Source organism: Pedobacter sp. (assembly GCF_965279535.1).
Lineage (GTDB): Bacteria > Bacteroidota > Bacteroidia > Sphingobacteriales > Sphingobacteriaceae > Pedobacter.
Window position 1 is genome coordinate 2,883,572 of the sequence record NZ_OZ257244.1, and the last position, 57,671, is coordinate 2,941,242.

General features: G+C 39.9%; 48 protein-coding genes (1 of these 48 cut by a window edge). 30 read left to right on the plus strand and 18 right to left on the minus strand.

Annotated features, from left to right (window positions below; translation table 11 throughout):
- Positions 1-2,913, minus strand: partial view of a SusC/RagA family TonB-linked outer membrane protein gene (locus ACQY77_RS11600; RefSeq protein WP_421941981.1) — the 5' portion only. The gene continues 552 nt to the left of window position 1, outside the view; 2,913 of the gene's 3,465 nt are visible here — the first part of the coding sequence; it begins with the start codon at positions 2,911-2,913; its stop codon lies beyond the left edge, outside the window.
- A 238-nt stretch (positions 2,914-3,151) separates the two neighbouring features.
- Here ACQY77_RS11600 and ACQY77_RS11605 point away from each other — a divergent pair, with 238 nt between their 5' ends.
- On the plus strand, positions 3,152-3,898 hold the full coding sequence (locus ACQY77_RS11605; protein WP_421941980.1) for a DeoR/GlpR family DNA-binding transcription regulator: 747 nt from the start codon (positions 3,152-3,154) through the stop codon (positions 3,896-3,898).
- A 39-nt stretch (positions 3,899-3,937) separates the two neighbouring features.
- Here ACQY77_RS11605 and ACQY77_RS11610 read toward each other — a convergent pair whose 3' ends face one another.
- The 3 genes from ACQY77_RS11610 to ACQY77_RS11620 form a co-directional block, all read right to left on the minus strand.
- Positions 3,938-5,233 carry a RagB/SusD family nutrient uptake outer membrane protein gene (locus ACQY77_RS11610; RefSeq protein ID WP_421941979.1) on the minus strand — a complete coding sequence of 432 codons (1,296 nt, stop codon included), beginning with the start codon at positions 5,231-5,233 and terminating at the stop codon, positions 3,938-3,940.
- Between the two features lie 16 nt (positions 5,234-5,249).
- The gene (locus tag ACQY77_RS11615) at positions 5,250-8,372 is read right to left on the minus strand and encodes a SusC/RagA family TonB-linked outer membrane protein (protein WP_421941978.1); all 3,123 of its coding nucleotides are present in this window, start codon (positions 8,370-8,372) and stop codon (positions 5,250-5,252) included.
- Between the two features lie 224 nt (positions 8,373-8,596).
- Positions 8,597-9,793: an anhydro-N-acetylmuramic acid kinase gene (locus tag ACQY77_RS11620; protein ID WP_421941977.1), complete on the minus strand. Its 1,197-nt coding sequence runs from the start codon at positions 9,791-9,793 to the stop codon at positions 8,597-8,599.
- A 144-nt stretch (positions 9,794-9,937) separates the two neighbouring features.
- On the opposite strand from ACQY77_RS11620, the gene nagB reads away from it, so the two are divergent.
- On the plus strand, positions 9,938-11,863 hold the full coding sequence (nagB, locus tag ACQY77_RS11625; RefSeq protein ID WP_421941976.1) for a glucosamine-6-phosphate deaminase: 1,926 nt from the start codon (positions 9,938-9,940) through the stop codon (positions 11,861-11,863).
- A gap of 176 nt (positions 11,864-12,039) precedes the next feature.
- Here the strand turns inward: nagB and ACQY77_RS11630 are convergent, their stop codons facing one another.
- Positions 12,040-13,059, minus strand: coding sequence for a LacI family DNA-binding transcriptional regulator (locus ACQY77_RS11630; protein ID WP_421941975.1), 1,020 nt, complete (start codon positions 13,057-13,059; stop codon positions 12,040-12,042).
- Positions 13,060-13,125: 66 nt separating this feature from the next.
- Entirely contained in the window at positions 13,126-14,286 is a 1,161-nt protein-coding gene (locus ACQY77_RS11635) for an acyltransferase family protein (protein WP_421941974.1), read from the minus strand.
- A gap of 179 nt (positions 14,287-14,465) precedes the next feature.
- Here ACQY77_RS11635 and ACQY77_RS11640 point away from each other — a divergent pair, with 179 nt between their 5' ends.
- A complete protein-coding gene (locus ACQY77_RS11640) occupies positions 14,466-14,783 on the plus strand; it encodes a rhodanese-like domain-containing protein (protein WP_421941973.1) in 318 nt (105 codons plus the stop codon).
- A 113-nt stretch (positions 14,784-14,896) separates the two neighbouring features.
- Positions 14,897-15,088: a DUF6358 family protein gene (locus ACQY77_RS11645; RefSeq protein WP_421941972.1), complete on the plus strand. Its 192-nt coding sequence runs from the start codon at positions 14,897-14,899 to the stop codon at positions 15,086-15,088.
- Positions 15,089-15,190: 102 nt separating this feature from the next.
- On the opposite strand, the gene ACQY77_RS11650 is transcribed toward ACQY77_RS11645, so the two are convergent.
- Complete coding sequence (locus ACQY77_RS11650) at positions 15,191-16,222, minus strand: dipeptide epimerase (RefSeq protein WP_421942385.1); 1,032 nt, start codon at positions 16,220-16,222, stop codon at positions 15,191-15,193.
- A gap of 77 nt (positions 16,223-16,299) precedes the next feature.
- Between ACQY77_RS11650 and ACQY77_RS11655 the strand changes: the two genes are divergently transcribed.
- Both ACQY77_RS11655 and ACQY77_RS11660 read left to right on the plus strand, forming a co-directional pair.
- Entirely contained in the window at positions 16,300-17,436 is a 1,137-nt protein-coding gene (locus tag ACQY77_RS11655) for a hypothetical protein (RefSeq protein ID WP_421941971.1), read from the plus strand.
- A 143-nt stretch (positions 17,437-17,579) separates the two neighbouring features.
- Positions 17,580-18,545, plus strand: coding sequence for a hypothetical protein (locus tag ACQY77_RS11660; protein WP_421941970.1), 966 nt, complete (start codon positions 17,580-17,582; stop codon positions 18,543-18,545).
- An 86-nt stretch (positions 18,546-18,631) separates the two neighbouring features.
- Here the strand turns inward: ACQY77_RS11660 and ACQY77_RS11665 are convergent, their stop codons facing one another.
- Genes ACQY77_RS11665 through ACQY77_RS11675 form a run of 3 tightly spaced genes read right to left on the minus strand, consistent with a single transcriptional unit; the run spans position 18,632 to position 21,727 of the window.
- Complete coding sequence (locus ACQY77_RS11665) at positions 18,632-19,243, minus strand: rhomboid family intramembrane serine protease (protein ID WP_421941969.1); 612 nt, start codon at positions 19,241-19,243, stop codon at positions 18,632-18,634.
- A 4-nt stretch (positions 19,244-19,247) separates the two neighbouring features.
- On the minus strand, positions 19,248-20,987 hold the full coding sequence (locus ACQY77_RS11670) for a M14 family metallopeptidase (RefSeq protein ID WP_421941968.1): 1,740 nt from the start codon (positions 20,985-20,987) through the stop codon (positions 19,248-19,250).
- A 23-nt stretch (positions 20,988-21,010) separates the two neighbouring features.
- Positions 21,011-21,727 carry a hypothetical protein gene (locus ACQY77_RS11675; protein WP_421941967.1) on the minus strand — a complete coding sequence of 239 codons (717 nt, stop codon included), beginning with the start codon at positions 21,725-21,727 and terminating at the stop codon, positions 21,011-21,013.
- 76 nt (positions 21,728-21,803) lie between these two features.
- On the opposite strand from ACQY77_RS11675, the gene pepT reads away from it, so the two are divergent.
- The gene (gene pepT / locus ACQY77_RS11680) at positions 21,804-23,057 is read left to right on the plus strand and encodes a peptidase T (RefSeq protein WP_421941966.1); all 1,254 of its coding nucleotides are present in this window, start codon (positions 21,804-21,806) and stop codon (positions 23,055-23,057) included.
- A gap of 115 nt (positions 23,058-23,172) precedes the next feature.
- Here pepT and ACQY77_RS11685 read toward each other — a convergent pair whose 3' ends face one another.
- On the minus strand, positions 23,173-23,577 hold the full coding sequence (locus tag ACQY77_RS11685; RefSeq protein ID WP_421941965.1) for a hypothetical protein: 405 nt from the start codon (positions 23,575-23,577) through the stop codon (positions 23,173-23,175).
- A 411-nt stretch (positions 23,578-23,988) separates the two neighbouring features.
- Here ACQY77_RS11685 and ACQY77_RS11690 point away from each other — a divergent pair, with 411 nt between their 5' ends.
- The 4 genes from ACQY77_RS11690 to ACQY77_RS11705 all read left to right on the plus strand — a co-directional run bounded on the left by ACQY77_RS11690 (position 23,989) and on the right by ACQY77_RS11705 (position 29,147).
- Entirely contained in the window at positions 23,989-24,855 is an 867-nt protein-coding gene (locus ACQY77_RS11690) for an aldose 1-epimerase family protein (protein WP_421941964.1), read from the plus strand.
- A 247-nt stretch (positions 24,856-25,102) separates the two neighbouring features.
- The gene (locus ACQY77_RS11695) at positions 25,103-27,325 is read left to right on the plus strand and encodes a glycoside hydrolase family 2 protein (protein ID WP_421941963.1); all 2,223 of its coding nucleotides are present in this window, start codon (positions 25,103-25,105) and stop codon (positions 27,323-27,325) included.
- A 119-nt stretch (positions 27,326-27,444) separates the two neighbouring features.
- Entirely contained in the window at positions 27,445-28,530 is a 1,086-nt protein-coding gene (locus ACQY77_RS11700; protein WP_421942384.1) for an acyltransferase family protein, read from the plus strand.
- Between the two features lie 245 nt (positions 28,531-28,775).
- On the plus strand, positions 28,776-29,147 hold the full coding sequence (locus ACQY77_RS11705; RefSeq protein WP_421941962.1) for a carboxypeptidase-like regulatory domain-containing protein: 372 nt from the start codon (positions 28,776-28,778) through the stop codon (positions 29,145-29,147).
- 331 nt (positions 29,148-29,478) lie between these two features.
- Here the strand turns inward: ACQY77_RS11705 and ACQY77_RS11710 are convergent, their stop codons facing one another.
- The 3 genes from ACQY77_RS11710 to ACQY77_RS11720 form a co-directional block, all read right to left on the minus strand.
- On the minus strand, positions 29,479-30,012 hold the full coding sequence (locus tag ACQY77_RS11710) for an OmpA family protein (protein WP_421941961.1): 534 nt from the start codon (positions 30,010-30,012) through the stop codon (positions 29,479-29,481).
- A 102-nt stretch (positions 30,013-30,114) separates the two neighbouring features.
- Positions 30,115-30,939 carry a helix-turn-helix domain-containing protein gene (locus ACQY77_RS11715; protein WP_421941960.1) on the minus strand — a complete coding sequence of 275 codons (825 nt, stop codon included), beginning with the start codon at positions 30,937-30,939 and terminating at the stop codon, positions 30,115-30,117.
- A 70-nt stretch (positions 30,940-31,009) separates the two neighbouring features.
- Positions 31,010-31,900 carry an oxidoreductase gene (locus ACQY77_RS11720; RefSeq protein ID WP_421941959.1) on the minus strand — a complete coding sequence of 297 codons (891 nt, stop codon included), beginning with the start codon at positions 31,898-31,900 and terminating at the stop codon, positions 31,010-31,012.
- Positions 31,901-32,134: 234 nt separating this feature from the next.
- Here ACQY77_RS11720 and ACQY77_RS11725 point away from each other — a divergent pair, with 234 nt between their 5' ends.
- Together ACQY77_RS11725 and ACQY77_RS11730 are read left to right on the plus strand one after the other, a co-directional pair.
- On the plus strand, positions 32,135-33,166 hold the full coding sequence (locus ACQY77_RS11725) for an adenylate/guanylate cyclase domain-containing protein (protein ID WP_421941958.1): 1,032 nt from the start codon (positions 32,135-32,137) through the stop codon (positions 33,164-33,166).
- 101 nt (positions 33,167-33,267) lie between these two features.
- A complete protein-coding gene (locus tag ACQY77_RS11730; protein ID WP_421941957.1) occupies positions 33,268-34,155 on the plus strand; it encodes a glycerophosphodiester phosphodiesterase family protein in 888 nt (295 codons plus the stop codon).
- A gap of 326 nt (positions 34,156-34,481) precedes the next feature.
- Here ACQY77_RS11730 and ACQY77_RS11735 read toward each other — a convergent pair whose 3' ends face one another.
- Together ACQY77_RS11735 and ACQY77_RS11740 are read right to left on the minus strand one after the other, a co-directional pair.
- Positions 34,482-35,621 carry a hypothetical protein gene (locus ACQY77_RS11735; RefSeq protein WP_421941956.1) on the minus strand — a complete coding sequence of 380 codons (1,140 nt, stop codon included), beginning with the start codon at positions 35,619-35,621 and terminating at the stop codon, positions 34,482-34,484.
- A gap of 24 nt (positions 35,622-35,645) precedes the next feature.
- Positions 35,646-36,539 carry a TssN family type VI secretion system protein gene (locus ACQY77_RS11740; protein WP_421941955.1) on the minus strand — a complete coding sequence of 298 codons (894 nt, stop codon included), beginning with the start codon at positions 36,537-36,539 and terminating at the stop codon, positions 35,646-35,648.
- A gap of 117 nt (positions 36,540-36,656) precedes the next feature.
- On the opposite strand from ACQY77_RS11740, the gene ACQY77_RS11745 reads away from it, so the two are divergent.
- Positions 36,657-37,595, plus strand: a complete 939-nt coding sequence (locus tag ACQY77_RS11745) for a type VI secretion system baseplate subunit TssG (protein WP_421941954.1) — start codon at positions 36,657-36,659, stop codon at positions 37,593-37,595.
- Position 37,596: 1 nt separating this feature from the next.
- Here the strand turns inward: ACQY77_RS11745 and ACQY77_RS11750 are convergent, their stop codons facing one another.
- Positions 37,597-39,471, minus strand: a complete 1,875-nt coding sequence (locus ACQY77_RS11750) for a hypothetical protein (protein WP_421941953.1) — start codon at positions 39,469-39,471, stop codon at positions 37,597-37,599.
- A gap of 26 nt (positions 39,472-39,497) precedes the next feature.
- A complete protein-coding gene (locus ACQY77_RS11755) occupies positions 39,498-39,932 on the minus strand; it encodes a GPW/gp25 family protein (RefSeq protein ID WP_421941952.1) in 435 nt (144 codons plus the stop codon).
- Between the two features lie 189 nt (positions 39,933-40,121).
- Here ACQY77_RS11755 and ACQY77_RS11760 point away from each other — a divergent pair, with 189 nt between their 5' ends.
- From ACQY77_RS11760 to tssD (ACQY77_RS11835), 16 genes are all read left to right on the plus strand, one after another.
- Positions 40,122-40,643, plus strand: a complete 522-nt coding sequence (locus ACQY77_RS11760) for a hypothetical protein (RefSeq protein WP_421941951.1) — start codon at positions 40,122-40,124, stop codon at positions 40,641-40,643.
- A 9-nt stretch (positions 40,644-40,652) separates the two neighbouring features.
- Complete coding sequence (gene tssO / locus ACQY77_RS11765; protein WP_421941950.1) at positions 40,653-41,141, plus strand: type VI secretion system TssO; 489 nt, start codon at positions 40,653-40,655, stop codon at positions 41,139-41,141.
- A 32-nt stretch (positions 41,142-41,173) separates the two neighbouring features.
- Positions 41,174-42,160 (plus strand): PKD domain-containing protein, encoded by a 987-nt coding sequence (locus ACQY77_RS11770; RefSeq protein ID WP_421941949.1) that lies wholly within the window; start codon positions 41,174-41,176, stop codon positions 42,158-42,160.
- A gap of 46 nt (positions 42,161-42,206) precedes the next feature.
- Entirely contained in the window at positions 42,207-44,582 is a 2,376-nt protein-coding gene (tssR, locus tag ACQY77_RS11775; protein ID WP_421941948.1) for a type VI secretion system protein TssR domain-containing protein, read from the plus strand.
- Positions 44,583-44,587: 5 nt separating this feature from the next.
- A complete protein-coding gene (locus ACQY77_RS11780; protein ID WP_421941947.1) occupies positions 44,588-47,104 on the plus strand; it encodes an ATP-dependent Clp protease ATP-binding subunit in 2,517 nt (838 codons plus the stop codon).
- A gap of 58 nt (positions 47,105-47,162) precedes the next feature.
- On the plus strand, positions 47,163-47,609 hold the full coding sequence (locus ACQY77_RS11785) for a hypothetical protein (protein ID WP_421941946.1): 447 nt from the start codon (positions 47,163-47,165) through the stop codon (positions 47,607-47,609).
- A gap of 21 nt (positions 47,610-47,630) precedes the next feature.
- Entirely contained in the window at positions 47,631-49,022 is a 1,392-nt protein-coding gene (locus ACQY77_RS11790) for a DUF5458 family protein (protein WP_421941945.1), read from the plus strand.
- Between the two features lie 127 nt (positions 49,023-49,149).
- Complete coding sequence (locus ACQY77_RS11795) at positions 49,150-49,722, plus strand: NAD(P)H-dependent oxidoreductase (RefSeq protein ID WP_421941944.1); 573 nt, start codon at positions 49,150-49,152, stop codon at positions 49,720-49,722.
- A 321-nt stretch (positions 49,723-50,043) separates the two neighbouring features.
- Positions 50,044-50,439, plus strand: a complete 396-nt coding sequence (gene tssD, locus ACQY77_RS11800; RefSeq protein WP_029288480.1) for a type VI secretion system tube protein TssD — start codon at positions 50,044-50,046, stop codon at positions 50,437-50,439.
- A 146-nt stretch (positions 50,440-50,585) separates the two neighbouring features.
- Complete coding sequence (gene tssD, locus ACQY77_RS11805) at positions 50,586-50,981, plus strand: type VI secretion system tube protein TssD (RefSeq protein ID WP_421941943.1); 396 nt, start codon at positions 50,586-50,588, stop codon at positions 50,979-50,981.
- A 350-nt stretch (positions 50,982-51,331) separates the two neighbouring features.
- Positions 51,332-53,170, plus strand: coding sequence for a type VI secretion system Vgr family protein (locus tag ACQY77_RS11810; protein ID WP_421941942.1), 1,839 nt, complete (start codon positions 51,332-51,334; stop codon positions 53,168-53,170).
- A 6-nt stretch (positions 53,171-53,176) separates the two neighbouring features.
- A complete protein-coding gene (locus tag ACQY77_RS11815) occupies positions 53,177-54,748 on the plus strand; it encodes a polymorphic toxin-type HINT domain-containing protein (RefSeq protein WP_421941941.1) in 1,572 nt (523 codons plus the stop codon).
- Positions 54,749-55,411 (plus strand): hypothetical protein, encoded by a 663-nt coding sequence (locus tag ACQY77_RS11820; protein WP_421941940.1) that lies wholly within the window; start codon positions 54,749-54,751, stop codon positions 55,409-55,411.
- A 96-nt stretch (positions 55,412-55,507) separates the two neighbouring features.
- On the plus strand, positions 55,508-56,185 hold the full coding sequence (locus ACQY77_RS11825) for a hypothetical protein (RefSeq protein ID WP_421941939.1): 678 nt from the start codon (positions 55,508-55,510) through the stop codon (positions 56,183-56,185).
- A gap of 387 nt (positions 56,186-56,572) precedes the next feature.
- Positions 56,573-56,968: a type VI secretion system tube protein TssD gene (gene tssD / locus ACQY77_RS11830; RefSeq protein WP_421941938.1), complete on the plus strand. Its 396-nt coding sequence runs from the start codon at positions 56,573-56,575 to the stop codon at positions 56,966-56,968.
- 194 nt (positions 56,969-57,162) lie between these two features.
- Positions 57,163-57,558 carry a type VI secretion system tube protein TssD gene (gene tssD / locus ACQY77_RS11835; protein ID WP_421941937.1) on the plus strand — a complete coding sequence of 132 codons (396 nt, stop codon included), beginning with the start codon at positions 57,163-57,165 and terminating at the stop codon, positions 57,556-57,558.
- Positions 57,559-57,671 lie beyond the last annotated feature (113 nt).

A 57,671-nucleotide genomic window follows, 5' to 3' on the forward strand; every position in this document is an offset into this window, starting at 1 on the left:
TTCCTGATCGCCATGATTAGCCAAAGTTCCATCACCATTGCTGATTTCGCCGTCACCATTAATGTCCTTAAACTTCACATCACCCGGACCAAAACGGAAGTTCGCCGAGTTTTGTAAAAAAGGTTGATAAACCGGTTTTTCACCATTCGGGCCTGGTTTTAATTTGTAAGCTTGCTTACCTGCATTCAATTTACTTTCTGCAGCAGTTAACGTAATTAAGATCGGTTTTCCTGATCCATCCAGTTCAAAATCATCCAATTGATACAACCTGTCTGTGCGGTAACCCCAGATTTCACCAATGTCTTTTCCGTTGTAGTTAGTAGTAATCTGCGTACCTGAACCATAGGCTGTTAAGGTTGTTTTTGCATTAGATAAGTTTCCTTTAAAGTTTAAACCTAAACCATTTTCAAAACGATGATTAAAATCGATTGTAAGCTCCCAACCTTTAGTATTTAATGCACCATAGTTCCCTTGAGGAGAGGCAATACCGAAAGTAAGCGGAATGCCCTCTGTAGGCACAATCATATTCTCGGTTTTTCTTTGGAACAAATCGAATGATACGGTCAGTTTATTTTTGAGCAGGGTAGCATCCACACCAAAGTTAGTGGTTACGATATCCTGCCATTGGATGTTAGCAGCTATTGCGCGAGGTGTTCCTACATAATTTGCCCTTGCCCCGTTCAAAATCCAGGATACCTGACCATTTTGCATTACAGGCAGGTATAAATCATTTGGCACCGACTGATCTCCGATTGAACCCCATGACGCCCTAAATTTTAACTGATCTAATACAGGCTTGGTCCAGTCCATGAATTTCTCTTCACTGGCTACCCAACCCGCTGAGAACGAAGGATACCATCTCCATTGTAGTAATTCAGGAAATTTAGATGAGCCATCATAACGGATATTACCTTCTAAAAGGTACTTGTTTTTATAGGCATAATTGATCCGTCCAAAGTATCCCAATTGTGATTCCCAGATTTTATCTGGTGCAAAAATCCGGATTCCTCCAGGAATTAAACCTAAGGCTGCTGTAGTTGGAAGAACAGTTTGCAAACCTGTACCAAAACTGAACTGTGGATTATTGATATCCGAAAGATTCGTGATTTGGCCAAACTGAGCTTCTGCAGTACTGGTTACACGGTTTAAACCCACAATAAATTTAAAATCGTGGTCTTCCTTTAGCTTTAAATTATAAGTAGTTAAGGCATTAATGGTATGGCTGTAAAAGCTGGTTGCTGATCTTGCAAAATGATCTGGATTAGAACCAGGTGTAGTGTACATATCCATTGAAAGATCATATGCTGCCATGGCTCCAGGTGCAGTACTTGACACCACCTGACCTTGATCATTTACATAAATTGGAGCACCACTTGCATCTAGCCTTGTTTTAGGTGCTACCCATGAGTTTCTTGCTGTAAATCTTGTTCCTGGTCTTTTCCAATCTTCATTTTGATTGGTGAAAGTATAATCAAAATCTACTTTCCAGTTCTTTAAGATGTTTACTGTAGTTCCTAAATTTACGTTGGCGTAGTTTAACAGGATATTGGCGGTATTTGCTGATGCAATCTCGCTTTCCGGACTACGGATTGGATCGCCATTTTCATCTTTACCTAAAGGATAAATCGAGCTCCATCTGTACAGGTACAACCATGGATCGGCAGTAGTAGAATTGGTTGTATAAGCATATTCTTTATTGCGTCTCGAATATAATGCACCCCCACGGATGGTTAAATATTTATTAATCTCGCTGGTGATTTTAAAAGAGGCATTGTAACGGGTAAAACGATCTTCTTTAGCGGGTTTCAACATCCCTGCCTGATCTAACAAACCAAGGCCTAAATTATAAGAAGTTTTACCTGATGTACCACCAATAGATAAGTTATGTTGTTGTGTTGGCGCCCACTCTCTTACCATATAATCGTATGGATTATAAGTACGAACCCCCATTTTTTGGTTTGCACCCTGTACATACCAGTCTCTACCGAAAACAGTAGGATCGTCTGGTCCAATGGTGCTGCCATATTTCTCTTTCCAGGCCACTGCTTTTTGGTAGCTTGCTCTATCAACATAATAGAACGCACCGGTAGGCGTAGTTACGCCAATACGCTCGGCTGCATCAACGGTATATTTTAAGCCATTTACGTCGGCCATTTTAAGGTCTTTCCAAACATTTTGATAAGAAAAGTTATTGGAGTAAGTGATAGAAGGCTTATCTGTTCCTGAGCCTGTTTTTGTGGTAATTAACACCACTCCAAAGGCAGCCTTAGCACCATAAATAGAGGATGCTGCAGCATCCTTCAAAATAGTAATGCTGGCAATATCATTAGGATTAACCAACTGCAGGCTTGGAATTTCTACGTTATCTACCAATACCAGTGGTTGTGCACTTCCGTTAAAAGAAGCCAGTTGCCCACGAATTCTGATCACGGGATCGGAGCCAATTTCTGCACTAGGTACAGTAATACTCAAACCCGACGCCGCTCCCTGCAAGGCTCTTCCAACATCTGAAATAGGCCGGCCTTCTAAAGTTTTTTTAACATCAATAGTAGAAACGGCACCGGTAACATTACCCTTTCTTTGGGTACCATAACCCACAACCACTACATCATCTAAACCTTTAGAATCGGTTTTTAAGTTCACATTGATGGTGGTATTAGCGCCCACGGACCTTTCAGTGGTAAGATATCCAATGAAAGTAAAAACCAATACATCTGTTTTTGATGCTTTAATGGAATATACACCATCACCATTGGTTTGGGCTACCAAATTGCTTCCTTTCACCCGAACGGAAACACCTGGCACTGGTCCGTCTTCCGACGTGACTTTACCGGTAACCACAATTTGCTGGGCAATTGCATTTGCCAACAACAAAAAGGTACCAATAAAAATTAGTAGTAGCTTTTTTTTCATAAACTGACTAGGGATAAGTTAATAATTAGTTTTGTTGATTATTTGTAGTTCATCAAACACGCATAAACACGCATTTTAAGTTTAGTTAAGTAAATATATAAAATGTTTTCCGTTAAAAATGCAAATTATATTTGTTATTCTCCTAACTTGAAAGACAAACTCGCAAAAACAAGCAAAAAAACGCAATAGTAGATTTTTTAAAAATCTTTTTATACATTCGTTTCTAAACCAGACAAGTATGCTCAAAAAAGAACGTCATGACTTCATCATGCGCCAGATTAACCTTCACAATCGGGTGCTCACTTCAGATTTAGTGCAACTCCTCAACGTATCAGAAGATACCATCAGAAGAGATTTGCAAGAACTGGTAGATGAGGGCTTATTATATAAAGTACATGGCGGGGCATTATCTAAATCTTACCACAGCTCATTTGATGACAGCACAGTATATGCCCGTGACAGCAAAATTTCAATAGCAAAAAAAGCAACCAGCTTAATCAAAGACGGGATGGTAATCTTAACGGGAGGAGGCACTACGATACTCGAACTTGTGAAGCAGCTACCTCAAGGCTTAACGGCTACGTTTTTTACCATTAGCCCCCTGGTGGCCGTTGAGCTGGCCAAATACAACAATGTGGAGGTAATACTCATAGGGGGATTGTTTTCTAAAAACTCACAGGTAACTTATGGCGGGCATGTAATTACCCAGCTGGCAGAAATTAAAGCAGATTTATGCTTAATGGGCACCAGTGCACTACATCCTGAAGAGGGATTAACCGATACTTACTGGGAAATTAACCAACTGAAAAAGGCCATGCTTTCCTGTGCCAAAAAAACTGCTGTATTATGCATTTCAGAAAAGCTTGATATTGCCTTAAGGCTAAAAGTTTGCCCCATAGAAAGCATAAGCTACCTGATTACTGAACTCGACATCGATAACGACTTGCTCAAAAGTTACCGGACAAAAGAATTAAATATACTCTAAACAAAAGGGGCTCCGAAAAACGGAGCCCTTTTGTTTTTATTAAAACGCCGGATCGGCCGGTGTGTTGGTATTGTTGTCCCTTTCCTGGAAAGGATAAGGGAAAAAGTTTCGTTTACGATCGGTTAGTGGCTGAGCAAATCTTCTCATATCTTCTAATTTTAAGCCCGACATAAAAAGCTCTATACAGCGATGTTTGTAGATTAAATCTAAAAGTGCCTGTGCCGAAGGCGAACCTGTAATGGCGGGAAGACCTGCTCCAACACCAAAAGGATCTGCGGCTGGGGCTTTAGTTACCACCTTATTTAATTCTGTTAATGCGTTTCCTAAATTTGGCGTAGCCTGACGTACATAGGCTTCTGCTTTAATTAAAGTTATCTCTCCCGGCAAATAAACAGGAAAAGGTGCAAATGTTGTTGCTGCAAAACCATTAATCCGAACAGTGGTATTGATTACCGTATAAAATGGAATACGTAAATCACCTGCATCAGGCACGTTGGCGCCAGTTTGCCCCAAATTAATATTCTTCGGTTGCACCACATTATTTGTTGAAGTAGCGACCTCAAAAATTGGATTTAAATTTAAAGCGTCGTAAGTAAAAGTCGATTTTTTAGTTAAATCCACTGCATTTGCTGCTGTTAATGCCAGTGCATAATTGCCGGCAAACAGTGCATATCTCGCCTTTAACGCATTTAGCGTATTCGGAATATCAATTCCTGCAGGGATATTGCCCAAAAATGTTGCATTAATAGGATTTGCAGCAATTACGGCTTGTGCATTCTCTATAGCTGCAATGGCTTTGTTATACCCTTGCACCCTGGTAACGAAGGCCACATTCTGCCCTGTACCGTTCGGAACATTTTCCCAAAATTCTGACAGGTTACCCAAGGCTAGCGCCTTAAATATACTGGCATGAGCAATCAGGCCAGAAGCATAACCTTTGTCGGGCAAGTTTGCCGCATTATTAATTACATTATCAGCGTCATAAATAATTTTATTAGCGCCTGTCCAAACATTTAACAGCACCGTGTTGGTGCCATCCACCTGCACACCGCCAGCCATCAGGCGTTCTTCGTTTGTATTCCCTGTATTAATTGATATCAACTCATTCGTTGTTAAACCGTTTACCGATATGCCAGCGTATAACACGCCTGCTCTGGTAGAAGAATAACTCCTTTGTAAGCCAACTGTTACTCCCGTTAATCCTTTAGCAGAAGTAAGCACATCATCAGCCGTTGCCGCATTGGGATTCAGGTAGTCTTTTTTGCAGGAGCTGAAAGCAACAACCATGCAAAAAAGAAGAATGTGCTTTGTATATTTTAGTTTTAAATTTTTCATAACCATTAATTTTGAATTAGAACCTTGCCTGTAAACCAATAGAAAATGTACGTGGGATTGGCACTGAGCCAAAATCAATATTCCTTAAAATGGTTGATTGTCCTCCCGAATTTAACTCTGGATCGTAACCTTTATAATTGTCCCAGGAAACCAGATTCCTTCCACTCAAATTAATTGTTAAATCTTTAACAAATTTCACTTTACCGATATTATAGCTAAGTGAAATTTCTCTCAGTTTTACAAAAGAACCATCATCTATGCGCCATTCTTCCACATTATATACCCCTGCAACATAACCTCTTGGCAGCTGACCTAAATCTTCTGCTTCGGTTACTTTACCATTTCCTACCCCCTGACGGGTCCTCCAATCGGCATTCCATACATCACCACCCTGAACAGCATCTAACTGGATATGCAGGCTTAACCTTTTATAAGTAAAATCATTAACAAAAGACCCCGTGTAATTTGGGTTTGGATCTCCAAGTACGGATCGCAAAACCGTTCCGGTTGGCTGGCCACTGGCATCGCGCTGAGGCGTATAGGTGGTTGCTGTATTTTGTATCCCCCTTTCTGTTTGCGGAATTCCCTGGGCATTGGTTAATAAACTTCCATCCGGATTTCGGGCGAAAAAAGTACCATAAAACACCCCAACCGGATAACCATCCGTAATAGAAACCGGCGCCCCTGCATTGGTAGAAAGCAGACGCTGTGCACCAGAACCTTCAATCTTATTTCTATTTCTATTGTAAATTAAAGTTGCCGTCCAGCTGAAATCTTTTGTTTTCACCGGCACCCCCGTTAACATTAACTCCAGCCCTTTATTTTTAAGCTTACCACCAATATTATCCAACAAGCTGGAGAAACCTGTTGTTGGCGCAATTACTACACCCAAGAGCAAGTCTTCTACGTTTTTATTGTACCAGCTAAAGGTTAATCCTAAACGGTTACTGAAGAAAGACATATCAGTTCCCACTTCCAGTTCCTTTTGGCGCTCTGGTTTTACACCTGTATTGGCCAAAGTGCCGCTTGAAGTTAGCGATGTTTTACTGTTTAGCGATCCCGGAGCGTAAACATTAAACCGATCATATGCACCAATACCAGTTAAGTTACCTGATTCACCATATGCGGCCCTTACTTTAAAAGCACTCCACCATGAACTCAAACCAGAATCCTTCCAATAATCAGCAGATGATAAAACATAACTGATGTTCGCTTTTGGGTAAAACTGGGTACGGTTATCTTCTCCGAAAACGGTAGATTGATCTACCCTTATTGCACCTGTAACAAATAAATGATCTTTATATTTGAAATTTTGTTGCAAATAAGCCCCGCTGATTGAAAATTCAGACCTGCCATCGTTATTGGTAAGCATGGTACTGGCACCATTAACTGTTTGAACGAAAGGGGCAAGGCCACGGCCATTTAACAAGCTATATAAATCTTTTTGATACTGATATGATCCTCCCAATTGCGTTGTTGAACTCAATAAAGTGGATATCTTCGCATCATAGGTAAAGTTTAATTCGTTATTAAACAATGTGGTTGTTGCATTTGCCGCACTGGCATACCCATTTAAAGAAGGGTCTAAGGTTGGCCCGCCACCATAAAAACCTGTACTTACGTTATAAGCGAAGGGCGGAATGTAGGTTGTTCCGTTTTGAATGGTATTATCTACCCCCATGGTATAGTCAATTGTTAAGTTTTTGAGGGGGTTGAGTTTCAATCCTGTATTGGCAATAATGCGATTGGTAAATTGACGTTGCTTGATGTCTTCAATTACGGAAACCGGATTAACACGGCCACGTTCACCAACTGCTTTTAAATTCCCTAAAGCATCACGGGTAAACAGGTCGTGAAAGTTCCCGATAATGGTTACTGAGTTCATGGGAGAGAAAAATGAGTTGCCATCGGGTTTCTCATTAGCATCACTGTGAACATAGTTAAAACCGGCTGTCATCTTAGCCCAGTTGTTGATTTTCTGATCCAGATTAGCCCTGAAATTCATCCGTCTGAAATCCGTATTCTTAATGATCCCCTGATTGGAGAAATATCCGGCAGAAGTATAAAATTTCGTATTATCGTTACCACCAGAAACGGAAACCGAATTATCTGTACCTATTCCGGTATGGAAAATGTAGTCCTGATAATTGTATCGGGTTACAGGCGTGGTATTGGTTAAAGTTGGTGTTAAAATATCTTGTGTTTGGGTATCAACAGAGCCACCAAACTTAATGGGTGCCTGATTCACCTCAACCTGTTTGCGCAGTTCACTGATAACCAGACTGGTATTAAAACTCACCTGTGGCTCTCCGGTTTTACCTCTTTTGGTAAAAATCTGGATTACACCTGCGTTGGCTCTCGATCCATAAATCGCAGCAGCCGCAGCCCCATTTAAAACTTCAATGTGATCAATATCTGAGGGACTGATGTCAACCATTCTGTTCTGACCTATGTTGCCAATAAAATTTGTTCCATCATAATTCCCGGAAGTATTGGTTACCCTTGTAGTTGAGTTATTTACAATAACCCCATCAATAATGTAAAGTGGCTCTGATGATGAGTTTACTGAACTGATACCCCTTAACCTTACCGATATGCCACCCGCAGGATCCCCAGAGTTCTGGCTAATTTGAGCACCAGGAGTTTTTCCCTGTAAAGAGGCCAAAGCATTTCCGCTTGGTGCTTTATTCAAATCGTCGCCTTTAACCGTACTCACATAACTTCCCAATTGCTTTCTGGTGGTTCCCTGCGAGGTACCGGTTACAATAACTTCATCTAAACCAACCGCATCTCCCGAAAGGCTAACACTCAATTGAACACTGGTGTTACCGGCCAAATCTACAGACTGAACTATCGATTTATAGCCTACATATGAGAATTGAACCTGATACTTTCCTGGTGCCAGATCAACAGCGAAATTATACCCGCCGTTAGAAGCTGTACTGGTTGCTAATGTAGTATTTAAGATTTTGACTACCGCTCCTGGAATGGGGATATTACCAGAGGCATCTGTTACTTTTCCACTAATCGTGTAGCGCCGGTTTTGCGCCTGGGCCATTTCTGAAAATAGGAGCAGCAGAAATGGGATCATCAAAATTGCAAGAAACTTTGGTGACCATTTTAGGTAACTTTTTTCCATAAAAATTAGGTTTTGTTAGTTATTAGATTCGCACTAAAACAAATTTAACAAAATAACTGACAATCAAAAGCTTATAGCTGTACAACTAAGTATACAAAATAAGGAGTGAATGGTTCAATGAATGAGTGAGAGAGTGAATGATTGAATTAGTGAATGAGAGAATGATAGAATGATGTATTATCACAGATTCAATCCTGCTATCCTTCTAAATTCAATCATTTTAATTAAGCTGGCAGGCTAATTTTACCCATACAGACTGAAGGAACACCCTGCCTGTTTCCAAAATTTATGGGTTGTCCACAAAGGGTTTCGTTGGCTAGAATAGCAAATAAAACGGCTTCCTTTGCATCTGGGTTGATTTCCAAATCTGCGGTTGTTAAAAAGCTGGCATTGGGTAACTGTTCTTTTAACAGCGCTATTAAAAGCGGATTATGCATACCTCCTCCACTACTAAAAATATGGGGGCTGGCCTCTTGCCCAAAACATTTCTGTATGGCATCGGTTATGCCTGATGCCGAGAAATGGCACAAAGTAGCCATTACGTCTTCAAGACTTAAATCTGTTGTTGCAGACGCTTGCTGAGCTTTTTCCAGGTAACCAAGATTAAACAGCTCTGGCCCCGTCGTTTTTGGGAAACCCAGATCAAAGAAATCGCATGTTAACAAGGCTTTCAATAGGTTTTCATTACATTTTCCTTTTTTCGCAACGGAGGCATTTTTATCATAAAATTGATTAAAATGCTTTTGCATATATTGATCCATTAGGGTATTACCTGGCCCCACATCGGTAGAAAATATTTGACTCGCATCCAATGATCCGGGCAGATAGGTAAAATTGGCAATCCCTCCAATATTTAACATCACTCGGTCCTCTCCTTTTTTAGAAAAAATAAGGTAATCTCCATATACAGCCAGAGGCGCACCTTCCCCTCCTGCGGCAAGGTGTTTTTGTCTAAAATCAGATAAAGTAATGATGCCGGTTTTTACGGCCATGTGGTCACCATCACCTATCTGTAAAGTTCCATTTGGATACTCCTTTAACCCATGCAAAGATTGAGGCGCATGAAAGATCGTTTGTCCATGACTGGCAATAAAATCTATCTGATGATTTTCATAACCCCATTCGTTCAATGCCTCATTTATCAGTGCCGCATGAACATTTGCAATGTACTCATTCATGAGGCAAACCAGCTGCAAATCTACCTCACGTTTAGAGAATATGGCTTTTATCTTTTCGCGGAATCCGACGGTATAATCTCCTGTTTTAAACTGAAGCACCTTAATATCTGTATTCACACCACTACCTTTTACCGAACAAAGCGCTATATCCAAACCATCCATTGAAGTTCCGCTCATCAGGCCAATGATCAATCGTTCTTTTTTTGCTGCTTTATCATACAGGCTTTGTATTTGGTTATTCATAGCGATGGGTTTTAGTGAAAAATGATCAAACGTTTGTTTTAAAGCTTAATCAATTACTTGGAATAAAAGTAGCTATCCTTTACTAAAAATTAACTATAAGTCTCTATATTTACTGCTCCGTACATTAAAATCCATATCAAAAAAATGGCTAGATTAAATCTACTGGAGGAGACACGCTTCGAGAAACTCCCTGTGAGCGTGTTCGAAAATCCAAAAATTGCTTCTGTTAATGTGGCGCACAGAATTGCCAACCTCATTAAAACTAAACAAGCAAACAACGCACCTGCAGTACTGGGCTTAGCAACAGGTGTTACCCCAATCGCAGTTTATGCCGAGCTGGTAAGACTGCACAAAGAAGAGGGCTTAAGTTTCAAAAATGTGATCACTTTTAACCTGGATGAATACTATCCGATGCAGCCAACGGCAGCACAGAGTTATGTGACCTTTATGAACGAAAACCTTTTCGATCACATCGATATCGATAGAAACAATGTTCACATTCCGGATGGAACTTTGGCGCTGGAAGACATTCCGGCATTCTGTTTAGATTACGAAAAGAAAATTGGTGACCTTGGTGGTTTAGACATTCAGATTCTGGGTATCGGCCGTACCGGTCACATTGGTTTCAACGAACCGGGTTCTGCACCAAATTCTGGAACACGTTTAGTAACCCTTGACGACTTAACCAGACGCGATGCTGCGCGTGATTTCGGCGGTAAATCATTCGTACCTACCAAGGCAATTACCATGGGTATTGGTACAATTTTCAGAGCCAGAGAAATCATTTTAATGGCCTGGAGTCGTAAAAAAGCATCGATCATTAAAAAAGCGGTAGAAGGAGAAATTTCTGGTGATGTTCCTGCAACCTACCTGCAGCTTTCTGAAAACGTAGAGTTTATCTTAGATACACCTGCAGCTTCAGAACTTACCCGCTTTAATACGCCATGGCTGGTTAACGACTGTGTGTGGACAGAACAATTAATCCGCAAAGCTGTAATCTGGTTAGCCAATACGCTTAAAAAACCGATCTTAAAATTAACTGAAGACGATTATAACAATAATGGTATGGCACAACTGGCCACTGAAAGAGGTCCGGTTTACAATATCAACATTCATATTTTCAATAAATTACAGCATACCATTACCGGATGGCCGGGAGGTAAACCTAATGCAGATGATTCTCAACGTCCGGAAAGGGCAGAGCCTGCTAAAAAAAGGGTGATTATTTTCTCTCCACATCCGGATGATGATGTAATCTCAATGGGTGGAACGTTTATCCGTTTGGTAGACCAGAAACACGACGTTCACGTAGCTTATCAAACTTCAGGCAATACCGCTGTTTGGGATGATGATGCCTTACGTTTTGTAGAGTTTAATGTAGATTTTACAGAGAAAATGGGCATGGACAATTCTGGGCTGAAAAGTCTTTACCAAAACATGCGTACTTTCATCGAAAACAAGAAACCGAATCAAATTGACACCCCTGAAATTCAAACCGTTAAGGGATTGATCAGAAAGGGTGAAGCCATTGCAGGTGCGCGCTATTGCGGACTGGAGGATGACCATATCCATTTCCAGGCACTACCTTTTTATGAAAGCGGAAAGAGCCAGAAAAACCCGGTAACCGATAAGGATATTGAGTTAACCATGGAGCTTTTACAAAAAGTAAAACCACATCAGGTATATGCAGCAGGCGATTTTGAAGATCCACATGGTACACATATCGTATGTTTTAACATTATTTTAGCAGCATTAAAACGCCTTCGTCAAACAGAAGATTGGGCTAAAGATTGCTGGTTATGGATGTACCGTGGCGCGTGGCATGAGTTTGAAACTTACGAAATTGAGATGGCTGTTCCGATTTCACCTCAGGAGCTTGAACGCAAGAAATATGCAATCTTTAAACACCAAAGTCAAAAAGACAGAGCTGTTTTCCCTGGTGATGACGCAAGAGAGTTCTGGCAACGCGCAGAAGACCGTAACCGCGATACTGCAAAAGCTTATGATGAACTTGGACTTGCAGAATACGAGGCAATGGAAGCTTTTGTAAGATGGAAATTTGAAGATTAAGCAATTTTCTTGAATATCATAAAAAACCTGCTACTGTTTATCCAGAGCAGGTTTTTTTATTCCGTGTTCCTTAACCCGTCATTGCAAAGCCGGGCTGAGCAAGTTGAAGCACGCTGCTCAATAGAACTTATAAACCAGCTTAGTTATATGCCTTAAATTGCAAATGGAATACTTAATTAACTTTCTTTAGTTGTTGATTGCCGCTCAATTATACTGGGATCGAGCACAATATGCTCCATTTCCTGAAAGGGATTCTCTTTCTTTACCATTTTTAAAAACATTTTGGCACATTCCTTTCCTATTTGCGGGGCATGCTGATCTATAGTAGAAAGATTGGGTGTGATGTAGGCAGAGAATGCTTCATTGGCAAAACCAATTACGCCCACTTCTGGTGGGGTTTCATCAATCTCCTTCAGTTTTTTAATCACACCAAGAGCGGTAAAGTCATCTCCGGCAATAATGGCATCGGGTTTATTTTTACTGCGCATCAGTTTGCCGGCTCCAAATCGCCCATCCTTAATAGATAAGCCACCAAAAATAAGGTGTTCATCAATAAGCGGTAATCCGTTATCCTTTAAAGCAGCTTTGTAGCCTTTCAGTCTGTCATTAAAAATCTTAATCTGATGAATGGTAGTGATAAAGGCGATCTTCTCATACCCCTGATCAATCAGGTGCTGCGTGGCCATGTATCCCGCTTTAAAATCATCAAGGGTAATGGTGGGCACCTTCAAATCTTCGTGCACCCGGTCAAAAAGAATAAGGGGTTTATTTTGCTTGATAATTTCGGCAAAGTGATCTACATTTTCTGTCTCCAAAGACATAGAGGCCATAATCCCATCTACCTGTGCCTCGAGTAAAGTTTTCACCCCGTTAATCTCGTTTTCTACCGATTCATTGGACTGGTAAATAATTACCCGATAGCCACTGTCTTTTAAGCCATCTTCAATGCAATGAATAATTGATGCAAAAAAATGAGCCTGAACGCTGGGCACAATTACACCAATGATGTGCGTTTTACCCGATTTTAAAGCTGAGGCTAACTTATTCGGACTATAATTGAGCTTCTGAGCCGTTTCAAGCACAGCGGTTCGGGTTGCATCGCTTATAGCAGGGAAACCGCTTAAAGCCCTCGATACTGTTGATACCGTGATATTAAGCGCCTTGGCGATATCGTATATGGTTGTTTTCTTTTTCAATGATGAGAATAAGCAAGTGTATTTGCAGGGAATAAATTTACAAAAAAATCACCTGTGTAAACCGAATTAAACTTTAATGATAATATTCTTTTTATACATCCAGTACAATAACACGTAAAAACCCAAAACATAACTAATTGCCCAAACCAATGAGGCATTTACAGGAGAAAAGAAGGGTTGATAGCAGGTATTGTAAAAATAAACCAGTAATGGCGTTTTAGTTCCATCTGCCTGTGTTATGGAGATAAGATTTAATATCCTGGGCATAAGTCCGGCTAAAAAAAACACCGTAATGGCGTTAACACCATATACCACAAATGGAGTGGTAAATCGCTTGTAGCCCTGAACATCAATAATCCAGTAACAGAGTGCAAGGCCAATAGAGGCTAAGCCTCCAGCATAAAGCACATAGGAACTTGTCCACAGGGCTTTGTTAATCGGGAATTGTAAATCCCACAGCAAGCCCAGTGCAACTGCTGCTGTACCCGAGGTAAATAACCAGGCCACTTTAGTTGGATTATCAACATCTTTTCTACGCATCCAAACGCCTACCAGAATACCAAACAAACATGTTCCAATCGCAGGCAGTGTACTTAAAACCCCTTCGGGATCCCAGGTTTTAGAGGAGGCCCAGGTATGTGCTTCAGTCAATATTCCCCGGTCTATCCAGGCTGCCAGATTCGTTTCCTTCTCCATGTTGGGATAACCTACACCCGGAACCGGAACAAAAGTCATAAGGGCCCAATAAACGGCTAAAACAACAATCAGTATTTTAAAAATAGCCTTATTGGAGACTTTTAAAAAAATAATACTGCTAATGATAAATACGATTCCGATGCGTTGTAACACCCCAAGTAAACGAACGGTTTTAAAAGCTTCCCAAATGGAAGTATCTTGAATAATGGCAGCAATAATTTTCCCAAATATGGCTAAAAAGAAACCCAGGAAATATAATGTAAGCCCCCGTTTAACAGCCTTTAGAATGGTCTTTGCATGTGTTTCCGGACTAGCTTTGCTACTACTCATGGCAAAAGCGATAGATACACCCACTATCCAAAGGAAAAAAGGAAAAATTAAATCGGTGGGTGTACAACCATTCCATTCTGCATGCTCAAGCGGTGCGTAGATATGCCCCCAGCTTCCGGGGTTATTGACCAAAATCATCGCTGCAACGGTTAATCCCCTAAAAAAATCTAATGAAAGCAATCGTGGCTTGGGTTCGCCCATAGGTTTGGTATCGTTTGGTTAAGCAACCTAATTTAGATTATTGTTTTTATAATTCGAAATATCCCTTCATCAATATTTTAAATGCAGCTAATAAATCCCCGCATAGCAAGAAAGTTTTGCTTAATTTTTACACAATGCTGCATAGTTTTATCTAAGTTTGCATATATACACTTGACAAAATGAAAGAAATATCGGTACAAGAACTAAAAGAGAAAATCGATAATAAGGAAGATTTTCAGCTAATAGATGTTCGCGAAACATTCGAATATGAGGTTTCTAATCTTAATGGAGAAAATATCCCTTTGGGAGGCATCTTAATTGAAGCAGACAAAGTGGCGAAAGATAAGCCTGTAATTATTCAGTGCCGCAGCGGAAAAAGAAGTGCTGCAGCGGTTATGCAACTGGAACAACAGTACGGCTATGATAATTTATATAACTTAAAAGGTGGCATCTTAGCCTGGCAGGAAGCTTTTGACCCAAACATGCCTGTTTACTAAAATATTAATGATAGAATGTGTGAATGACCGAATTTGGTAACCTACCAACTATTCATATGTTATCATTCACTCATTCTGTCATTCTTTGATGTGCTAATTCAACAATCAACCTGATGGGTAAGAAATTTGCTTTAAATATCTTTTATAACCTGGCCATTATTCTGGCTATCTGTGGTGTGGTGTGGTGTTACCAGAACAGCAAATACCTACCTGCTGCATTTTTAGTGGGCGTAGCAGCCTGTCTTTTCTATTTCAAATATCAGCTTACAAAAGAAATCCGAAAATCTTTTAAAGAAAAAAAGTAAGTGCAATATTGCTGATCGAATGACTGGATTTTGAATGGGAGAATATAGCAATTGTCCAGTCATTCAATCAATCAATCATCCAATCATTCAACAATCCCCTCATCAAGGGAAAAAGTCAGGATCAATTCCGGTTAAGCCTAGACCTGGCAAGTGCTGTAACTGATACTTTCCGTTTTCAAAAGCGGGGTCGTTAAAAGGATTATTGGTGGTTAACCAGGGCCCGTCTAAATCTGCCCAATTGCAAAGTGGTGCCAAAGCTGCCGCGGCTAAAGTAGCGCAACTGGTTTCGCTCATGCATCCAATAAGTACTTTCATGCCAAATGAACGGGCTTTCAAAATCATTTGATGACCTTCATACATCCCGCAACTCTTCATTAGCTTAATGTTGATTCCATGGTATACACCCCTTAGCTTGTCCATATCGGCTAACCGCTGCATGGCTTCATCAGCCAATAAAGGGATTGGGCTTCGTTCTGTTAACCAGGCATTGCCTTCCATGTCGTGCTTATCCATTGGCTGTTCTATCAATACAACCCCCATACTGTGAAGCCAATAAATGAGATCGATAGATTTAATTCGATCACTCCATCCCTGGTTGGCATCTACATATAGTGGAACATCAGTCATACTCCTGATGGTTTCTATAATTTCCTGATCGTTATCTCTTCCCAGTTTAACCTTAATTACTTTAAACGCTGCTGCATCTTTCAGTTTTTCCCGAATCACCGCTGGCGTATCAATTCCTATAGTGTAAGAGGTAACAGGCATTTTGGTTAGGTCTGCGCCATAAATTTCATAACATGGCTGCCCTAATATTTTACCGTTAATATCATTAAGTGCAATATCTATAGCCGCTTTAATGGCTGGTTGGCCCGGGGCAATGCTATCCAGATAGGCAACAATCGACTTAAAATCAAAAGGGTACTGTATCTGGCGCCAATCTACCTGGTTTAGAAAAGCCTGTGCACTTTCATAACTTTCACCCATATAAGGCACCATGGAGGCTTCTCCATAACCTACCACATTTTCATACTGAACTTTCAGCAACATTAGCGGGGTGCTGGTTCTGGTAAATTTGGAAATCGAAAAAGGATGTTTTAACGCTAATTCAAATGGCTTGCAACTTATTTTCATCATCAATCGTCATCTAATAAAGTAAGAGATTTTTCAATAACAAAAGTATATTTGTTTACCCATACTAAAGCGCTATCATGAAAAACATTCCAAGATTACGGTATTTTATTTACTTATCCTTAATAATTATTGGAGGATGTACCACAGGGAAAAAAGCCCTTCAAAAAGGAGACTATGACGCATCGGTGCTTAAAGCGGTAAGTCGTTTACAAAATTCGCCTAAAAATACAGAGGCACAAGAAGTATTGAAAACGGCCTACACTTTTGCCCTGCAAGATCACTTAAGAAAAATAGAAGAAGCAAAATTATCGAACGATCCTTTCCGCTGGGAGTCTATCCTGTACGATTATCAGAAACTTAATCAACTGGCAGATGAAATTAACAGTTGCCCGGCATGTTTAATACTTGTTCCCAATCCAGGTAAATACATAAAGGAAGTTGAGGATAGCAAATACAATGCGGCAACAGCCAGATACAATTCCGGCTTAGGTTACCTTGAAGTAAATACTCGTCAATCGGCTAAGAAAGCCTATTATGAATTTGAAAAAGTTCAAAACCTGCAGGCCAATTATAAGGATGTAAAAGTGAAACTGGAAGATGCGTATTGGGCTGCAGTAACACGTGTGGTTGTACAACCCATTCGCGTAAATAGTTTAACCTATAAATTAAGTGCCGATTATTTTCAGCAGCAGATCAACCAATTTATTGCAGAGTATGCCCGCAACAAGTTTGTTGTTTTTTACACCGGACAACAGGCTACCAATCAGAAAATAGCGCCCGATCAAGTGCTAAGTTTGGATTTTGACGATTTTATCGTTGGTCAAACCTATGTAAAAGAAAGGGTAGAAAAAATTAAGCGCGATAGCGTAGAAATTGGCCAAACCCGTGAAGGAAAACCTGTTTACGGTACAGTTCGGGCAACTTTAAGTATTTTCGAGAAAAACATTTCTTCTTCTGGCTTATTGGATATGACAATCACCGACTGGCAAAGCAGAAAAATAGTGACGCAACAAAAGTTTCCCGGCACATATGTCTGGAGAGACAGCTGGGCTAGCTTTAAAGGCGATGAACGTGCATTAACCAAGCAACAACTGGCTTTAACAAGGAGAAAACAGATCCTCCCACCACCACCCAGCACTTTATTTTTAGAATTTACCAAACCGATATATAACCAGCTGGTTGATCAGGTTAGTTATTTTTATAGCAATTATTAAATTAATGGATTTCGGATGAGTGAATTTAGCGCTGGCCCCGGTTATGCAATCATTCCCTCACCCAATAATTCAATAATTAATTTTTCAGTCATTTATTTTAACCGATAAGTAGCCCTAAAAATATAATGGTTAATATTGTAGCGATGAATAACGGCTTATACAACCCATTCCAGAACTTCGATTTTTTATATAAAACTTGCTTTTTAAGTGGTAACACTTTTAATTCACCTGTGGTTCAGGTTCCGCTTTTACCACAATGGCTGTTAGATCTGGCCGGATTAACAGGCGAAGAGCAAATCCAGTTTCTGGATGAAAGTATCCGTTCTTATCAAAGCTTATCCATTCCTGTAAACACGGAGCTGAACGAACAGTTTTTAAATCCGCTGGAAGACAAAATCAGTGCAGCCTTTAAGCAGGGCTACCTTGGTGTGGCCGCTTTACCAGAGCTCGATCTTTTTAACTGGATTGGGAAGTTTCTTTATGGCTTTATCTACATTGAGATGCATTCGGCTTTGCGCAAAGAAATGACCGCAGATGGTTTAAACATGTCTCAATCACTGATGATGAAGTTTGCCAACTTGAATTTCATGATGCAAAATCTTTATACCCAAATTGAGTTTGAAGATTTTACCCCCTGGTCTATCACTGTGGTTAAACTTACAGATGAAGCTACACCATTCAGTTTCCGTGATGAAATTAATACCCTCACTTTCTCACTCAAAATGAAAGATTTTGGCATCATTGCCTGTATGCAGGATAATGGAACCAATAAACGATACCATCAGGATATCATAAACGAAATAAAGGGAAAAGCCCTAACAGCCGAGCAATTTGAAGAATTAAGTGCTCGTTTTTACTATTCGGCTTATCTGTTTAATCGCTTGCCCGAATATACTTTTATGCCTGTAGAAGGCGTAACTTACATCGAAGCCATGCCATTAAGGGGGAACATGAGTAAACCTTTATTTGATGCCTGGCAACATAAAACTTATGGTCAGGTATTGGAAAACTTCTGGAAACCCTGGGGATACGTATTGTTCGAGATTATCAAAAACCCAGAGCAGCCCATGAGCTTTTTTGAAAAACCTTGTTTACCAAATGCAGGTTAGTTAAGTGCTCTTCTAAAATTAGTTAAGCCCTAGCCTGGGACTTTGGGCTAAGAATACGCCCATCGCTGGTCAAAACCCTGAAACAACTACTTCCCAGTAAGTGCTTCAAAGAAATGCTGCAGAATACCTGGTTTAAATATGATCGTAAAGATCAGTCCTGTGAGGGCACCAAAAAAGTGGGCATCATGGTTAATATGGTCTCTTGAATTGCGGGAAGCATAAACACAATAGATTAAATATAAAACCCCAAAAACTACGGCTGGAATCCCAATTGGGATAAACATAATGTAGATTTTGGATAATGGATTAAAAAGGATGTAGCTAAATAATATCCCGCTTACAGCGCCTGATGCGCCTAAACTGTGGTAATTATAACTATCCTTGTATTTAAAAACCGTTGGCAAATCACTTAAAACCAGGGCTAAAAAATACAATAAACCAAACTGCCAGCTTCCGAGCATGCTTTCTAAAGCAAAGCCAAAAGCATAATAAGTAAACATGTTAAAAAACAAGTGCATCCAATCGGCATGGATAAGCCCGCTGGTTATAAGGGTATAAACCTGGTGGCCTTTAGAAACGCTATACGGATGCAGCATAAACTTTCCGTAAATACTGTGATCATAAAAGGCGTACAAACTCGTAATCAGGGTAAATACGAAGATAATTGAAGCTACAGGAGCAGCATTTAAATATTCCATAAAATTATTTTAAATCGAGGTTCCTAACCGAAATTAACCGGCCTATCGGATATCGATTATGTGTTTTCTCGTAATAATCAGAATTTTTATAGACAAAATCAAGTTGCGCAGCAGGATTATTTGTAAATGTACCATCTGAAGCTTTTTTAGCTTCAAGCAGGGCTTTCAAATCAGGATTTTTCTTTAAAAGCGCTGCAGCGGTATCTTCAAACACATAAGCAGAGTAATGTTCTTTCATGTCTAAAATAGAATCAAAGAAATTCCAGTTGAAAAAAGAGTCGGTAGCCTGCGGTTCCAGCGTTTCTACAATATACCGGTTGCTTGGCTGATTCACGTACACCACATAATCACCAGTATAATATTGCAAATCCTGTAAAACAGGTTTAACCCTGGTAACCGAATGCAAATAATGGCCTTCGTAAGGCCTGGTAGAAGTCTTAAAATCAGCAATATAGTAGCTTTCAACGGAAACTTTTGTATCGGCTTTAAGTTGCTTCAGCTTTACGTTATTGAGCTTTAAAAGTGCGATTACGCGATCCCATGCCTGGGGAATAATGTAAGCAACAGGCTTCTCTACAGTAATTGCAGGATCAAATGTATTCCACTCCTTTATTTTCCTGGTATAAGGTTGATTACGGTCATAAAATAACCGATCTGCACCGCTTACTTCACTCGGTTTTTTTGCCGATTCATAACCTTTAAAAAGTATATCTGCTGACTCGGTTTTATTCAGCTTCCATTCTAAAGGGAAGCTTTTTTGCAATGCTACTGCTTCATCTGCTTTACGCTTATTTTCCGCAATCAATTGAGCATCTCGCTGTACAATAGCAACATATTGGGCTAAAAGCTGGTAAGTTGCATCCACACGGAGGCTATAATCCTTTAACATATGCGTTTCGGGCATAAAGCCGATGGTATTATGTAGGGTGGTATAACCCGTAGAGTACCTGGGCGTTTCGATAAAACCAGTTATACCCTGATCAGGCGTTTCTGCAACAGCATTTACATACGGAATCATAGGATAGCCAATCTTTTCCATTCCCTTGTAAAGGTCCGGCACAAGTACCCGGCTAAGATAATCAGATAGAATTGGATTCAGCTTATCCTTCTGCGTAGGAATCAAGGTCATCACGTACTGATAATCGGCACCATTGCTGGTGTGGGTGTCTACAAAAATCTCTGGCTGCCAGCTATTGAAAATCAGCTGAAAAGCTGCTGAGTTTTTAGAATCCGTTTTGATGAAATCGCGGTTCAAATCCAGATTTTTGCTGTTGCCCCTAAAACCATAAGCCACCGGCCCGTTTTGATTTGCCCTTGAGGTTCCGGACCGGTTAAAACTTCCATCAATATTGTACACCGGAATAATACAGATCACAACATCTTTTGGAAGTTTATGCTGTTGCAATAAATCTCTGGCCAGCATCATAGATGCATCAATCCCTTCTGGCTCTCCCGGATGAATTCCATTATTAATCAGCAGCACACGTTTATTGCTACGTTTAACAATTGTTGGATCAAAAATCTTATCCTTAGACAAAACCAATAGATGCAACGGTTTGCCGAAATCTGTTTGCCCGTAGGTTAGCAGCTTTGCTTCCCCATGATGTTTGGCCAAATCCTGGTAATAAGAAATGGCAGCATCATAGGTTGCTGTTTCTTTTTTCCCACTCAGCTCATAAGGTGTTTTTTGGGCTGTAGTTCTTAAAGTTAGCAGAACCAATGCCAATAGGAAAAATTTCCTCATTACAGTAAATAAATTGAGGACACTTAAAGTGTTTTGCGATAGACCTTAATATTACCAAACATATACCTGAAACCAATGGTATAGGTATTGAAAATATCTGGTGCATTGTTTTCAAAGTTTCGGCTGGGATCATCGTAACCATCCAAACCCTCGCCATAGGTGATATTAGATTGTGCATTTATGGTAACGATATAGCGCAGATAACCATATCCATCATTAATGAAATAGTTAAAACCCAAATTAACCGGTGTTACTAAGTTTAAACCTTTATCCTTACCAGGAAAGGGACCATAACCCGGATCATATGCTGCCCATGAAGGCTTGTAACGCACAATGTCGTCCATTTTATTGTTAATCACACCAACCCCTAAACCTACATACAAGCCCCGAATATTGTAAAGGAAATCACTTCTTTCGTAGCGAATCACTTCACCCAACATAAACTTAAGGTTTGCCGTAACAGAGGTGTATTTATTAATAAACTCCCTGTTATGAGGGTCCGTAACGATATCGCCACCATGAACCATACCATATTGGGCTTCCAATCCGGCCATAACATAAGGGGTAACATGCACATCAAAAACACCATAGGCAGTATAACCTGTGCCACCCTTTTTTACATCAGTATAAGAGTGGTTAGCGCCTATACCAAAGCCATAAGACAGCTTAAAATAATTCGATTGCGCAAAAATAGAACCCGTGATCAAAACGAAGAAAAGTGATACGAAGATAGTTTTCAAGAAGTTAGGGATCATATCGTTTTTTTTTCAAAAATAATATGTTTATTGAATATCCATAACTTTTTACCTTTGAATTATGAGTAAATACAACAATCCGAATGGTTCTTTACAGAACAGATTTATAAAATATGCCAAAATTGACACCCAATCAGATCCCAATTCACCTACCTGCCCATCAACCGAAAAGCAGAAAAACCTGGGAAAAGAACTCGTGGCAGAACTATTAGAAATAGGCATTTCTGACGCAGAAATGGACATAAATGGCTATGTATATGGCACAATTCCAGGCAATACCACGAAGCAGGTTCCGGTTATTTGTTTTTGTTCGCACATGGATACATCACCTGATAGTAGCGGAGAAAATGTTAAACCGATTATTCATGATAATTATCAAGGTGAAGACCTTATTCTTCCAGACGACCCCAAAGTTGTTTTGAAAATGGCCGAACATCCTGATTTAAAACATCAGCTGGGTAACAGTATCATTACCGCAAGCGGAATAACCCTTTTAGGAGCCGATAATAAAGCCGGGGTAGCCGAAATTATGGAGGCCGCAGCCTTTCTGATGCAAAACCCCGAAGTGAAACATGGTACAATAAAAATTTTCTTTACGCCTGATGAGGAAATCGGAAGGGGGGTAGATAAAGCCGACCTAAAAAAACTAGGTGCTGATTTTGCCTATACCATTGATGGAGAAACCCTGGGTTCTATTGAAGATGAAACTTTCTCGGCCGATGGTGCAAAACTCATCATTACAGGTGTGAGCGCACATCCGGGATTCGCCAAAGGAAAAATGGAAAGCGCCATTAAAATCCTGTCCGAGATATTAAACGCCCTCCCTAAAGATACACTTACCCCGGAAACTACCCAATTGAAAGAAGGTTTTATCCACCCTGTGGCATTTAAAGGCCAGGTGGAGGAGGCAGAAGCCCAATTCATTATCCGCGATTTTGATAATGCTAAACTTCAGTCGCACGGAGAATTACTGGAAGAAACAGTAAAAAAAGTGATGGCAAACTACCCTAACTCCAGCTATAACCTACAGATCAAAGCACAATACCGAAATATGAAAGAAGTGCTCGATCAAAACCCAAAAATTGTGGCTTATGGTGTAGAAGCAATTACCAGGGCCGGAGTGGCAGTAAAAAAACAAAGCATAAGAGGGGGAACTGATGGTTCCAGACTCTCTTTTATGGGATTACCTTGCCCCAACATATTTGCTGGTGAACATGCTTTTCACAGCAAGCAAGAATGGGTAAGCATCCAGGATATGGAAAAAGCAGTGCAAACCATTATCAATATTGCCACCATTTGGGAAGAAAAGGCTTAGTAACTATTGATTAAACGATAGCTTGATCGAATGAATATTCAATGATTGAATTAGTGAATGTGGGTAACTGGACTCAGCGGTCGCATTCACTAATTCTCAATCAATAATTCTACAATTAATATGCCGCCTGACCGATATCTAATCTCCAGATTTTCCCGCTTTTATTCAATTGAAATTTGAAGTAAGTTTTAAAATCGCCCCATTGATCGGAGTGAAAACCTCCATAAATATCCATACCGTTATTTTCTACACGATCTATACTGGTAAAATGCTCTCGTCCAAATGATTTTCTAAAGAACCCTCTGAAGTTAGTCTGATACCCATCATAGCAAAAAATCACATTAGGCGTAAACAGTGAAAACCAGGTACGCTCATCGTTATTCTGCAAGGCAGTAATTGCTGCTTTAATTGGGGTGCTTGAAACCTTAGTTAAATCGAGCGTCACACCTTTGGTTAATGGTTTCTGAGCCCTGGCTGTAAGGCTTACCAATAGGCAAAGCAAGATGATTGTATTTCTCATAAGCCTAATTTTAAATGAGTTGAATGAATGTTACTCCAGCTCTAAAAATTACGCTTAACGAATACGCATTATCTGTTATACACCTCGTGTTATCCGTCCTGGGTTGAAGGATAAACACTGAATTAATTTGTTTTTCTGCCATTCTCTCTATTTTCAGCTTAACATAAAATATAAAACAACAGGGATGATCGCAGCAAAATTAAATAAAATAAGACACAACGCCAATTTTTCGCTACAGCGTGAAAAGGGTGACTGAGAGAATAATTGAACGAGAGAGTGAGTCAATGAGTGAGTGAGTGAATTTGAATGGTAATTTCCGTTTACTCATCAAAATTCAGGCATGAAATAAAAAGTATTATTTTTTCTTAAAAAAATTCTATACACCAAGGAAATTGCTATTTTTAAAATGTGATGATAACCTTAGAAAATCAATATTTAAAAGTTAAGCTTGCCGACAAAGGAGCAGAGCTACAAGGCCTGTACAGTAAAGAAACAGAACTGGAATACCTGTGGAATGCCGACCCCAAATTTTGGGCTAAGCATAGTCCAGTGCTTTTTCCAATTGTAGGCTCACTTAAAGACAACAGTTACACTTTTCAAGGCAAACATTACACGCTGCCCAGACATGGGTTTGCGCGCGATCAGGTATTTATAGCAGAACAACAAAGTGATACTGAGGCCGTTTTTAGTTTAAAGCAAACTGCAGAAACTTTAAAAGTTTATCCCTTCAATTTTGAATTAAAGCTTAAATACGAATTAATAGATCGGAAACTGAATCTCACCTATGAGGTAAAAAACACGGGCAAATCGGCCATGTATTTCTCTTTAGGGGCACACCCTGCATTTGCGGTACCTAATACCCCAAAAACCGTTTACGAAGATTACTATTTAGCTTTCAACGATGATGAGAAACTAACCTATTGGAAATTAGCCGATGGTTTAGTAGAAAAAGAAACAGAGAACATCGACTTAAACGGACACAAGCTGAACCTTAAACCAGAACTCTTTGATAACGATGCTTTAGTATTTAAAACACTTCAAAGTAATTGTATCAGCCTGCTAAACAATAAAAACGATTATGGTTTACATTTTCATTTTGAAGATTTTCCGTTTTTTGGCATATGGGCAGCGCCTCATGCACCTTTTGTTTGCCTCGAGCCCTGGTGCGGTGTTGCAGACAGTGTAGATCACAACCAGGATTTAGTTAGAAAAGAAGGCATTATTAAACTCAATAAGTCTGAAAGCTGGACAAGGTTTTGGGAAGTAGAGTGTTTTTAAAAGCTTAACAAACAGTATTGCCAGCTGAGACAACCAACCGTAACAACTAAATTACAACACCAGCAATCAAACCAGAATTCCCTTAAAAACCCGCATATAATTGTCTTTTTGACAATTAATAACTTACAACAGGAAGTTAGCAAGAGCGCTCTTTGTATAAAATGCACCACAGCGCTTTACTAAATCGATTTTTTATTCTTATAATAGTGTTTCAAACACGAATGTAACCAAATAAAAAACCAAATTTATGAAATTCAGGAATCTCTTATTTCTGGCTTTAGCTTTAGGGCCAACCTTATTGAAAGCACAGCAATGGCAGGCCAAAAAGGCAATACTCATGAGTAAATTTGCCAAAGATGTTAATCCCGAAAGTGTTTTACCAGAATATCCCCGCCCGCAACTTGCCCGTGAGAAATGGCTTAACCTCAATGGCTTATGGCAGTTTCAACCGGCAACAAGCAGAACCGAAGCACTTCCTCAGGGAAATCTATCCCGTAGCATTTTAGTGCCCTTTGCAGTAGAATCGGCACTATCTGGGGTAATGGAACACCATGAAAGCATCTGGTACCGCAGAAAGTTCAAAATTCCAGCAACCTGGAAAGGCCAGCAAGTACTGCTTCATTTTGGCGCAGTAGACTATGAAGCAGAAGTATTTATAAATGGTAAAAGCCTGGGTAAACATACTGGCGGATACGATCCTTTTAGCTACGATATTACCAAAGCAATTAAAGAAACAGGAGATCAGGAAGTTTCGGTGAGGGTATATGATCCGACAGATAAAGGAGGTTTTCCAAGAGGTAAGCAAACTTTAAACCCACAGGGTATCATGTACACCGCTGTAACCGGAATCTGGCAAACGGTATGGTTAGAGCCGGTTCCGAAAACCAATATCAGCAACATTAAAATTGTACCCGATATAGACCAATCAGTAGTACGCATTAAAGTAGATGCCAATACCGCTGCAAATGTTGAGATTAAAGTTAAAAATGGTAACCAGGTAATCCAAACGAGTAATGGTAAAGCCAATGCAGAAATCATTGTTCCCGTTAAAAATGCTAAATTATGGTCGCCAAACAACCCTTTTCTTTACGATTTAGCGATTACGCTTAAAAATGGAGATCAAAAACTGGACGCAGTAAATAGCTATTTCGGGATGAGAAAAATCTCTATTGGCGAAGAGGGTGGTTTTAAGAAAATGTTCTTAAACAATAAGTTTCTGTTTCAAATCGGCCCATTGGATCAAGGTTTTTGGCCTGATGGAGGTTACACTGCCCCAACCGATGAGGCGCTTAGATACGATCTGGAAATGACCAAACAATTGGGCTTCAACATGGTGCGTAAGCACATTAAGGTAGAACCTTACCGTTGGTACTATTGGGCAGACAAACTCGGATTAATGGTTTGGCAAGACATGCCTTCTCCAAATTCTTACACAGAAAAAGTTCCGCCAATAGACAAACAAGCCTTCAAATCGGAATTAAGCAGAATGATTGAAACCCATTGGAATTCGCCAAGCATTATTAGTTGGGTAGTTTTTAACGAAGGGCAGGCCCAGCACAATACTGCAGAATATGTAAATCAGGTTAAAAGCCTGGATCCAAGCCGACTGGTAAATCAGGGTAGTGGCTGGGAGCACCATGGAGTAGGAGATGTGCTCGATGTACATAGCTACCCTCCTCCGGCAGTACCTGCAAGTAAGGTGCAAACACTAGCCTGTGGTGAATATGGCGGTATCGGATACATCATTCCTGGGCACACCTGGAAAACTGGCCCAACCTATATCATGATCGATAACGAAAAAGACTACACCCAGCTTTATGACAATTTTGCCACAGATTTAGCCCTGTTTAAAACCAACAAGGGCTTAAGTGCTGCCGTATATACCGAAATTACGGATGTAGAAGTGGAACTTAATGGGTTAATCACCTATGATCGCGAGGTGGTTAAAGGCTCGGTTGAGAAAATCAGGGCATCTAACCTAAAAGCCATTAACGACCAGATTTACATTAAAGAAATTCTACCAACCTCACAAGAGGAAGCACGCAACTGGCAATATACTTTTGAGCAACCTGCAGAAAACTGGATGGTTCCCGGTTTTGACGCCGGCAAATGGAAAACAGGTGCCGGAGGATTTGGCAGTCCAGGAACACCTGGCGCCGTTAACAAAACACGCTGGAATACCAGCAATATCTGGCTTCGCCAGGAATTTAGCCTAAACAATTTGAAAGGTATCAACCGGGATAATTTAGTACTCTACATCCATCACGATGAAGATGCTGAAGTTTACATAAACGGTATTAAAGCAGCCTCTATACCAAATTACACCTCCAACTATACCATGGTAAAAATAAGTAAAGAAAGCCAGCAGGCCCTTAAAGAAAATGGTAAAAACATCATTGCTATCCATTGTAAACAAGAACGTGGCGGGCAATACATAGATGCAGGAATTTCCGTAATCGAAAAGAAATAATCAACTCAAATAACAAGGCGGCAATCTCTTTTGTCGCCAATTTATCACTTCCAATATTTGTCCATCCCACAAGATTTCTGTAATCTTGACCCCCGATTCTATTAGCCTATATTTTAATGATGACATTTAACACCACCGATTCTGCGCTTTTAAAAACCAAGCAACATTTTGAAATTCTTGATGGATTGAGAGGCGTAGCAGCGCTATGTGTAGTCATTTTCCACTTCATGGAGATGGTGTATTTACCCGATAAAAATTTTATTGCCCATGGCTTTCTGGCTGTAGATTTTTTCTTCTGTCTATCAGGATTTGTAATAGCATATGCCTATGATGATCGAATTGGTAAAATGGGAATGACAGAGTTTTTTAAATCCAGGATCATAAGATTGCACCCCCTGGTAATATTGGGCTCTGTGTTGGGTTTAATTACTTTTCTGTTCGATCCCTTTGGTGGACAAGCAGCGGCCTATAGTTTTGGAAAAACCATCCTCATCTTTCTAACCTCTGTATTGCTCATTCCCTTTCCGGTGATGGAAGAAAGGGCCTTTAACCTGTTTGGCTTCAACGCACCTTCATGGTCTTTGTTTTGGGAATATGTAGCCAATATTACCTACGCATTTATATTGTACCGAACACCTCGACGCGTTTTATGGATTTTACTTGTTATTGCTGCAGTAATTTTGACTATAGTGAGTTATCGCGCAGGAAATTTACTGGGTGGCTGGAGCAAAGATTCCTTTTGGGATGGGGGTGCACGCATTTTATTCTCCTTCCTGGCCGGAATCTTAATCTATCGTGCCAAGCTTATACTTAAAACTAAAATCGGTTTTATTGGCCTTGCCATTTTATTGGTATTGCCCTTTATCATGCCAGATAGCAAGCTGAACTGGATTACCCAACTTTTGGTTGTACTCCTTTACTTCCCTCTACTTGTATCATTGGGCGCTGGCGCAGTGCTTTCTGATGGCTTAAAGAAACTTTGCAATTTTTCAGGTAAGATTTCCTACCCGCTTTATATGACGCATTATGCCGTTATCTGGATGTTTGGCAACTATTATCAGGCATACAAACCCAGCGCAGGACAATTGACGTATATCATCATTATTGGAACTATTTTATTGCTTGGTTTCGCCTACCTGGTGATGATCCTTTTTGATACTCCAGTTAGAAAATATCTCAATAGAAAAAGAAAAGCTGAGAATTAGGTGCTTGGGCAGTAACTATCTCAATTTAGTTTCTCTCCTTTCCAAGGAGGGGCTGCGAAGGCATGTGAAGTGGTAGAGGTGGTAAAAAAAAAGGTCTTTCATGACGGCTAATTTCTCTATGTACAAGCCTGAAAGAAAAGGCAAGTGGAATCACGACTCATAATCTGATACCTACAACAATTTAATCTTAAGTTCACATCTAGATTAATATATTAGTCTAAGCTAATACTTATAGCTGATCACCCATGAAAATTAAATTAGCCACAGTCCAATTTCTTTTATTATTTACCTGCCTGGGATGTTCCACTAAAGGGCATTATACTTATAAAATAATCCATACCCAGGGCCGAAATATCGTTGTCTATGGAACCATTTACGATGCCAATACAAACCTTCCCATGCCAGTCGTCTCTATTTTGGGGCCTGATAAAAAAAAGATCGCTCAAACCGATAAAGATGGAAAGTATAAAGCTTACTTGACAAATGGCAAGCCAAGCTTACAAGCCTCCTGGATTGGGTACTATCACAATTGGACTAAAAAATTCAAATTGCTACCAGGCGATTCAGTACACGTAGATTTTTGGATGAAGGAAGATTTGAGACCTTTAATCGATTGATTGTTTCTCAACATAGAAATCAAATACTCCAGCCGGCTTCAGGCATCACCACCATCAAACACCCTGTGTTTATCCAAGGACTAGGCGAGGGAGTAATAATGTAATAGAAATCTCATCAATTAAAAAAATCAAAATTCTTTGAAACAAAATTTCAAGTCAGGCGTTTTAGATATAGTTTGTTTGGTTTAGTTTTATTAGTGGATACTCATAAAACATTCTATATGGCCCCATATTAGTATGGGGCTTTCTCGTTTATTACAATTACATTCCCTAAAACAAAAAAGGCCTTCAAAATAAATTGAGGCCTTTGAGTTAATCATAAAGATCTAAATTATTGTTGTACTTTAATCTCAGTTCTTCTGTTTAGAATTCTTCCTTCTTCTGTAGTATTGCTGGTAATGGGTTCTTTCTCTCCATGACCAACAATGGTAAAATTAGCCGCATTAATTCCTGCATTTACAAAATACGATTTGACCGAATTAGCGCGATCAACAGACAGCGACATGTTGTGCTCTGGGGTACCCTCGGCAGATGAATGCCCGTTTAAAACAAATTTAGTATTGGGTGCTTTCTTTATTTCGGCCACTGCTTTATCTAAAACGGCAAAAGAAGCTGTTTTCAAAACCGCAGAGTTAAATTCAAACTGGATGTTACCAATATTAAAATTAGGTTTCTCTTCTGCCGCCGGTTTTTCAGGAGCAGGTTGCGGTGTAGGCTCGGGCTTTTTCTCTTCTACTGGTGGCGGAGGGGGAGCTACAGGCGCCGGTGCAGGCTTAGCAGCCAGTTTCTTGGTTTTACAAGAGTACATTGTTAAGGTAGATAATCCGATAAGCGCTGTTAAGAAAAGTTTTTTCGTAAGATTCATTTTTTAAAATTAGTTTTAGCTAAAATGGCCTTCTGATACAGTTAACCATTATTGATTATAGCTATAACGATACTTTTTTCAAGAACGTGTATTTCGTACCGATTAAGTGTAGGTACTAAGCCTTGAAGGTGGAATACCATATTGCTTTTTAAAAACAAAAGAAAAATGCGAGAGGTCTTCAAAACCTAATTCCAGGTAAATATCAGATGCTGTTCTTCCCTTTTCCTTAATTAAATAATGTGCTTCCTGCAGCCTTCTTTGTTGCAACCACTTGCTCGGTGATAAATGAAAAATACGTTCAAAATCGCGCTTGAAAGTTGCTAAACTCCTTCCGGTAAGATAGGCAAAGCGTTTAAGCTGTACGTTAAAATGGAAATTCTTATTCATAAAAGCTTCAAGGTCAATTTTCCCCGGCTCGTTAAAATCGAACAGAACATCTTTTAATTCGGGCCTTAAACGTAACAAAAGCATAAGGGCCTCCCGTTGTTTTAAGTTTTGCAGCGATGCATCAACCAGTTGATTGTGCTGTACATAAGGCCAAAGTGAATCCATAAAACCAGTAAAAAGTGGATTGGGTTCCAATGGGATAACCGAATCCTGCGTTAAACCCCTGACACCTTCGGTCTGATAACCATTTTCCATGGCAAAACTTCTCAAAGTGGCCTGATCCAGGTAAATCGAAATGGCCTTAAAAGAACCACCTTCCAGAGGTTCTTTATTAAATTTAACCAGCTGGTTTCGTTTAATTAGCCGAAAATCTCCGGCTTTAAAAATATGCGCTTTATTACCATTATTAATGGTTAACGTCCCCTCAATCTGGTAACTGAACACATGCTCGCTGGCAAACTGTTCGCCTTCCCGGTTACGCGAAAAATAGCAGGAATAAGCAATAAGCGGTGAAGAATGATCCTTTTTAAATTCGGCCATATACAAAGTTAAAAAAAAGCAGGTAGCCAGGTCTGTTAAGAGATGCTACCTGAAGTAAAACACTTGTGAATTAAACTTTTCTGGTTACACCTTTTGTGTACCACTTGCCATCTTCACTTTCCAGAAAGTCTTTGGATGCTTCATGATCAGTAGATAATGAAACAGCCATCCATTCTTCCATTTCAGCATTGCGATTCGCATCGGCACTTTTTAAAATACCAATGGCTTCACTGCCTAAAACCAAATGAACAGGAGGCTGAGGGTGTTTAGCCAAATCTACCATCACTTTTGCTGCTTTATCCGGATCGCCGACCGGAACAAAATTTCCCCCCTTAAAAAATTTAACACGCTGGTTAACCTGTTCATATTCCTCCATTTCTCTGGCATAACTCATAGAATCGCCCGCCCAATCTGTACGGAAACCTCCTGGTTCAACACTGGTTACATAAATACCCAAAGGGCCTACCTCTTTTGCCAAGGCTTCGGTGAAGCCGCTCAAGCCAAATTTAGCCGCCTGGTACATGGTTAAACCCGGATTACCCACACGGCCACCAATTGAGCTGATTTGCAATATGCGACCGCCTCCCTGCTTGCGCATATAAGGCAATACCGCCCTGGTAATTTCTATTGGTGCAAATAAATTGGTTTCCAGCTGATTGCGCACTTGTTCCTGTGTGTAGGCTTCAGCAGCCCCGGTAATACCGAAACCTGCATTATTCACCAGAACATCTATCTGTCCGAAATGCTTCGCCGCTTCGGCTACCGCCTGGTAAACCTGTTCATAATCCGTTACATCCAATGTAACCGGAAAAATCTGTCCGGGATATTGACTAACCAAATCTGATAATTGACCAATATTGCGTGCTGCTGCAGCTACCTGATCGCCACTTGCCAACACGGCTTTCGTTAGGCTACGTCCTAAACCACGAGAACTGCCTGTTATAAACCATACTTTTTTCATTGTCTTATTTAAAATTACAATACAAAGTTATACCAACATTGCCGCCTAAGCTTTGTTGTAAAGCTCAAAATTGGTTTGCTATAAAGCTCAGATTGATTAAATATGATGAAGAAATATTGAAACAAGCACTGATTTCTGCCAGAACTTATAGGGTTAAAAAACAGGAATGCGCAAGCCACAACATTTCATTATCTTTACTAAAACATCATCGCCCGAAAGTACAAATTGCTTAAAATGAACCGCCGAACGCAGTATAAGCTTAAACAGCTTTTCGTTATCATCATTTGTTGGATGATGATCGGAGCCCTGATTGCTGTTTATGAACACTTCGTACTCCAAACCACCCACTCGCTGGGCTTTGCTCCCGGATATTCGCTGTCGGGCTCAATATTACTCAACATGGTGATAGGTTTGTTTGGTGCACTTTTAGGTGGAAGCCTTTTGGTATTTTTTGTGAATGTTAAATACCGCGACAAACCCTATGCCTATACCTTTTTTATTGTAGCCATTTCTTTCCTGTGCATCATTCTTCTGGTAAATGAAATTCTGGTACAGTTATCTATGGGAGATGTTAAACGTTTGCAAAAAAATGGCATTGCATGGGCAATAGTTGTATCTGTTACACAATTATTGCTCCAGGTTAACAGCAAATTCGGGCAGGGAATTTTTTGGGACATTATCCGCGGAAAATACAACACTCCGAAGGTCGAATCCAGGATATTTATGTTCCTTGACCTTAATTCTTCTACTACCATAGCAGAAGGCCTGGGTGATAAACGTTACCATGAGCTTTTGAAAGACCTGTTTACCGATATTACCAACCCCATTTTAGATAACAAAGGAGAAATTTATCAATATGTTGGTGATGAGGTGGTCATTGCCTGGCGCTATGCCGATGGAATAGCAAATAATAAATGTATACAGTGCTTTTTTGATATCAAAGAACAACTGAATAGCTTAAACACAAAATATTTTGATCGTTACCACATTAAGCCTGAATTTAAAGCGGGGATACACTGCGGAAAAGTAATTGCTGGAGAAGTGGGCATCATTAAACGAGATATTACCTACTCAGGCGATGTGCTCAATACCACTTCAAGAATTCAGGGAATGTGCAAAGAATTTCAGCAAGAGGTAATTGTATCTCTAGATTTAATGGATGAACTTCATCTGAGTCAAAATTACAGTACCGAACCACTAGGCAGTATTAAATTACGAGGTAAAGAAAAAGAGATGTCACTGGTAGCAGTAAAGGTTTTAGTGTAGTTAATGGAAGTTAAATGATGCTATCATTCAACCTTTTTAACCTTAATATTTTCTTAATAATCAATGCTTAATTTAGTCTGCTCATTTACATCACATCTGATATGAAGATTCTAAAAAATACCAGCTTCGCCCTGTTTTTTGCAATTAGTTTATTGTTGTTTAATCAACATGCCACTGCCCAGCAATTAAAAACCCTACAGCTTAAAGACGTTAAAGACTTAAAGGAGTTTTTCAGGTATAAAGGTAAAAGCACGCCCGTTATCAGTGGCCATCGTGGCGGAACCATTAAAGGCTTTCCTGAAAACTGTATTGCTACTTTCGAAAATACGCTTAAATATACGCCTGCTTTTTTTGAAATCGATCCCCGGTTAACCAAAGACAGTATAGCCGTATTGATGCATGATGCCACATTGGACCGAACCACTACCGGCACCGGAAAGGTATCTGATTATACCTATGCAGAACTGCAGCAATTGAGATTGAAAGATCCTGAAGGGCAGATAACCAGTTATAAAATACCCACACTTAAAGAAGTAATCAACTGGAGTAAAGGTAAAACCGTTGTGAATCTCGATAAAAAGGATGTACCCATGGAGATGACTGCTAAAATCCTTCGAGAATGCCAAAATGAAGTGATTATGATTACCGTACACAATGCCAAACAGGCCAAATTTTATTATCAGCAAAATACCAGGGTGATGTTTTCTGCCTTTGTTAAAACTCAAAAAGCTTTTGAGGAGTATGAAGCTGCCGGCATTCCCTGGTCGAGCATGATTGCTTATATTGGTTCAGAAAATACCCCTGAAAATAAAATACTTTTTGATTTGCTGCATGCCAAAGGCGTGATGTGCATGATCTCCGCAGCGCCTACCTATGACAAACTTCAAACTCCAGAAGAACGGGCCAGACATTACCGCGAAACCTTCGCTCAAGGCGCTGATATTTTAGAGTCTGACTTACCGATTGAGGTTGCGGCCGCAATTAAATAATCGAACTTTTTGAAACGTTGAACAAGCTGGGTGATTTTATTAAAAACTATGGCAAAAAGCAGTAGTTACCAGCTTTACATTAAAGGTAACACATTTTAGCGAAGAGTCTGGTGTTCTTTGTGCCTTAGTGACTACTTTGGTTGTGTAGTACCACCAAAGCACAAAGACTTACACACTTCTCCATCATTCCATCACAGCATGTAATTATAATGCAGCAGATACAGGCGAAGCCATCAAAATTTAAGCGCCATACCTTTTTCTAAAATGCAAGGGTAAAATGGCGGCCCTACATAGCCTGCACAGGCAATTAATTAAAAAATGTAATCCTAATCCAGTAAGGTCCAGGTTTTTCTGGCCTGCACCTGTTGTACTACCTGCTGCTCGGCTACTACTATGTTTTCTTTCCGTTGACCGATATATTCCAGTGCCGCTAATTTATTCCATAGCGCAACAAGCACCGTTAAAAATTCATTCACCATCAGCATGGATTGATTAATCTGTTTATGATCATACACCAGCTCAATGGTTTTGGATAACAACTCTTCGAAATTACCCGGAGTAACATCCTTCCATTCATAAAAGTATTTAAGGAGCTCTTCTCTCTCTTTTGGATCGATCAATTTGATTGCCGTGAAAAAAATATGCGCCAGACTCGAAAAATAACCTACCAAAACATTGGGTGACTCTTTATAGGCGATATTGCGATATTCATAAAAAATGGTCGCAATAAAATCTACAATCTTTTCCGATATAATCCTGATATTTTTTCCCAGTTGGGTAATATTATCACGTCCCCCGGTTTTATCTATAATTTTAAATGATGTTAACTGCAGTTCGTTCAATAAAATGCTGAAACTTTCATAGTACCGGATCAGTGCAGGATGACTGGTTATGGTGGAACTTGGAGGAATGTAACTCCTGTTTATAGTTAACCGCCCATTTTCATGATAAACCTGGCCTATTGTTAAAAAATAATTATCAGGCATTTGACCAGCAATTTCATTTTCAGGGAGAACAACAATGCTGTAGGCTTTAGCCAACTCAGGGTAGCGTAAAGGGCTCTCCTCGGGATCGGGTGTTCCGGCTGGCACCCGGTTAAAAGGATTGACAACTAATAAAATGGCATAATTTCTTGGCTCCGACTGGCCAAAATAATGATTGTGAACCAGGTTATCCATGGTGTCGCTCTGTTGTATATCGATGTGACATCCCTCTGGCGTGATGGCATTGCAATACCGTACCCGGATTTCAATGTGATTAGTTGCTTTCTCGATAATCTCTATATCATGAGAACTATTATAGCCTGCAAAAGGTGGCAAAAAACCATAATTGCTATTGTTTAAGTGTAGCGAAACGGCATCTCTCACAAAATCCTGCAAGTAGAGATCACTTAATGTAAAATGATCGCTGGAGAGCTTCATTCCATTGATCCAGTTGATCGATCTATATCTCAGCGGTTTAATCATAGTAAATGTTTTTATAGGTTAGATTTAGATAAAAATAGCGCTTTCGCCTACCTCGTTAGGTACATTAACGTTTTCAGATACCCTTTTTGCATAGATGGTCATTTTCTCAGAGATTCCATTTTGGGTAATATCCAAATCCGGGTCGATAAATATATTGCGTTTAAAGAAAGATGTTTTTATAAAAAATATCCACCTGTATCCATCGTGTTCCTCATCTCTGAACTCAACAGGGTTTTTGGCAAATTTCAGGTTATAGTCGTCTATAAATTTGTGAAACCAGATACCAAAGTTCATATTTTCCGGGGCTTTTACCTTCACTTTCAAAGGTTCCGGATCCGTACTTTTCTTGTAAAGCTCAAGTTCTAAAACCAGCAACTTATTAAAATCTACATGATCCATATTGATGTCCAGTGGTGTATCAGGGTATTTCCAAACCTTATAAATTTCTGATGGGATTTGAAGTAAAGAGACATAAGCCCACCAAAAAATAAGCGGCACAAAAAAACAAGTAATACTACCGGCGCCCCACCAGCCAAAATTAACATCGCTAAGCCAATTAAAAGCCAATTGAAAAAGGTAGAGAGATAAAATAGCCGCGACTAATGTTCCAAAAAAAATGAACACTTTCCGCTCAATAAGCGGACCTGCATAATACTTAGTGAGCAGAAAAACATATAGTATCCCTGTTAACAGATAGAAAATACAGCACATTATATATCCCCAGGGCATAAAATTGAAATTAAGAAATCCCAAAAATCCCGGAATAGCTAAAATAATTCCGGTTAGCAGAACACTTACAATAAGTTTTTTGTTGTTTAAGAACTGATTTTTTTTGTTGATGATGGTAAGTACCACGGTAGATACCAGAAAAATTAAGGGAAATAGAAGATAACGAATAAAAAATGATTGAACGTCCATTGTTAGAATTAGGTATGATGTATTACAAATATAGTATCTTTAAGAAATGATTTTGATGCATTGTTTGTTCGATAATGTAAATTTAACCTATAACAAAGAAGCAAGCTTAAAGTTTAAATGAAAAAAGGAAAGCAAGTTAACAATGAGCTGTTTACTGATTATAAAGCTGTTGCGCATGCTGCAGATTTAATTGAGCGAAGGGTAATAGACGCCGACCGGATTGAGGTTATCCCTATTGGAGCCGATAAGCGGGCATATGCCAAGGAAATCGAAGATACTGTTGAGTACTTTTCAGAGAAACGCCTTCAGGATCGAACCCGAATTCTTGTTAACCGGGAAGGACTTTATGATATGCTGCCCGAAGGTTTATTCCACCGTCCGCCCCGCGGAAGTTCCGGAATGGATGAAGAAGGAATGATTAAGGATATCAGAGAACGGAGGGAAGAAGAAAAACAAGCCCGTCTGTTTTTCAGTCCTTTTGATGCCGAACTTAACCACGCCCGCATCATTACAGAACTTTACGAAAACCAGCTCGATAAAAAAACAACTTACGGCAACTTAAATCAGATTTTCGAATACAGCTGGAAAGAATTCAGCTTACTAAACAAAGAACAAAGCATTATCTGGATGCACCTTTTACCAGAAATTCAACAAAAAAGAAACGATATAGATTTTACCTCTAAAGTTTTAAGTGCATTATTTAATTTATCTATAACTATTATTTCTAACCATAAACGCCCAAAACCTTTGCCTATTGCCGATGGCTTACAAATGCAATTGGGAAAGAGTGCTTTAGGCATAGACACCATTATTGGTAAAGATTTTATACCAGAAAACGAATCCATCAGCATTAATATCGGACCCAGCTCACCCCACAATTTGATAAGCTTCATGCCGGGAGAAAAGAATCGCGAAATTCTGGACATGGCACTCAGCTACCTCATCCCGATGGATACAGAAATAGACATTGATCTCATCACGGCCAGCGATTATCAGGAAAGCGTTCTGTCTGATGATGGAGAAAATGTATTTCTAGGATATACCGTTTTCTTATAAACTAGTCAACATTGCTGTAATTTAAGGTTTTAAGCATCATTCGATAGTGAATATTCATGGTGCTCCTCAGCCTAAGTTTGGCAACCGTTAAAGCCAGTAGTTCCTCCCATTCCTGGGCGCTTAGCTTTACGCCTGGTGCCGGCTCAACGATAATGTCGGTTGTCCTAACAAAACCTGCATTTGGCTTGGCATCCATTACCAAACCTTTTGCCAATGTAATAAAAAGTGCTTTTTCGCCTAATTCATATTTACAAAAATTGAGCACATCGGCCTTGGTAATTACCCGGTCTGCGGTTGTTAACCCATATTTATAAGCTTGAACACTATTGGTAGCGTTCAGCTTAGAACGACCACCCAAAGTAGGTGTCAGCAGGAAAATACCGTCTGCATTTAGTTTCTGGTAATCGTAAACAGCAAGCCTGTTGCCTGCGCTAATCTTATTTGCATCTTCCGCCTGTGTTACCCAAATATCAAGAAAAACAATGTCTGCATCATCCAAAGGCTTCAGAATGATATAGCTTGGCAAGTCTTTTATGGCTTTAAGCGCCGATCTGCTTTTTTGTTCAATTAAGGCTATATTTTGCTCCAGGCTCCTTAAAACTGTGCTTAAAAAATCCGGACCATAAGCCGAAAACGAAGCTTTTTCATCTCGCAACAATTCAAAAAGGTAGTCCATTAACTCTTTCGCATTGCGTGTATCAAAACGCTCTGTACCGCCATAACGAACAGAAAATGAGCCATCTCCTTTTTCATTTTCATTGGTATACGGAATTTCATTATAGCGTTTCCCCCGGTTATCCCTTAAGCTTTCTACTGCCAGCATTTGTTCCAAATCTTCGGTCTTCACCGGAATTACATTGTTCATCGTTTTTAGGCGGTGCTTTACCTGACTCAGTTTTTTGTTAACCACAGGAAAAGCATTAATGGCAATGTGGAGCTCGCTTAGCATATCTGCTGTAATGGCTGCCGGAAAAGTTACCTTAAGCCATTTGACTTCACCCAGCTGATTGAGATTGGCTTGCTGGAAAACTGAAGTAAACGCTTCTGGCCAACGCTCCTGCTCAAGTATATTAAAATCATTGAGATCGCCCAACGTTAAAAACCTATTGTTGTAGAACTGGAGAACATCAGCCTTAATCAGATTTAGCAATTGTTTATGCTGAAATACTCCTTGTTGAGCACCGGATTGAGGTTCATCCATAAATCTTTCGGTATAAACCGGAATGGCGTTACCTTGAAAGTCCCATTTACTAAGCGATAATAAATCGTAAGCATTTTCCGGAACCGCATAATTTTTCCAGTCGAAAAAGAAATTCAGTCTATTCAGATCCATCCGGTTATTCAAACCCGTTAAACCAATGTAAAGTGTGTTTTCAGGAAGACGGGCAGCACCGATGGCTGTAAAGTGCTGAAGCTTATTTAATTGTTCTATCTTCTGAATGGTATGTCCTGTGGCAATATAACTCAGTTCTATTTTCTTCAACTTAACATGGTGCAGCGGGCTAAAAAAAACATCAACCTTTTTATTTCTACCTTTATCATCATCCGGTACCTGGATATTCTTTTTGAAATAAAACTGTGTAAAGGGGCTCAGGATTTCTTCTTTTTCTACCGGTTTGGCATAAACAATTGCATGGGCCGGGAGCGCAGATGTTAAATGCCCAGGGGCTAAGATCCTGCTGATCTTGTCGAAGATTCGATTCTCCAGATTCTTCACATCATTGGAAACATTGAAAAGCTCATTACTGAGTGCTTCAATAATTAGCTTAACCAAAGGATCGAATTCGTTACTATCTTTTATGTTCCAGAAATCTTCTGCATTTTTTAAAATTCTATTGCGAATTTCATCTTTAGATGAATAAAATACGGGCTTCATGTGTAGGATATTTGGGGCGTTAACGATTAGGTGGAAAGTGGACTGAGAAATAAGGCAATATTAAAAAAATATTTTTCAGCGGTAGCTTTAATTAGACCACGAACACTAATATCAACCTTTTTTTTAATCTCTGTAATCTTACGAAGAGGGTATACGTTTTCAACTTCAGCAATACGTACTTCAACCTCCGTTTGATAAATCCGTGTTTCATATTCGGTAATGGACTTCAGTAATGATTTACGAAATTTTTCCTCCCACAAGCTCTCACTAACGATGAGTTCGAAGTCGAGATCCCAAATTTCGCAACCAAAATTATGGTTGTGCCTGTTTTCGCCATACCGGGTAAAAATAATCAGTTCCAGGTGATTTGAAATCGACTTTCCAAGGTCAGTTACCTGAAGATCAGCGCCTGAAAATAACGAGTTAAATCGAAATGGCTTATGGTAAAAATTTACAGACATGTGATTTTTGGCTTAAAGTTTGTTAAAAGTATAATTAAAATCAATAAAAAAAATCGTTTTAATAATCAAACAACAGAAATTAAAAATTGTTATAGAACATGATTAATCGAAAAAAGTTTGTGGCTAAATATTTATTCGTGTTGTAAGATTAATCATAAATACTATGTGAAATAACCTATAAACATCCCTATGAAACCAATTAATGCGCTCGAAATTAAAAAGTCTTATACCAGATTTATCCTACATTTTATTTTTCTCAGTCTCTTCTCTATTTTCTGCATTTATCTTTTTTTTGCAGCATCAGACCGGGAATACACCTTGCTTGATCAAAAAGTTAAGGAAACCGAGCGATTATCCGCTCTGAGAAAAGAAATCAACACTAATTTCGACCTGATTTTACTCCGATTTAAAGAACTATCCAGATATCGAAGCTATAATGCCAATGAGTTGAGCAAACAGGCTATCCTTTTAGAAGATATTCAGAACGCCAACTACAAAATCAAAGACCTCATTGCAAAGAAGCCCGAATCTGGTTTGAGTTTTGATCTTTATGAGAAACTAAACAATAATGTAGGCGCCATGGCGAACCTGCAAGATTCTTTGTTTACCAGCAGGTACAGTATAGAAAGCTACAGAGATCAGCTTGAAAACTGTCTTAAAGCCAACCGAACCGCAGCATCAAGAATTAGAAGTGGCCGATATGGCCGTTAACGTACCGCTATGATAAAACTAAGTTTAAAAGAAAGAAGAGAACAATTTTTATTCTTTATGGCGCTGTTTCTTTTCACTGTAGGCTTACTCAGCTTCGGAATCTTTTATAGCGCCAAATCCCGCTATGAAATCTCGAAAAAAGATCTCGAAATAAAAATAGGTGAAAACCAGGCCTTTGAGGATATGGTAAAGGAAACCATGCCAACCATTGACAGTACCTATAAACAGATTGTGCGCTTTGATCCCAATGTTCAGGCTGTTTTTTTAAGGAGTGATATTCAGAACTCACTAAATTCCATCAAAGCAGCTTACGAAAGAAGGGCTTCTGATATTCGATACAAAACATTTATTCAAACTTCCCAGCTCTATGACATTCTGTTTTTTGATAAGCAGGAAATGAAAGGCAATCTCAGAGATATAGAAGGCCTGAAAAGAAATCTCGATGATTGTGTCATTTCCCGCAGACAGCTTCAACAAACCATGTCTGCAGGGCAATAAAAAATAAATCAACCTATAAAAAACGCTACCCCATGACAGATACAAACACCAAACAAGTAAATTCCAATTCTCAGGGCTATGTTATTTTGTACATCCTTTTAGCCGTACTACTCCTTACCGGACTAATTTTCTTATTTAAGAGTTCCTTATTCGAAAAAAGAGCCATTGATGCCCGGATTCTTAAAGATGAGATTTACCTTAATGAAGATTTAGTTTTCACAGACAATACCAGCAAGGCATCTAAATGGCTTTGGGAATTCGGAAACGGCGAAAAAGCTACCACACAAAACGGCTCTTATCATTACAATAAACCAGGGTCATACATTGTCCGTTTAACCGTAGATGGAGAGTTGAAGGAACAATTTCCTGTGAATGTAAGAGATACCATTAAAACTGTAATAGACAGTGTGCTAACCATCAGTGGCCCAACTGCAGGCGTAGTAAATGAAGAAGTGCGCTTAGAAGGCGATGGTGAAGGGAAAAATTTCGAATGGTCATTCGGCGAAACCGGCAGAGTTGATGTTAAGGGAAAAACAGCTCTCTACACCTATAGGGCACCTGGTAAATATATTGTTCGCCTGAGAACTGATAAAAGTCCGCGCCCTGTTTACCACACCATTTTCATTACCGATCCGAACGCAGAAATTGTACAGGACCTGGTAGCCCCTGGGGATGGGGAACGTAAAACTATCGACGATATTCGGGCCCGTTTACAGGCAATCGCCAATGGCGCAGATTTCAACGCTAACTATTATTACCTCATTAACAAATACATGTGCAGCAACGAGAAGGTTACTGTAAACGTAGAAATGAATGGCAAGAAAAAGCAAACCGATATTTATTCCTATTGTATGGGCTTAACATTTGGCGGAGAAATTGCGATAGATGAGGCTCAGTTGACCATCAAACCTAACTCATCATGCGCGAGTTTAGTTAATATCAAACAACATTCGGCAACGGCCCAGCCGGCCCAACCAGCACAGGCGGCTACAACAGAATCGGCAACCAAACCCAATTAAGATCTACAGAATCATCCTATAAGTTAAAAGCTTAGTTACCTACCCTATGAAAAAATATTATGCACTCTCGCTTTTGTTATTAACCTTATTCTATGCGCAGGCACAATCGCCGGCATCTTTCGGAAAAAAGGTTAAGTACATGCCCAAGGCTTACGAAAAGCCCTCCGAAGCTATAAATGTAAACGAAAATACCAGCAGCAGCAGTTTACCCTGGATTGTATTCTCTGATCGGGACGACAATTACACAACCACCGCTCCGGGCGGAAGCCTCATCATGAAAAAGCTCAACTTCATGGAGCCTTTCTATGTATCGAAAGAAGAAAATGGCTATTTAAAACTGATCAAGTATAAAGCAGGTATGATCAGGGGAAGAAAAATTAACGATAAAAAAAGTGCCATCAGCTATGGCTGGATTCCTAAATCAAAACTCCTGCTCTGGCAAAGGGCTTTCTCCAACCAGAAAACAGGTTATGCCGAGAAAGCGATTGGCATTATTAATGGAAAAAATCCTTTAACCGAGCCTAAATTTTATTACGACACAACCGATTCAATCCTGGTTTACAACACACCCGAGTTAAAAGACCGCAGAACTAAAATACGCCTGCACGAAATTGCTTACATTTTTAAAAAATCGGAAGATGGCAAGAAATACCTCATTGGCGCAGATGACCAGCTGGTTGCAGACACCGCATTAAAAAGTATTTATGGCTGGGTTTCGGCAGATGCGATACATAACTGGGGCGACAGATTATATATTACTGCCACAAAACCCGGGAACTTTGATCAGGATGACACTACCACTTTGGCCTTAAAAAAAGGCCTGAGTGGTGCTGGAAATTTTGTTTTAGATCCCCTTCTGCAACGTGAAAACATCATCCTGCGCAGTACGCCTGTAATTGCCGATAATGATGGAACATATGCCATTGGCATTGCAGAAGATGTTTACAACAAAAAAGACAATAAACTCCTCACCATTAACGGCTCGGCTCTTTCTTATCAGGATTACTTAAATCTGCGCAAAAACAAGAATAAGGTTAATGTTGTATTCATTGTTGATGGGGGTAGTGCCATGACCAAATATTTTGCCGGAATGACCAATACCATTTCTTCATTTGAGCGTATTCTAAACGATTTTGGCAAAGGAACGCAAGTGAGTTACGGTGGAGTAGTTTACCGCGGCAATGGGGGTTGCTCGGTTCCGGGCATTTTTGTAAAACCCATTCAAAATGATTACCGCGAGCTGATGACTTTTCTAGGCAATCAGGCAAAAAATACCGACAAATGCAATGGCGAAATTACTGATCAGCCAATTTTTGCTTCCATAACAGCCGGGTTAAACCTGTTTAAAACCAAAAAGAATGAAACTAACCTGATCATTTTAGTGGGAAGTACAGGCAATATTGGAGGAACCAACAACTACCTTATCAATGAATTAAGTGAACAGATTGCCCTTGCAGATGCCCGGATATTAGCCTTACAGGTATATAGTGATTTCGATCAATCATTTAACAACTTCGTTATCCAATCGCGCAAATTGGTATCAGAATCTGCCATCCGCTCTGCTGAATACCGTAAAAATACCATGGTAAAAGGCGAGGGATTAAAGAATTTCCAGCCTTACAACACCAGCTTACAAGACTCAATTTCTTACTATCTGGACTACCCTGCCAATAGCTTAATACAAGGAGGCGTGGTGTTCCCAACCAAAGGTACAGTGAATTCAAATCAGAGTATGACCATTGCGCTACGCCGTTTTGTAAAACAAACGGGTATGGATATTTATACCCAGATCAGTTCTTTAGACAGTGCTTTCAGACTGACCGGAATTTCCCGTAAAAACTTATCTGCTGGTGTAGAAAGCCGTTTACCACAACCTGTTGCTGAGGATGTTGCCGACCATATGCCTCATAATGCTTTTAAGTATTATACAACTGCGAATCTGGCTGGCGATGTGGTTAAAAATAACCGCAATGCTCTGCAATATGCAATTGTGCTGAACAATATGGAATACAAACAAATTGTTGATGTATTCTCTATCATGTTGGGAGAAAACCTACAGCAAGACCAGTCCTCCTTCAGAAGTAAGCTGGTTAAAAACTATACCAAAATGCCTAAGCAGCTTCTCGGTTTAAATGTCTCATCTGGGGAGGTAAAATCGATGACACTGGCCAATTACATCAAACTGGTAACCGGCCTTCCGGTTAATAATGAGATGCTTGCACAATATACCGTTGCCGACCTGAAAAACACTTCAAAAATGCCATTAGAGCAATTTGAAGCTTATGTTAAGCTACTTAGCCAATCGGTGCAACAAATTAAACGCGCAACACAGATTGAGCAGCAATTCTTATCGAACGGAAAGACTTATTACTACATCACTGAAAATAATTTTAACCAGGCGGCAACGTCTAAAACCAATTAAGGATTATGGCGATTACAAATCTAAGCGAATCGGTAAAAACCGCAATCCACATTGCCCAGTCGCTGGCCAAAGAATACCGGAATGCTACTTTTACTGCTGCTCACTTACTAAAGGGTCTGATGCATAAAGAAGTGGGCCTGCGGGCCTTTCTAACTTCCATTGGAAAAGATGAGGAATACATTAGCGAATGGGCAGAAGTGCGGATAGATGAACTGGATAAATCTTCCAGCTTTAGTGATACTGTAAATGGTGCTCCGGAAATTGCCCTGATTTTAGAAGAGGCAGATCATGTGAGAATAAAATTAGGCCTCGATCTGGTTACACCGGTTTGTGTATTAACTGCCCTGGCAAAGCCCGGGGTAGGTTTTCAGGCCGATCAGCTAAAGTCTTTTCCGATAAAGGAGCGTGAAATTTTAGATCTGTACGTAAAAGATGAAGAGATAAACCGCGCAGTTTCAGCTGGCCCGGCGGCGGCAAACCCCGAATCCAGGAGCACCAGTAACGCTTTATTCAAATATTGTATAGACCGCTTGCAATTGGTGCGCGAGGGCAAAACAGATCCGATTATTGGACGGGAAAAGGAAACCCGTATGATGATGGAAATCTTGTGCAGAAGAACCAAACCCAATGTGATTTTAACCGGCGATGCCGGAGTAGGTAAAACAGCCCTGATTGATGGATTTGCCTTGGATCTGGTTGACCAAAATGTGCCCGAAAGCCTCAAGGCCATCCAGCTTTTTGAATTGGATTTAGGCGCCTTAATAGCAGGTGCGTCCTATAAAGGTGAGATAGAAGACCGATTAAAAAACATCATTAAAGAGATTAAACAATTTGAAAAAGCGGTGCTTTTTATTGATGAAATCCACACGCTATTAGATAGTAAAGGACCTGTAGGCGCTGGAATAGGCAATTTGCTGAAACCCGAACTGGCAAGGGGAGAAATCACCGTAATCGGGGCTACCACTATTGACGAGTACCGAAAAATTATTGAGCCAGAACAAGCTTTTAGCCGCCGTTTTGAAGTTCTTCAGATCACCGAGCCCAATGAAGAAAGCACCATCAAAATGCTGCAAAAACTGGCCGTTAAATATGAAGAACATCACGTACTTCAGATAGATAAAGATGCCCTTACCGACTGCGTGAGATTAGCCAAAAGGTACATGAAAGACAGAAGATTGCCCGATTCGGCCTTTGATCTTCTGGATAGAACCATGGCGGCCATGAAAATGATGAATGATACTTCTGATAAGGTGATAGAGGGACTTGAAACAGAATTGGCTCAGATAAGCGCCAACCCAGCGTTATCAGAACAAGAGAAATTTGCAGATTACAAATGGCTGTATTCCCTCTTGCAAAACAAACTCAGCCCCGTGTTATTGGGCCGTTTAACCGATGAAACACAAACAGACACCTTTGAAACCGCAGAAGAATATGAAACCTATCTTCAAAGGAGCCTAACCGACTTGAAACAATTTGCCGGCGAAAAGAGCGACAGAATTACGAAGCAGGATATCGCTTCGGTAGTTTCTTACAAAACAGGTATCCCAATGGGGAAACTTCAGGCAGGTGAAAAAGAAAAGCTGCTGAATATGGAGCAGTATTTAAAGAAAAGAGTTGTAGGCCAGGATCAGGCTTTAAAAGCTGTCTCGGATGCAATTCTTGAATCGCGAAGTGGCCTCAATAAAAAAGGCCAGCCCATTGGCTCCTTTTTCTTACTTGGCCCTACCGGGACCGGAAAAACAGAGCTGGCAAAGTCCATTGCCGAATTCTTGTTCAATGATGAAAAAGCTATGATCCGCTTTGACATGTCGGAGTTTAAAGAAGAGCATAGTGCCGCTTTACTTTATGGTGCTCCTCCGGGATATGTGGGCTATGAAGAAGGTGGCCTGCTGGTGAATAAGATCAGGCAACAACCTTATTCTGTTTTACTGTTTGATGAGATTGAGAAAGCGCACCCTTCCGTGTTTGATACCTTCCTGCAAATTCTAGATGAGGGACATATGCACGATCGCCTGGGCAAAGAGGGTGATTTTAGCAACTCACTCATTTTATTTACCTCTAACATTGGTAGTGAATGGATTGCAGCACAAATAGATAAAGGCATTATCCCTGCCTCAAACCAGTTGATGGAAGTAATGGCCGGTCATTTCAGACCAGAATTTTTAGCCCGCATCTCCGAAATTGTTCCTTTTGCGCCTATTAGCCAGGAAAATGTGGTGCGCATCTTCGAAATTCAATTGAAAAGTTTAATCGAATCGCTGCATAAACAAGGAATAGCTTTTGAAATAGAAGAGGAGGCTAAAAAAATGATTGCCCTGGATGGTTTTACACCCAAATATGGTGCAAGACAACTATCGGCGGTCATCCGCAATTTACTGCGCAGGCCAATTTCAAAATATATCATCTCTGGAGCGCTTAAAAAAGGATCAACCATTAAAGTAAGTAAAGATCCCGCAGCAGATGAGCTGGCATGGGAAATCAAACACCCGGAGCAGATAGCCTTGGAACAAAATTTGAATTAAAACGTTAAGTACTATATCATTATAAAAAACTTATTAGTAAACCTTAAATCTACATACTATGTTTAATTATGAAATTGGTGGTAATGAGCGGAAGATTGATACTTCAGAAGCTTTCGCTGAGATTGCCCACAACAAAACCCTTTTTGTACAGAAATTAACCGATAACGAACCTATAAAGCCAGAAAAAGTAGAAGGCTTAAAAACCGTTAAAGAAGTTTTCGAGCACTACAAACCAAGTGTAAGAGTAGCCTTCGAAAAACAAGATGGTTCGCCGGTAAGTGAAACTTTAAACTTCCAGGACCTGGGCGATTTCGGCGTAAAAAGCATCATCAACCAAAGCCAGTACCTCAATGATGTAAACATTGAAAGAGAGATGTCTTTAAATGTGATTAAACAGTTAAAATCTAACAAAACTCTCAAAGCCACACTAGATGACGAAGAAACGAAAAGTGCATTCATCAGTGCATTAAAGAACTTTGTTGATGAACTAGAGCAAAACAAATAATTAACGACCCTAATCTCCCTCATGATGTCAAATCCTCAAGAATTACAAACAGATCAAAATAATGCTCAGGCCGGCTTTAAAAGCGCTGAACTAAAAACCATAGAGAAAACCGCATTAAAAGATAACCTGGAAAAGTTAGCGCGCGTAGGCGGTTTCGATTTATTAGAAGCTACCGTAGATGGGCTTCAAAACCTTAATCCTGAAAGAAAAGCAAGGAAGCAAATTTTCTTAACTGGTGATGAAAAGAAAAAAGAGCGCGAAGAACTCAAAAAGAAAATCCAATTGTGGATAGATGTACTTGAATCTTCTAATTCTGTAGCAGATATGGTGGAAAAAAGTACTCAAAAATTAGCCGCAGCAGAAGAAAACCTAAATAAAAATATCGCAACAGCGCTTGAAAGCACCCGTGAATTAGAGCAGGCCTACCGTTCGGTGCACTTATTTTATAAGAATACCGAATCGGATAAATTGAAAAATGTAGTGCTTTTGAATGCCTCAATGGATCAGATCAAAGACCTCGATAACCCACGATTTATCGAGTACGTAGACGATGAAATGAAACAAAACTATGATCGTTTAGATCTGCGTAAAAACTATTCGCTTATGGTTGTTCCCGGCTACATGGGATCTAACAAAGTTCTGGAACGTTGGGCCAAAATTGCACACAACAATAAAGCCATGCTGGTAACAGACTTTGCCGATTTAGACCAACCTGATGATGTTTTAGACCTGTTTACTGCAGCTAACTTTACCGGAGGTGATGCATTCCGTTCAAACGTTATCATGACCTGTAACTGGTTGGTAGGCCGTGGCAAGGTTGCAGAAGTAGGTGAAGAAGATGATTTAACTGTTCCCGGATCTGCGGCCCTGGCCGGTAAAATGTACTACACACTGATGTCGCAGGTAACTGCAGGTAAAAAACATGGTGCCATTAATGAGGTTGATGGGGTTAAGTTCGATTTAAAGAAAAGTGAAATATCGCACCTGGAACGTGTAGGTTTGGTACCTATGGTTAATGAATACGGAAAAGTGATGGCTTTCTCGGCTAAAACCCTGTTCAATGGAGATAACATCGGTTTACAAACTTATTCGGTTGTTCGTGTTTTCGACTACATTACCAAAGTACTTTTTGATTTCCTAAACAGAAGGGCGTTCGAAAACTGGACTTCAAAAACTGAACAGGATTTACGCGGGCAAATCGTTAAATTCTTAGATGGCATTCAAGGTCCTGAACGCTTGATCGAAAGATTCAAAATCATGCGTTTTGAGCGCGATGAACAACAAAAAGATAGAATTCATTTAGATATCCACATCACTCCTTACTTCCCTGCAAAAAGTTTCGTCGTAAAATTAGATGGGCACAAAGGTGAAGATGAGCATACTACATGGAATACAGAATACAACCAGCAATAAGCTTTTTTAAATCTGAAAATAAGAACCTGGCCAAAAGTGCCGGGTTTTTTTATGGCATATTGATTGGACTTAACAAATTCTTTATAATTTTGTAACGCATCGGCCAGGATCAGATTAATTATAACAAATGAAGCAAGTACTTATCCTGAATGGGGATATTGAAAAAACCGCGTCTACAGATTTCCTGATTAATGCCTACAGAAAAGGTGCAGAAAGCGCAGGTGCTGCTGTGAGAGAACTGTCTATCCCCGACCTGATCTTCAACCCCAACAAGCTATTCAACAACAGACAGATAGCAGAGCTCGAACCTGATTTACAGAAGGCTTTAGGTGCAATCAGACAGTGCAACCACATGGTACTTTTTTGCCCGGTTTACGTAGATCATATACCTGCAAAAATCAAAGGTTTTTTCGACCGCCTTTTTTTACCCGACCAAATTTTTAGTACCAAACAACCCAATATTGATAACAATTTCAGTGGCCGGTCTGCCCGGATTGTTTCCATTTTAGATGAAGCCACTTTCAAGGAGTGGAAGGCCAATAAAAAAACAACCTATTTATCCATCAAAAAACCTGTTTTCGAAAAATGCAGGGTCAACCCGGTGCTTACCAATACCATAGGCGAACTACATTCACTGGAAAATCATTACAGCCAAAAATGGCTGGCTAAGATGGAGAAGTTTGGATCACAATTAATTTAACACTGAGTATCTACATTTCCATACAACAACTGTAGCATTTTGCTACACATTGCCCTATTATTCCCCAATGTTTTAAGATGGCAATTGTAAAATAAATAATACACGAAAAAATTTCATAAAATTTAATTTTTATTCTGTCCGAAAAACTGAGTTTGGAATAATCCTACGCTGTTTTACCAGGCAAAACACAAAGGCTTAGATCGTCATTACCAGCACATTACCAAGCTTACAAAACAATAAATGGCCTGATAATTGGTTATATTTAGACAGCAGCGGAGACTGCACAATCAATTTTTTTTATAACCTTTAAATTTTAAAACTATGGCTTTCAAAGCTAGATTAAATTTTTCAGGCAAGGAGTACGATGTGCTTCATTGTGCCTATGCGTTAAACCGTGATGTAGACGCTAAAGGAAGACCCTCTTCCGGAGTTTACGGCGGAACCATCGACATTGAGATCGAATCAACCGAGGACACCTCAATTATCGAGGCGATGGTAAACAACCAGTACAAACCTATTACGGGTACCCTTCTGATCAAAAAATCTGAAGAAGATGCCAAAATGAAAGAAGTCGACTTCGAAGACGGCTACATTGTTAAATATTCCGAAGGGATTAACATTGTTGGCGATCATCCCATGACGCTCAAATTCCAGATCTCAGCGAGAAAATTAAAACTCGGAAACGCGGAACACCTGAACGACTGGCCGAAAGCTTAATTAGTTCGAAGTAGATTGTTCAACGTTTAAAGTTGGGTATTAAAGCTAAAAGCAAATGCGCGTTAGCTACATTCTTAATACTTTATACGCTGTGCCCGAAACTTCCTTTCCAAAAAACATTTCTTTCACATTAAAAAAACATTATCATGGCATTTAAAACCCGTTTAAACTTAGGATCAAAAGAATTTGATGTATTACAGTGCAACTTTTCTTTAAGCAGAGATGTTGACGCCAAAGGCCGTCCGTCATCTGGAGTATATGGTGGAACCATCCACATCGAAATCGAATCAACTGAAGATACATCAGTAATAGAATCGATGGTTAATAACCAGTACAAACCCCTTTCAGGAACCATCGTCTTCAAAAAAGGAGAAGAAGATGCAAAAATGAAAGAACTATCTTTTGAAGATGGATATATCATCCAATATAATGAAGGCATTGCGGTAAACGACAATACCCCGATGACACTGAGCTTTGTAGTATCGGCACGAAAACTTAAACTCGGCAACGCCGATCATGAAAACGATTGGCCAAAAGCATAATAATTCATAATTAAATAGAAAAGCGGCTGGCTCGTGTCAGTCGCTTTTTGGTTTGAAAAAGCATCAAACGTTAATCACCAAACCATTGGCTAAGCCAGATTTTTTAAAGTAATGCTTATGCTCAAACATCTCCACTATAACACCCATAAAATCATTAGTGGTTTAATGATCGCAAATGCATGCCCTGTAGCAGGCAAGGCATCTACCTTTAAAAAGTAGCGTCACTGATTAATTGTTTTAACTTATTCTATCCGCAACGAGCCCTAAAAATCCAGGAATTTGGAGCAATAAACCAACCCAATTTCAAAAGCAGTTTTCGGGAATTATTGTGATAAAGATTGATATATCCTATGGAAAAAAAGTTAATCACCGAAATAAATATTGAAGACAAAGCCATTACGCATTTTGCCTCCTTTACCCTTCAGCAAGAATTCAACAACCATCACTATTTCGAGCTTCGTTTCAATCACGATCAAATGGGCTTACCCGGATTAATCAGCTTAAATGACAGTCGTGATTTTGTAGGCAAAACCTTAACCGCCTCATTCGGCCATGCTGGCGATAAGCTTCAGGAATTTGCCGGTTTAGTTACTAAAGTAGAGCTGGCACAAAGCCATGGCTACCATGGTATTTTGATTGTTAGTGGCTACAGTCCTACTATTTTAATCGATCGTGGCCCTGATTTAGGCTCATACCTGGCTAAAGATCTCAACACCATTGTTAAACTGGCTACCAAAGACACGCCCGCCAACGACCTGACTATTGTAACCAATGCAGCGAGAAAATCACCTATCGATTACCTGATCCAATACCGGGAAAGCGATTTCGATTTTCTTAACCGGCTGTCCGGAGAATACCACGAGTGGTTTTTCTACGATGGTAAGCAACTCCATTTTGGTAAACCCGACGAACAGAAAGAAGTGGCACTTTTTTATGGCAGAGATGTGCATAATCTGCAATATGCCATGGAGGTTTCCCCAATTAAATACAAGCGCTTTTCGTACAATCCTAAGCAGGATGAAATGCTGCATAGCGAAAGCACCGGTAAAGCCGATGGAAATCCCGATTTGTCTCATGCCATTCAGGCCTCCAACACCATTTTCAGCAAAACTTTTAATCAACCTTCCTTAATTCGGGTAGATAACAACAGCGATATTAAAAGCCATGTAGAAAATGAAGAGAAAGCCAACATCAGCGAGTTGCTCAAAGTAAACGGCAGCGGCGATAATGCCGAACTCAGCATTGGTGGAATTGCAGAAATTACCATGAGCCTGAGACAAGAACTCGCCTTTAACACCGAAAGTTTGGGCAAGTTCCTCATCACCACGATCAATCATCATGTGGATGGAACCGGAAAATACCACAATACCTTTGAAGGTTTAGTTTCCAGCACAGAACGTTTAAAGGTAAAAAACTTTGAAAAACCTTATCCAGATATGCAGCTGGCAGATGTGATAGACAATGCCGATCCGCAGGGACAGGGCCGCATAAAGGTTAAGTTCAAATGGGAATGCCAAACCAATGATGTGACCGAATGGCTGAGGGTAATTACACCAGATGCCGGTAGCTCGGATAAAGTGAGTAAAAACAGGGGCTTTGCTTTTGTACCCGAAAAAGGAGACCAGGTGGTTATTGCTTTCGAAGAAGGTAATATTGCCCGCCCTATTGTGCTGGGCAGTGTTTATCATGGCAAAATCGGTTCCGGTGGGGGTGATACCAATAAAACCAAATCGCTCACTACCCGAAGCGGCAATACCATCATCATGGATGATAGCAATGGCAGCATCAATGTGAAAGATCCGAGTGGAAATGTGTTAACCATGCACGGTAACGGCGAGGTTACGCTCGATGCACCGAACAAATTCACCATCAACACCACCGATTTTATTGTAAATGCCAGCAATAGCATTGCCATTAATGCACAACCCGGCGAAAAAGGAGGCGGAGAAGGAACAATTGCCATTAGCGCCAAGAAAACCATTGCAGCAACTGCCGATACAGAAGGAATTACCCTGGATGCAACTACGATGGGTGTAGCCATAACCGGTAAAACGGATGTAAACATTGAAAGCACAAGCGCTGCAGCCTCATTTAAAGGCAGTACCGAAACTAAAATTGATGGTGCAGATGTAAAAATGAGCGGAACTGCTACAATAAGAATTAATTCTAATGATACTGATATAACCTAAAAAATTATGCCTGACGAATTAGAATATATTGTGGACAAGGCTGTTTGTCATTGTGATAAAGGCGCTGCCCCTAATTTTTTTAAGGGACTGGCTAATCAGAATGTTAAAATTAACGGCTGTATGGCCTGTACTAAGGCCGATAAAATTCCCCTCGCCAATATTCCCTCTTTTGGCGTTTGCAGTGTAACCGGATCTGCCTGTGCACCCGCACCGGTAGATTGGACAGATACCTACAAAGTAAAAATTAAGGGTCAGGAAACGCTGCTCTTTAAATCTACATTACCTTGTAGCATTGGCGGCAAAATTGAGTTTATGACCAGCGGCCAAATCCCTGTTAGTGAGGAAGATTTGGCAAACATGACCGATGAGCACAGCGAGGAACAAGAAGAAGATGAAGGCTGGGGCTGGTGGGATACTGCCGAACTCATACCCGTAGTAGGTAGTGTAATCGGCATTGTACGTTCTGCTGCCAAAGGCGATTGGTGGATGGCGGCCGCAAACGTTGGCTTTCTGGCCATGGATGTTGCAGGTGTAGTAAGCTTCGGTGCAACTACAGCGGCTTCTACGGCAGCAAAAGGAGGGTTAAAAGCAGGGTTAAAAGTTGCGGGTAAAGCAGCCCTGAAAAGCGCAGGCAAAGTACTCACCAAACAAGGTGCAAAAGCCCTGGCCAAAGGCTTGGCCAAACATGTTGATGATATTGCGAAAGCAACTATGAAGGTTTGCGTTTTTGCCTGTTTTCCGGCAGGGACGCCTGTGCATACGGCTTCCGGACAGAAAAATATCGAAGATATTAATGTTGGTGATGAGGTTTGGGCCTGGGACGAAGAAAGCGGCTTGGTAGAACTTAAAACAGTAACCGCCACAATGCAGCGGGAAGTTGATGCAACAGTAGAAATTACCCTTGAAGGGGAAACAATTGAGACTACAGCCGAACACCCCTTCTATACGCGGAACGGCTGGAAAGATGCTGCTGATCTTACAGAAACCGATGAGTTGCGCACTAAAGATGGAGATTGGCAGTCTATTAAAAAGCATGAATTTTCTTATGAAAAGCGTAAAGTTTTTAATTTTGAAGTAGCTGGCTGGCATACCTACTTTGTAGGAATATTGGCATGGTTAGTGCATAATGCAAGACCTTGCTTAAGCCAGATAAAACACCTTCCGGATTGGCTGGCCAGAATGTATAAAGGAAATTATTTCAATTTTATACGGGAAGGATTTTACAAAAGAATGGGAGGCTTTAATGAAGTTGTCCTGGAATCGGGAAAAAGACTTGACAGTTATATTCCCGGTAAAGAAATTGTATCAAGAAAATTTACACAATTAGCAAACGTAACAGAAGAAACGGCTAAAAAGTATATTGACGAATTGGTTTCAAAATACCCTCCGGGTACTGCTATAAAAGAAACTGCAAGAAACGCAGATGCTATTGCAAAAGGGGGAAAAGAATTGTCCGGAAACATGATACTAGAAGTGCCAAAACAGGCAGGGGAAATATCAAAAGAGGTTTTAGAGCATGCAACAGATAACTTTGTACAAATAAGAGATATTACCGGTAAAATTTTAAATCCATTTTAAATGATGAAGTTGATTAAATACCTAAACTATTGGGATGTAAACAAAAAGATAAATACAGAAAAAGCCACCGTTGGGAAATGGGACCTATGGAATGGGACTAAACTTAAAAAAAAGATTGAAAGTGGAGCGCTGAGTGCTCTGGATGTTGCAAAAGACAACCATAGTAAACATCTCGGGTATGAGTTCTGTGCATTAGAAAACGATAATGATGCATATCCTTTTTGTTATGTAACTGTTGTCCCTAAAAATAAACACATTGGTATAAATTTTCTCGATTATGCTGGCCGTAAATATCTCAGCTATCTCTTTCATGAAGTAAGAGAAGATCGAACACTCTTTCTCCAGGAAATCTGGTACTATCATTTTACTACTGAAAGTGGGGATAAGGAAGATTACAGAATCCATTTTGTATTTGATGAGGAGGGAAAAATCAATTACAGAAAATATGACGATAAGAATGAAAAGTTCGAAGATTACGAAAGCAACCGGAAATTTGATGTGACGGGTCTATACGAGTCTTACCCGAACTTTGGCGAATACGAATCATTGATACGAATTGATCGTGATTTGCCTTTAGATATTTTCCCAGACACAGGCAGTAACGATACCGATCCTGATCGTCCAAAAAATCCATGGCTATCACCAGATTGGAATAAAAATTAAAGGAGTACCAGGTATTAATCAGTTTCAGGTTAAATACTTATTGGAAGAGGCATTAGAAAAACACCTATAATAAACCCTAAACCACGCACACGCCACATGAAAAACAAAGCCAGGGCAGGCGATATCTTCTATTTAAAGTTGAAAGATCTCGACAAATATGTTTTCGGAAGAATTCTGTTTGATGTAGATAAACAATATCACAAAGTGGTGGATGTAGGCAAATTGTCTAACAACTATTTCCCTTATTTAAGAATGTTCTACAACAACTGCCAACTGGTTGAAATGTACGAGGGGGTTTATGACAACATTGACACACCTAATACCAAAACCACACTAATACCGCATGCATTCACTAGAAGTATAGATTCAAAAAACAATGTTTTGGAATGGGGCATCATCCAAAATGAACCCGTGGATTATACTAAGATAAATTTTCCTGAGCAATTGAATTATGGCAGTAACCAGGTGAGATTATGTCGAGGTGAACTTGCTATTCCTACTGGTATTTCCAAAGAATCAGCCGAACAAATAGGGTTTAAAAGTAACATGAATGTTCCGCTAACCATAGCCAACGCCAGTCTTCATTTTCAAAACAAACCGGATTTCATCCCCGCTGACATTAGGTATCCTGTATATCTTACCGATCGAGACCTGCTATATAACCAGGAATTGAGAAATAAAGTCTATGCAGACCTCAATCTCAATCCTGAAAAAAGCTATTATGAACTTGCAAAAGAGATGGGCTTTGACCTGGCCCGGTTCTATGAAAAATAAATTGCATACATGAGAACCCGGGATGTGAAGAATTTTGAAAACAACACCCTGCTGATTGGATTAATGTTAACTTTAGGAGATGTTACTCATTGCAATAACTGTTGCAAAAAGTTACAGTTTGTTCAAATACTACCCGGCAACTTACAACCTATGCGTGTAAAACAAATCATACACTATTTTTTTTCCACATTAATCCAATTTAGCGGTTAGAATTAAAAGTGCTTCCAAAAGTCATTTAAACAAATTTTATCTAAAAAGTCGTACAATATTTACAATCATTACTCATTAACCATCTATTATACTTATGGTAATTGGCTTGATATTTGGTAATTAAATACCGCAGCGGACGCTGCAATATCTAATTTTTTACCTTTAAATTTTAAAACTATGGCTTTCAAAGCTAGATTAAATTTTTCAGGCAAGGAGTACGATGTACTCCATTGCGCCTATGCATTAAACCGTGATGTAGATGCTAAAGGAAGGCCTTCTTCCGGAGTTTACGGCGGTACCATCGACATTGAGATCGAATCTACATCGGATACCTCCATAATCGAAGCGATGGTTAACAATCAGTACAAACCACTTGCCGGAACCCTCCTGATTAAAAAAACAGAGGAAGATGCCAAAATGAAAGAAGTAAACTTTGAAGATGGCTACATTGTTAAATATTCGGAAGGAATAAACATTGTGGGTGATTACCCCATGACGCTTAAATTTCAGATCTCTGCTAGGAAGCTTAAATTAGGAAATGCAGAGCATCTTAACGACTGGCCGAAAGCTTAACTAAGTGGAAAGTCTGGAAAGTGAAAGTTCAAAGTGGAAAGTTGAAAGCGAATAGGCAGCCGCCAAAGGTCTAGCTACCTGATCCACGATCTTGTCTTACTACTTGCTACTTGATACTTACTTCTTGACACCCACAACAGCTACTTGACATTTCCTTATCAAAAAACTATCTTCAATTACAAAAACACATTAACATGGCATTTAAAACCCGCTTAAACCTAGGATCTAAAGAATTTGATGTATTACAGTGCAGCTTCTCCTTAAGCAGAGACGTTGACGCTAAAGGACGCCCATCGTCAGGTGTTTATGGCGGCACTATTCACATTGAAATCGAATCAACCGAAGATACATCTGTTATCGAATCAATGGTTAATAACCAGTATAAACCCCTTTCCGGAACAATCGTTTTTAAGAAAGGAGAAGAAGATGCAAAAATGAAGGAACTATCTTTTGAAGACGGTTACATTATTCAATATAGCGAGGGCATTGCAGTGAACGATAAAACACCAATGACTTTAAGTTTTGTTGTATCTGCGCGTAAGTTAAAACTCGGTAATGCCGAGCATGAAAACGATTGGCCTAAGGCATAATCGAAAAAATTAACCCATTTGCAAGCGACTGGTGTTATGCTAGTCGCTTCCTTTGGTTAATAACACTATCAATCTAAATTCAATACATACTCGGTTGGTGATACCATCAATTG

Bases quoted from the DNA above. Each gene is read 5' to 3' on its own strand.
- ACQY77_RS11690 (WP_421941964.1), top strand. From the start codon at position 23,989: ATGATAACCTTAGAAAATCAATATTTAAAAGTTAAGCTTGCCGACAAA.
- ACQY77_RS11700 (WP_421942384.1), top strand. From the start codon at position 27,445: ATGACATTTAACACCACCGATTCTGCGCTTTTAAAAACCAAGCAACAT.
- ACQY77_RS11745 (WP_421941954.1), top strand. From the start codon at position 36,657: ATGAAAAAAGGAAAGCAAGTTAACAATGAGCTGTTTACTGATTATAAA.
- ACQY77_RS11670 (WP_421941968.1), bottom strand. From the start codon at position 20,987: ATGAGGAAATTTTTCCTATTGGCATTGGTTCTGCTAACTTTAAGAACT.
- ACQY77_RS11725 (WP_421941958.1), top strand. From the start codon at position 32,135: ATGAACCGCCGAACGCAGTATAAGCTTAAACAGCTTTTCGTTATCATC.
- ACQY77_RS11755 (WP_421941952.1), bottom strand. From the start codon at position 39,932: ATGTCTGTAAATTTTTACCATAAGCCATTTCGATTTAACTCGTTATTT.
- ACQY77_RS11650 (WP_421942385.1), bottom strand. From the start codon at position 16,222: ATGAAAATAAGTTGCAAGCCATTTGAATTAGCGTTAAAACATCCTTTT.
- ACQY77_RS11820 (WP_421941940.1), top strand. From the start codon at position 54,749: ATGATGAAGTTGATTAAATACCTAAACTATTGGGATGTAAACAAAAAG.
- ACQY77_RS11735 (WP_421941956.1), bottom strand. From the start codon at position 35,621: ATGATTAAACCGCTGAGATATAGATCGATCAACTGGATCAATGGAATG.
- ACQY77_RS11665 (WP_421941969.1), bottom strand. From the start codon at position 19,243: ATGGAATATTTAAATGCTGCTCCTGTAGCTTCAATTATCTTCGTATTT.
- ACQY77_RS11620 (WP_421941977.1), bottom strand. From the start codon at position 9,793: ATGAATAACCAAATACAAAGCCTGTATGATAAAGCAGCAAAAAAAGAA.
- ACQY77_RS11770 (WP_421941949.1), top strand. From the start codon at position 41,174: ATGACAGATACAAACACCAAACAAGTAAATTCCAATTCTCAGGGCTAT.
- ACQY77_RS11610 (WP_421941979.1), bottom strand. From the start codon at position 5,233: ATGAAAAATTTAAAACTAAAATATACAAAGCACATTCTTCTTTTTTGC.
- ACQY77_RS11750 (WP_421941953.1), bottom strand. From the start codon at position 39,471: ATGAAGCCCGTATTTTATTCATCTAAAGATGAAATTCGCAATAGAATT.
- ACQY77_RS11760 (WP_421941951.1), top strand. From the start codon at position 40,122: ATGAAACCAATTAATGCGCTCGAAATTAAAAAGTCTTATACCAGATTT.
- ACQY77_RS11635 (WP_421941974.1), bottom strand. From the start codon at position 14,286: ATGGGCGAACCCAAGCCACGATTGCTTTCATTAGATTTTTTTAGGGGA.
- ACQY77_RS11710 (WP_421941961.1), bottom strand. From the start codon at position 30,012: ATGAATCTTACGAAAAAACTTTTCTTAACAGCGCTTATCGGATTATCT.
- tssR (WP_421941948.1), top strand. From the start codon at position 42,207: ATGAAAAAATATTATGCACTCTCGCTTTTGTTATTAACCTTATTCTAT.
- ACQY77_RS11720 (WP_421941959.1), bottom strand. From the start codon at position 31,900: ATGAAAAAAGTATGGTTTATAACAGGCAGTTCTCGTGGTTTAGGACGT.
- tssD (WP_421941943.1), top strand. From the start codon at position 50,586: ATGGCATTTAAAACCCGTTTAAACTTAGGATCAAAAGAATTTGATGTA.
- ACQY77_RS11785 (WP_421941946.1), top strand. From the start codon at position 47,163: ATGTTTAATTATGAAATTGGTGGTAATGAGCGGAAGATTGATACTTCA.
- ACQY77_RS11810 (WP_421941942.1), top strand. From the start codon at position 51,332: ATGGAAAAAAAGTTAATCACCGAAATAAATATTGAAGACAAAGCCATT.
- tssD (WP_421941937.1), top strand. From the start codon at position 57,163: ATGGCATTTAAAACCCGCTTAAACCTAGGATCTAAAGAATTTGATGTA.
- ACQY77_RS11640 (WP_421941973.1), top strand. From the start codon at position 14,466: ATGAAAGAAATATCGGTACAAGAACTAAAAGAGAAAATCGATAATAAG.
- ACQY77_RS11795 (WP_421941944.1), top strand. From the start codon at position 49,150: ATGAAGCAAGTACTTATCCTGAATGGGGATATTGAAAAAACCGCGTCT.
- ACQY77_RS11655 (WP_421941971.1), top strand. From the start codon at position 16,300: ATGAAAAACATTCCAAGATTACGGTATTTTATTTACTTATCCTTAATA.
- tssD (WP_029288480.1), top strand. From the start codon at position 50,044: ATGGCTTTCAAAGCTAGATTAAATTTTTCAGGCAAGGAGTACGATGTG.
- ACQY77_RS11615 (WP_421941978.1), bottom strand. From the start codon at position 8,372: ATGGAAAAAAGTTACCTAAAATGGTCACCAAAGTTTCTTGCAATTTTG.
- ACQY77_RS11705 (WP_421941962.1), top strand. From the start codon at position 28,776: ATGAAAATTAAATTAGCCACAGTCCAATTTCTTTTATTATTTACCTGC.
- ACQY77_RS11715 (WP_421941960.1), bottom strand. From the start codon at position 30,939: ATGGCCGAATTTAAAAAGGATCATTCTTCACCGCTTATTGCTTATTCC.
- tssD (WP_421941938.1), top strand. From the start codon at position 56,573: ATGGCTTTCAAAGCTAGATTAAATTTTTCAGGCAAGGAGTACGATGTA.
- ACQY77_RS11645 (WP_421941972.1), top strand. From the start codon at position 14,897: ATGGGTAAGAAATTTGCTTTAAATATCTTTTATAACCTGGCCATTATT.
- ACQY77_RS11780 (WP_421941947.1), top strand. From the start codon at position 44,588: ATGGCGATTACAAATCTAAGCGAATCGGTAAAAACCGCAATCCACATT.
- ACQY77_RS11815 (WP_421941941.1), top strand. From the start codon at position 53,177: ATGCCTGACGAATTAGAATATATTGTGGACAAGGCTGTTTGTCATTGT.
- ACQY77_RS11825 (WP_421941939.1), top strand. From the start codon at position 55,508: ATGAAAAACAAAGCCAGGGCAGGCGATATCTTCTATTTAAAGTTGAAA.
- ACQY77_RS11695 (WP_421941963.1), top strand. From the start codon at position 25,103: ATGAAATTCAGGAATCTCTTATTTCTGGCTTTAGCTTTAGGGCCAACC.
- ACQY77_RS11605 (WP_421941980.1), top strand. From the start codon at position 3,152: ATGCTCAAAAAAGAACGTCATGACTTCATCATGCGCCAGATTAACCTT.
- nagB (WP_421941976.1), top strand. From the start codon at position 9,938: ATGGCTAGATTAAATCTACTGGAGGAGACACGCTTCGAGAAACTCCCT.
- tssO (WP_421941950.1), top strand. From the start codon at position 40,653: ATGATAAAACTAAGTTTAAAAGAAAGAAGAGAACAATTTTTATTCTTT.
- ACQY77_RS11685 (WP_421941965.1), bottom strand. From the start codon at position 23,577: ATGAGAAATACAATCATCTTGCTTTGCCTATTGGTAAGCCTTACAGCC.
- ACQY77_RS11730 (WP_421941957.1), top strand. From the start codon at position 33,268: ATGAAGATTCTAAAAAATACCAGCTTCGCCCTGTTTTTTGCAATTAGT.
- ACQY77_RS11660 (WP_421941970.1), top strand. From the start codon at position 17,580: ATGAATAACGGCTTATACAACCCATTCCAGAACTTCGATTTTTTATAT.
- pepT (WP_421941966.1), top strand. From the start codon at position 21,804: ATGAGTAAATACAACAATCCGAATGGTTCTTTACAGAACAGATTTATA.
- ACQY77_RS11740 (WP_421941955.1), bottom strand. From the start codon at position 36,539: ATGGACGTTCAATCATTTTTTATTCGTTATCTTCTATTTCCCTTAATT.
- ACQY77_RS11790 (WP_421941945.1), top strand. From the start codon at position 47,631: ATGATGTCAAATCCTCAAGAATTACAAACAGATCAAAATAATGCTCAG.